This is a genomic window from Butyrivibrio proteoclasticus P6B7 (assembly GCF_000622085.1).
Lineage (GTDB): Bacteria > Bacillota > Clostridia > Lachnospirales > Lachnospiraceae > Butyrivibrio > Butyrivibrio proteoclasticus_A.
In genome coordinates, this window is the sequence record NZ_JHWL01000013.1 from 57,672 (window position 1) to 102,568 (window position 44,897).

Sequence of the window (44,897 nt, forward strand, 5' to 3'; positions counted from 1 at the left end):
CAGCCTCAAGGTCATTGTTACCCTCGAAGGTATCCAGTATTTCTTTTCCTGTGATCTCATCAAGAGGAGTTGTAATGATAGTAGCCTTCTTATTGTGCTCTCTGATAAGGTCTACAGCTGTCTCAATCTTAGCCTGATCTGCCTTATCTGTTCTTGTAAGAATGATGGTACCTGCGTTCTCAATCTGGTTGATGAAGAACTCACCAAAGTTCTTGATGTAAACCTTAGCCTTGGATACGTCAACAACAGTTACAGCACTGTTAAGCTCCATCTCGTCAGAACCCTCTGCGATGTTCTGGATAGCTCTCATAACGTCTGAAAGCTTACCAACACCTGATGGCTCAATAAGGATTCTCTCTGGATGATACTGATCCATAACCTGCTTAAGGGATGTCTCGAAGTCACCAACAAGTGAACAACAGATACATCCTGAATTCATCTCTGTGATCTCGATGCCAGCTTCCTTAAGGAATCCGCCATCAATACCGATCTCACCAAACTCGTTCTCAATAAGAACTACCTTTGTTCCATTTAATGCTTCTTTTAAAAGCTTCTTAATAAGAGTGGTCTTACCAGCTCCAAGGAAGCCTGAAATAATATCAATCTTTGTCATTTCTTACTCCATTCTTCAAGTGCGCAGGCCTTTGCAGGCGCACTGATTTCTGTGCTATTTCTACTACAACAAACATATTCTATAGCAGCAGGAAAATAAAATCAAGAAAGGTGAAAACTATTAAATATGGGTTTCGAAGTGCTGGTTCTATGGTGTTCGTTGCTCGGCTTATGATACTCGTTTGGGATTATTGGTGGAAATTATGTGTTCCAGAAAAATCACCCAAAGTCTTTCGGTGGTTATCAATATTGCATTTGAAAACACCGAGGATTTTCATTGGTGATTCGGTGGTTAGCTTGGTCATACTCAGAAACACCGAGGATTTTCAACAACGCTTCGGTGGTTAGCTTGATAATGCTCAGAAACACCGTGGATTTTCAACAATGCTTCGGTGGTTAGCTTGATAATGCTCAGAAACACCGTGGATTTTCAACAACGCTTCGGTGGTTAGCTTGATAATGCTCAGAAACACCGTGGATTTTCAACAATGCTTCGGTGGTTAGCTTGGTCATGCTAGAAAACACCGTGAATAGCTAAATAATCTTAGGTGGATTCTTTATATATTGTAAAAACCACCGGAAAATTCACCATTCATACTCGGTGAAAAACACCCCAAAACAAATTAGTAATTAGTAATCATAAAAAGAACAAAGAATCGCCAGCGACTCTTTGCGCGCTGGTGCGCGCTTTCGCAAGAATAAAAAAGCAGCAGAAAAAACGCTCAAACAACAAACGTTTTTACCACCGCTCAAAATAGAAATTATTACATGATAATAGTTGTGGAAAATCTATGCCCCGCTCTTTCACACGGTAGATATTCTACCATTTTTCGGGGCTTTTTTAAGGACTTTTAATTATTTATTAAAGGTTCCTCTGGTAACTGTTCTGTTTCATATAGCTTTTTTACCACTGCTTCATTAAAGGACTTGCCATAGTAGTATTTTGCCCAGTCCAGTAATTCCTCAGCTGACTCAAATAAAAATCCCGTCAGAAAGCTTTTGCCACCGTCATTATCTTCTACTTCGTTCTGATACCACTTTCCTGTCTCATTAAGATACCACAGGCAAAAGGTGGTAGTATCATGATCCTTCTCTGAAAGTTCACTGATAAAGGCATCTGGAGCCCCTTCAAACATCCTGTCAAAAAAGCTATCGTCCCACTCATCTGACCCAATCTGGTTCAGCTCATTTTCATGGTCAAAGCCCTTTACTATAACTCCAAAGTCATAAAAACGGACCATGAGCTTATCCCCGGCTCCATTGTCGACTTCATATTCCTCAAAGGCCTCATTCTGGCTGTGATGAACAATTCGCAAATACTCCTCGGCATCTGGCATTACAGCGTGATCCAGCATATATAATACTTTAAGTCTGTGTTTCAAAGTTTCTGCATTCATAAAATCCATTGTTTCTGCTCCTTTGTAATGTTCTAAATGCAATGTAATACTAATATAATGTTTAAATAAGTTCTTTTAAATTAGTAATAGTATAATCCTGTCCATAATCCGCTCCGGTCCCATCTCTGTCAACGAACGCTGTCTTCATGCCAACCGTCTTGGGTCCAATAATATCATCACTCCCTGTATCGCCAACAAACAAGAACTCCTCTGGCTAAAAATCATTATCCTCAATAATCTTCTTATAGAAACGAATATCTGGCTTATAACATCTCTGATTCTCTGAAGTATAGACCTTATCAACTGAAACATGATTCTTCTTCATCACGCTCTCAAGAACATCATCATCTGTATTAGAACCAATGTATACCTTATAGTGTTTTTTATTTCTTCAAGCACACCTGGGGCCTCTGAAAAAGCTAAACGTTTTGACGCTTCAAGCAAAAGTTCATCTGCATCTGCTATAGCATCTCTGTCTACATTGTATCTACTATAAAGCATCTTATTTCTTGCAGAAAAGATCTCCCGTTCAGTCATAAATAGATCATAACCCACAGTATGGCTAATATAAAAAGGCTTCCACTCTTCAATGAATGCCTTTTCATCAACCTCTATTCCAAGATCTGTTATATGTCTCATTATTGTTCTGGCGGAACTTCCTTTTGAAAATTGAAAAAGAGTTCCAAACGCATCAAACACTATAGCTTTTATTGTATCCATTTTTTCTGTTCCTTACATGTTGTTCTTTAAAATCAGGTATTATTTTCTCTTTGCCTTCCCTTGATTTGTATATTGTTTTCATTGTTTTTTATTATTCTATCCGTCCATAAGCTGGTTGATATGTCAGGCCACCTTAATAAGTATAATACAAAAGACGGTGGGGATGGGGGATTTTGAGGGGAGAGGAAAGAAAAAGTGCCAGTCACAAAGTGACTGGCACAAATAACTATATTTTTCCATTGCTCAAGTATTATTTTTTCTTCATCCGTATCAATTAGACATAATATTCCCAAATCATTTAATTCATCCGATACACATGCATCGTAATCTTTTAAATATCAGAATTATGAAATGCATCCTATATAGACATTTTAATCTTCCACACTCATAATCGCTTCAACAATTTTTTCAAGATCTTCAAATCTATCTCCGCACCCACTGTACGGTCCTGCAATATACCATCTTTTTTTATTTCCATATTTTGAAGAATAAAAGCCAGTTGGTCCATACATATAATTCCCATTTTTCTCTGGTTGCCATTTTGAAACTTTGAAATCAGCATATTTCTTTTCTTCTCCCAATCTTGTAAAGCTGTTTAATTTAACCCTTTGTTTATAACCTATCTCCACCATAATTCCAGGTGGTTTATCTATGTTACAATCAATCTTTTCGCGCAAAATAGTATCAATTCCATAATTAACAGCCTCCAATTGCGTTATTATCTGATTCTCCCAATCCCCTATAAAAATCGAGCATAATACGGTAATTATCACTCCTAAACCATATCCAATTGGTGTTCCATGTTTTACTCCATTTAGTAAAAAATCCACCGGAGCAGTTAAAACAAAAGATGCAAGATTGGGTATTGAAAAGCCCTTTTTCACAACACCATCCAAGAAAGAAGATTTATTTCTTAACGCATTTATAATCCCCTGTATCATACGATAAACTCTGTCACAATCGCTCGATTCAATAAACCATCTAGCCAATACAACATCTGTATCATGCATTACTATAGGAGCTCCAAGCATCTTTGTTTCCCACAATGTAGATACTGGGTTAATTCCAGAAAACCAAACACCACCATGTTCACTTTTTTCAAAGTCAACATGTTCAGCCACTCTAAATTTATAATTGGTAGTGTTTCCGCTATTAGTCACCACCGTAGCAACATAGTTATTGAATCCCATACTATACTCCGGATCTCCCAACACTATTTCACTCACATTATTCACGTCAGACGTATATTTTCCTATGTAAGTTCCTTTTTTTCTTCCATTCTCTTCTGTTTCCTTTACGATAATAAACTGAAATGCCTCATCCGCACTAATATGTATATCTAATGCACCATATCCAGAAAATTTAAATCTAGCCAATGGCGCTTCTATATATACTTTTTGTACATCTTGATTCATTTTATTTTCGTCTATAGTAAGCGCAGATAATTCCTTCAATTCACCTGTAGCATTTGGAACAATTGTATGAAACACTTCTCTTTTATCTTCACGTTCAATCATGACATATCCCGCATGCACTAGTAATAATCTATGAGCATCTAGCGCCCCTCTTTTATTAAACATAACTATATTTTTCCACTGCTCAAGTATTATTTTTTTAGTTTCTTCATCCATATCAATTGGGCATAGTATTCCCAAAGAAGCTAACTCTTCAGATGTACATTCACCATAATCCTTTAAAATATCAGGATTAGACCATTCATCAACTTTAGGCATTATTTCTCCTTTCTTGACATCCTATACTGGAAGTCCTAATGCTGATGCTATAAGTGCCAACTGCATCTCCAATTTCTTTTCTTCTAACTTGACTGAATTTGTTTGTATTTGTTCAATCAAATTATAATAACCACCAACCTCCGTTATGTTTAACGGCGCAGGAATTCGGCTTGGTTTCACCTCACTTTCTTCCGCAATACGCTTTAAAATCATATTTTTGTATTCTTGAGCTGTTTCATTTGATTCAGAATTTAACAACTGGGCTATTGCGCTTATCAAAACATCTTGTTTTTCACTCATTATCAGTTCTCCTTTGAATTAATTGCTTTATCTAAAGCAGTTTCTAGTTGTGATCTTTCAATACCAATACACTTACAATAATAGTCAGCTAATAATTCCAATTCTTCTTCGGTAAAGAACACGTCTTCACCTCTATTTTCCTGCAACCACAAATTATAAGCATCTATAAATGACAATCCAGCCTTAGAAACACCATCTAGTATCGAACGTATCGCTCCAAATATAGACCCTTCTCCCTCATTTTCCTCATTATCCACTCCGCCATTTTGTTGACCTGGATTTGTATTATCATCATCGCCTACGCTTGGCGAGGGAGACACCTCATCATCAGAAGGAGGTGTTTCACTATTTCCACCTCCGCCGTTGTTATCGCCGCTTCCGCCTCCGCTTGAACCGTCGCCTTCTTTCTTGACTGATTTGATGATCTGACCAACAAGGTCATTAACATTTATCTTACCTGAGCCTAACTGCTCAACAAGACTTCCTGCAAGATCATCACTTAGACCAGCGGATGAAAGAGCTGACTTAAGCGCTCCAGTATCACCCAATATGCTACTAAGGGCTCCGGATCCGCCTAATGCGCCAAGGGCACCAGATGCTCCGCCAGTAAGCGCAGCACTTGCAGCCTTAGATGCAGCATCAACAGCAGTCTTAACAAGCTCTGTGTTTGCCTTAATGACATTATCTCTACCTGCTGAAGCATTATTATCCGCATTCTTCATAACATCCCTTAAATCAGTATTGCTGAGAACATCTGCAAATGTAGGCTGTGCTCTTGAAGTAAGGGCATTAAGCAGGCCGCTATTATCAATATGTGCAGTAGGGGTCACTCCAACAGTAGGTGCATCAACAAAATCAGCATGTGCATTTGCAAGAAGGCTATTACCATTGAGTGCGCTCTGATCAAGGTCAATATGGTCAATGTCAGAATCTTTCCAATTCCAGAAACGTGTAATATCAACCTTCTCACTAACATTCGTTTCACCAAGCACAGCTTCGCCTATCATTCCATCGGTAGGAATTGAGACTGTGGTTAATGGTACGCGGAAATTACTTGTATGATATCTATATAGCTCATCCTGAATATCAGCTGCAGTCTTACCCAGTACTTCTGCAAGCTCCTTAGGATAAGTAAACGGAAGCATCATACAATTCCCATAAAAGCCAAGAAATTTCTTTGCATTTACACAATTAAGAAGAGGTATATCCTTCAATTTTTCTGAAACATTCTTTTCTTCCGTTATTTTTTCTGGAATATTAAACTCTACAGTATATGGTTCAAGAAGCATTATTCTTTCATTGTCAGTAAGAGATTCCCATACAACCTGTGAATAATGCATAGTATCCGAAGCCACATGATGAAGAGTACTTTCCATTTCCATAACTTCGTTATACCCAAGTACAGGAATATGATCAGACAAATCAATACGAACTGACCCTCTCCCTATCTTATTTGAAGAACATGCCGGTGTCGTAGGTGATCCAGAATGGCCCGGATAATCACATTTTGCTTTAAATGTAATTCCTCCGATTCCATAAAGTTCGCTTGATGTAAAAGAAGCAATTGGATTCCGATAACATTCTGGAAGTGCTAGCTCATAGTGGGCCAACCTTTTAAGGTCTCTACCACTTTTATCATCATCTTTAGCATAATCCCACCATTTTGACTCGTAATTTTCTATAGCTTTTCTCTCAGATTCCTCCATATATTCTGTATCTTGGCTAAGATGATATTCCCAGTTGCTTAAATTGTTGTTCACATAGACATGTGAAACATCATTTACAGATACTGAAGATGGCAAATGGAATGTAAATGTGATTATCTTGTCATCACTGTCATCTGTCTCATCAAAAACATCCTTAGACGAATGATGTTTCCCTTTATCTATTATCTTTACCACATTTTTTCCATCACGGATTTTCTTCATAGCATAAAGAACTTCTTGCCTCTTATTTATGGATGGATCAATGCAATTGTAGCTAAAATCTTCTATTTCACCAGCAATAGAAGACTTTCCATTATTGAAATACAATTGGGCAGATAATTCATCAAACTCCAGAAATGGTCCAGTAAGTGTTATTTTAATTGTATTATCCTTACTACCTGTTTTCTTTTCTGCCTCCCAATCTGGGTATGCCGCAAATCTTCTTATTAATTCCAACCCTCCAGCAAATTTATACGGTAAAGCCTGAGCTAAAATATCTGCATACTCAATAAGCTTTTCATACCTATGATGAAAAGTACTCTTATTGAAATTCTTGATATTTGTAAGTTCCAAATTATAATTTGAAAACTCAGCCTTATTTCCATATCCTGTCTCAGGCATAAAGTCAACAAGCTTCATTGGAACAAATAGTGCAAGTTCCACGCCCTCTATACATGTTTCGAGACAATATCTCCTCATAACCTCCCAATACTGTATTGTCATAACATGCGAATGATTGTGGTTGGCAATTATCTTCGATGAAAGAATTTCCTGTTCATCACTAGATGCTATGCTGATACTTGCCCTTTGCGTATTAGATATCCTTGCTGCTTCTGTCTGAATAATACTCTGAAAGCTTTGAGCAGCATTTGACACTTCATCGTAACTATCACTTTGGTATGCGTTCGATGCGCTACTGCCTTTATTGGTAGATGACGCACTAGAGCTAGCACCTATACCAAAGAACACTCCGATTCCCGAACTTCCACTACTACTAGACGTGGATTTATATTGGCTATCTGTATGTGCCTTGGAAAAACGTTCCACACCATTGCTAAAAGCCGCTGACTCATTATCAAACTGTTTGTTACTATATGTATCTTTTAAATAATCACGTGTAGAAGCTTCGTTATCAACACTATAGGATTCCTTATGCTCACGGATAATAATCCTCTGTTCCTCACCTGGTGCAAGTACAAGAGAATATAATAAATTTCCCAAAGCATATCCATCAGGAACCCACGCCTGATGCATGTTAAGTAAATAGCCAATTCCTAGCGATGTAGCAACAGCAATATCTTCCTGATTCTCATAGAGATTCTTTTTAAATTTCATGACATCTAAAGCTTCTGTCATCTTCTGGCGAGTATAAGTCTGATTATTCCTACTAATTCTAGGTTCTACCAGACGCTGCATCATCGAATAATTAAACATTCTGGCTGGTGCTGTGTCAGTAGGTAGATAAACAGCATTATCATCATTTCCCATAAGCTTTACGCTTGGTAAAGCGCGAGGCTTAAGTTCCTTCTTCTCAAAAGTTTCCTTATGAATAAATAGTTTTCCAAGATCAGCATCAAATCTTCGAGCCAGGAAGTTTAACACTGTACGTTTATAATCATTTGTTGTCTCATCAAGTGCAAAAAGAATTTCTTTAAGACTCTCACATTCACTTTTCTTTGAAGTATATTCCGCAGCCTCTGGATCTCTTTCATTCTCTGGCAATCTTTCTTGTTCTTTGCAATATGATATTATCTCAGTTCCACGATTGAGCGCTTCGATTTTGTTGGCAGCAATTTTAATCTGCCTATCATAATTAAGGCATTTATTCTCTGCCTCCAAATATGCTTCTAATTTTTCCTGAGACAAATGGCAAATATCTCTAATCCTGTCATAATCTGGAATAATATCTTCTATGCTATGTCCAGCTAAATGCTCTTTTTTAAGCAACTGAAAACGCTCTTCTGAAAGACTTATATTAGTTATCAGAAAATCTCGTTCACCTATAAGTTTGGCAATTTCGCTCTCCAGTTCCTGCATTCGCTTGAAGTATTCCAGATAAACCGAAGGAACGCTTATTTCAACAATCCTTCCCTCATACATTTTAACTACTGCCATCATTCCATCAGGATACTGAGAAAGATCGTGCCGTCTTATTTCCTCGTCCAATTTTCTCTCAACTAGACGAAATTCTTCCAGATAATCTTCTAGAGTTTCCTTTTCTCTAGAATCTTCGCCTGAATCAGCTTCATACCACTGTTCTATAAAATCATAGTCTATCGGTTCCTCACCTGATAGTTGGGCTAGCGCATTTGAGTCTCTATAAAAACTTCTTGAAATAATATCTATCATTTTAGCCATTTTTATCTTATCAACGGCTGATATTATTTCCTGTACGTTTGATTGCTCTAGCTGTTCATCAATTTCAAATTGTTGTAAATTCAGAAGATTATTTGAAACAGCATATTCTGCATATTTATAATACATACTCCGAATTGCCCTAATCTCGTTTTCGAGAAGTTCCGGATGCTGTTCATAAATTATCCCACTTAAATCTTTTCTTTTTTCTTTCTTTAAGGCCTCAAGCTGAGCCTTCTTTTCTTCTACTTCCTCATCCTTCAGTCTATAGTGATAGGCAATTTCTTCCTTGATTGCCAGCGCACAATTTTCCTTTTCTTTCTCTGCCGCCTCTTTCTTTCCCTCAAGATCAAGCTTTACCTTCTCTGTGTTCTTGGTCTTTCTTTCATATAATCTTTCTTCTAATACTACTATTTCATCAGTTAAAGCTTGAATGCGATCTATTTTCCTAAGTATTTCAACAGCACTTATCTTATCTATCGATTTATAATCTTCTCCAAAAAGTTCATATAATTTATCCTTAGGAAACTCGACCATCTCTGAAGAAATGATCTCAGAAGCTCTTTTCACAACAGTTGTCTGGTTTGAAGCGGTTGCCCCATCTACATTGGTTCTAAAGGTACCTGTATATGTTTCGTTCTTATTCTCTGCAATAGTGAAGGTTAATGCTTCCTGCATGTTATAGCGTTCAGGCATAACTATCGTAAAATTGCCAAATTCATCTGTAAAACAATAAAGATCATCATCATCTTCAGCTTTATCTTTATCAGGTGTTGCAATTCCTCTGAGGCTTACCTTTAGCCCACTTTTCTCTTTACCCCCATCTTTCCCATCTTTTATCAGAATCTTTCCACTTATAGTAGTAGGAAGAGGAAGTGCTATTTTAATATTTTCCAGAAATTCCAATCCTTCCTGAAGGACCTGCGCATCTGATTTTACAATTCCAATTTCCTCACTAAAAAGAAATGAAGGCTCTGGATCATCCGCACCTACTATATAGTAGTATTGACTATCCTTAGGCTCCATTTTTTTAGCATTGTTGAGTACAATAAGAATTTGATCTTCTGATGGTAAAACCAGTTGTTCCTGAGATGGCAGAATAACACTATTTGAAAGAATCCTAAAAATTGATTTTAGTTGTTCATAATCGACTTGTGACATATCATAAACATTTCTAATGCCTGCAAGTGCAGCTAAATAAGCTATTTCCTTCGTAATTCCAGAAATACTGGAAAGAGCCGCCTGTCTATACCAAACGCCGACGGTATCTATGGTTTCTCCTGTTTTTCGAGATATTTCTTCTCTTTCCTTTTTAGTATCAGCACACTCTAAAACACTTGCCATAGATGTGATACCAAACTCCGCATTTAGAATCTGTCTTGTATTTTCACTTATAAACAAAGGTAAAAGATCCTGTGCCCCACCGGATACAAGATATTTTCCGTTAACAACATGAACTTTAACAGCTGCTTCTCTAAGAGTCTGTCCAGCTTTGCCCGCCCTGATTGTAATTGTAGCTTCTCCCTTTGAAACTCCAGTTACAATACCAGTCTGACTCACAGTAGCATGCCCTGTTTCACTACTTGACCATCTCAAGGAGTCTGCACCTTCGTCCAGCCCTTCTAATAAATCAACCTTTACTGATTCACCTTCAGCCAAAGTTATTGTCGTATAAATTGGCTTTATTGGTTTTTTATTTGTCTGATGATCTAAATCAGTTCTTCTACTAGGCATTTTTACCCCCTATCCAAAACTTTTGTGCTAGTTTATGCTACAATTTTGTACCCCACGTACCATGGTCAGATAATACATAAATTGTCTGACACATAAAATATTAAGTTATAATTATTGCAATAACAATAAGTTTTGATTAATATTGTATTAATATTCGCGTTTTTGTACACAATTAATAAAATTAATATAATAATATTGTTAGATTATCACTATTGCGTTTTTGGGATTTTTATGTCAATTCTGAATACACAAAGAGGCTTAACCAAGCTTTAGCTTGGTTAAGCCTCTAAAAAGTATCATTATCTTATGTATCCTGTTTATGCGCTTTACAGAACTCAGCTCTATCACGCACTGCTTTCACAGTTTCCGGACGAATCGCCTTTTCTATATAAGCAGACAACATGCTTCTATTAACCTTTTCATAAGTATGGTCAATCATATTTCTAAATTGATACAACACTTTTGTGTCTAACGTTTTATCTATCTCATTTTTACTCTCAGTCGTAAGATGTTTAACTTCTTCTGATTCTTCATTATGCTGAGCAGTAGAGCAACATCCCTGCTGTTTGAAGCACTACTCAAACCAAATTACCTCCCTGTTAACTGTTTTGTATACTGAATCCTCATTTATTCCTAAATCAAATTCTTTAGCGATGTTATCAAGCTCCATATCTTCTTTTCGAAGTAGCGGAAGAAATAGTATGTCCACATTTCTTTTAAACAAATCATGAAGATAGTTCTTTATGAAATCAATTGTATCAAGCGAAAACCCATCAGAATCAATAACGAAATCAATATCACTATTCTTTTTCTCTTTTCCAAGAGCAATAGATCCAGCAATACCAAATCTAAGACTGCTAATCGGAATATCATTAACATCATTCCCAGATATCATCTTCTTCATCTCAGGAATTGTACTTAATATCTCATCTCTAAGCATAAAGGACTTCTCCTTTCTAAAGATTTGCTTCAAAGTATATTTCTACATTCCTTCTTACAAGTATTATTAATATTTAGTTGTCTGCAATCAAGCTGTCAGTCGCTCCTGTGGCCTCACATAACTGTCTTCCGCATTCACTTATAACATGTATATTATTTCTTTTTATTCATTTCCCTCATTGCTTCCCGAAGGCGTAGTATCACTGGCATCTGCAGATTCATTAGAATCTCCGCCTTGTGAATTTACATCAGTGCCTGATTCTACATCGGAACCACCTGCTGACTCAGAGCCACTGTTGCCGCCATTCTGTACATCCGCAGTGCTATTCTCATTTACGCCATTTCCAGAATCACTGCTATTTCCTGCATTTGAACCACTTCCGTTAGTTCCATTTCCAGCGTCATCATTTGCACCACTACTAGCACTACCATTTGCACTACCATCAGCACTGCCATTTTTGCCACTACTTTCGTCACTTTCGCCAGCCCCAGCACCTTCTTCCGCACTTGCCCCAGTTCCAGCTTCGTCGTCAGTTCCCACGCCTGTTCCATCTTCATCCTCGGAATATCCAACGCCTCCATTGCCATTAAGAAGCGCCTCAAGGCCTTCATTCATGTTAAAGTTTGAATTCTCCGCAGCATTTGTTGCAATGGCGGAGGTGTTAAGTTCTTCCTCAGTAAGCACTCTTCCGCCTTCCAGGTTACTTGAACTTGTAACCGTAGTCTTTTCGTCAAAAGAAACATGGGCACACAGGATCTGTCCGTGGAGATATCCACATTCTGTGGTGTAGCCATCGATTGTTGCTGCTGTCTTGGTGCATTTAAGAGTCTTAACAGTTACAGCCTTTTCATCACGGCCACCTCTACTTGCAGCCCTTCCTGGATCTGTGGAAGACTCATCATGCCAGGCGTTAGTTCCAACCCAAGAGTATCCGCAGTAACCGCATTTATAATTGAACATATTTTCACCAGTGTAGTAAACGCCTACCTTATTTCCTCTGGCAACGCCCTGGTTAGTTCTATATCTGTACTCAATAGTTGTGGTGTAGCAGGCATCTGTGTGGACATGCTTTACCTCTTTTGTATAACAACCACCCTTTCTGGAAGCATCCACCAATTCCTCATTGCAGACCTCTTTATTTCCATCGATATGATAATGATAGTCGTAAGCAATGTTGTAAGACGGAGTTTTGGAATCCAGAACGAAGGTCTGTGGAATAGAAAGAATCGCATCCCTAATCTGTTCAAATGTGGCATCCTCAGCAACAGTCACATTCTTAGTGAGTAATGCGGATGCCAGCATACGTTTACCATCACTCACATATTGAAAAACCTTATCAAGCTTTCCGTTAATTCCATCCATGCAGTCGCTTAAATACTTGGTGAGGTCGCCAAAGCCGTTATCCACGCCGCTCATAACCTTGTCGATATCAGTCTGGAAAGCCAGGATCAGCTGCTGATTGTAAGTCTCCATGCTGGTGTTAATGTCACCAAGCTTTGTAAGAAGTGTATTGTAATTCTCGGTCATTTCCTGAGAAAGCTGCTGATTGCCATCCTTTAAGTTATTCTGAATCTCCTCCATAAGGCTCTTTGTATCTGCCTGAGCCTTATCGTAGTTGGACTTGATATTATCAAGAGCAGCCTTAACCTCTGAGAAGTCCTTAGTCATCTGCTCTTTTGTTTCCTTACTATCCTTATTGCCGCCCTCCATCAGGGTCTTAAGCTCCTCGATCTTAGTCTCTGTGCCAGAGACTGTCTCGTGGATAGTTCCAAGATTCTTTTCAAGGGTTGTCACCTTCTCTTTTACGCTCTCAGACATCTCCTTGGAGTCCTCATCTGATTCCTGGTAAAAAGAGCTAAGCCCTTCATAGTTACTGGTAATTAATTCATCAAGACTGGTCAAATAATCGTGAATCTCTGCAAGCTTGTCCATAGTGAGCTGATCAGACTCCTCCATGCTCTCGGTGAATTCATCCTTGGCACTTGCCATAGCCACAGGTGTACTGATGTAGATCAGTCCTCCGCACAGTAAAAGAGCTATAACAACAGCAATAGCCACCACAAAAGTATCATGCCTTTTAAGCTTTTTTAAAAGGACTTTCACAGAATTGTTCTGCTTACCAAATTTTTCTCTTATCTTCATAACATCTCCCTTTCTGCTTTGCAAAGGCAATAGCAGACTATAAGAGAAAAATAGACAGCTATTGCCAGTGCAATAATCTATATGTGAATAAAATGGAAAACATCACTAGAAGAAATCCAGTGATATCGGTAAGTAGCCCGAAATTGTCAAATGCAATTTCATATTTACTTACATGTCAGCTGATTGCCGACAAGGATTCATTATACAGAAAGAAATTTAAAAATCAATGGCAAATTTATTTTTCACAGAACATTCACAATTGGCCTATCAAACAAAAGCAAACCAAACACCGTCTATCTCGGAACTCTAACCCTTTGACAGATGAGTCCCCCGATAATACCTATAACAACGCCGCTTACGATTCCAGAAATCCAAAGTACAGGCAGATACCACACAATAGCCCTGGTGTTAAGAAGCACCATTGCCACCAGTATCTGACCAATGTTGTGGGAAATGCCGCCAGCGCAGCTTACTCCCACCTGCCCGAACTTGTTAGTTCTTTTTAAAAGAACCATGACAGTAGTACTAAGCATGCCACCAACCAAAGAAAAAGCAAAGCTCATGGCTGTCCCGAATAACAGCGCCACGATCACAATACGGACAAGGTTGATTGCATAGGCACTCCTATTACCAAACAGGTAAAGAGCCACCAACACCACGATATTGGTAAGTCCCATCTTCATTCCAGGCACAGCAACAAAGGCCGGTATCTGAGCCTCCACGTAGGACAGGATCAGCGCCAGCGCAGTAAGGATTCCGTATGTAGTTATCTTTTTTGTTTTATCCAACGACTGCATCGTAGCCTTCATCCTTCTTATCACCAACTATTGTCACCACCACCTTGTTAGGAAGACAGATGATGGACTGGCCCACCTGGCTTATATGGCCCATGTGGACGCAGAGTTTATCAGGGCAGGTAGCATCTGTAAGGAAAGCCTCTCCATCTTTTATCACAAGATAGTTTTCCCCGCCGCCTACGCCTGTAATGGTATATTCAATATCTTCACTTAAGGGAAATGTAGCTACGATCTGGCCATCCACGCTAACCTCCACCATATCCCCAGAAGATCTGGTGGCAAAAAGAACTAACGTCAAAGCCAAAGTAGCAACCAAGAGCCCCACAACCAAGATTATGTCGTTTTTCTTAAGCAGTCTTTTTTCCATAGATTCATTATAGCCCTAATAAAGAAACCCCGCGACTTAAATCGCGAGGCTTCCCTTTATGAGGTAAAAACATGGTTTTTAAACATTAACAATTGCTTTCTTAGGGCACTTCTCTACGCAGGTTCCGCAGTGTGTACACTTCTCCTGATCGATAGTAGCCACGTTGTTCTCAACTGTAATTGCGCCAGCTGGACAGTTCTTTTCACAGATGTGACAAGCAATACAGCCAACCTTACAGTACTGGTTAACCAGTTTACCCATATCCTGTGACTTGCAGGCAACAGCCTCGCCTGCGTCGTAAGGAATAAGGTCGATAAGGTGATGAGGACAGATCTCGATACACTTACCGCAGGCCTTACACTCTTCCTTATCTACAACTGCAACTCCGTTAACTACGTGAATTGCATCAAACTGACATACCTGTACGCAGCTTCCGCCGCCGAGACAGCCAAATGGGCAGGTCTTAGATCCGCCGCCAGGAGCCTGAGTCTGAAGACGACAATCAGAAACTCCGTTGTATTCGTACTGCTGGGATGCGTTGTCGCAATCGCCATGGCAGTGAACAAATGCCACCATTCTCTTGCTTTCGCCAGCCTCTACACCCATGATTCCGGAAATAGTTGCTGCTACAGCAGGTCCTCCAACAGGACACTGATTAACTGCAGCTTCGCCCTTTGCAATAGCAGCTGCGCAGCCAGAACAACCAGGATAGCCACATCCTCCGCAGTTATTTCCAGGAAGTGCCTCGAGAATAGCTGCTTCTTTTTCATCTACATCCACATGCAACTTCATGTCTGCGATGCCGAGAATTATGCCAATTACTATTCCCACACCAGCGACAACACAGGTTGCAATGATTATTCCACTAATCATTTCTAATCTCCTTTTGTAATAACAGTTAGTATTGATCTACCTATCGCTTATTTAAGTGCTGAGAAACCAGTAAAGGCAATGGCCATAAGTCCTGATGTTAAAAGAACCAGTGGCATTCCTCTAAATGGTGCTGGAATGTCGTTGTACTCCATCTTCTCACGAAGACCAGCCAGAATAACGATGGCGATAGTAAATCCTACTGCTGTAGCAAAGCCGCAGATAACGCTCTGAAGGATTGTGTATCCATCTGTTACGTTATTGAGGGCCACACCGAGAACTGCACAGTTAGTTGTGATAAGAGGAAGGTAAACACCGAGGGCTCTGTAAAGAGATACGATGTACTTCTTAAGGATCATCTCAACGAACTGAACCAGCATAGCGATTACAAGGATAAATACAATAGTCTTAAGATATGAAAGATCCAGTGGATCTAAAATAAACTTGTAGATGATACTACAAACCAGTGATGCCAGTGTGATTACGAAGATACAGGCACCGCCCATTCCAAGAGCTGTGTCAGTTTTCTTGGAAACACCAAGGAAAGGACAAAGGCCAAGGAACTGGCTAAGTACTACGTTATTAACAAGTGAAGCTGAAATCATCAGTCCCACAAGACTAAGTATTGTTGCCATAATTATTCAGCCTCCTTTTCATCTTTTTCCTTATCAGCAATGATCTTGTCTGCTGCCTTCTCCTCTGAAGAACTGCAGCATCCCTCGCCGAACTTGGATGTATCCTTGCCCTTGGCAGCCATGTTAGCCTTAACCTTATTCATGATGGCAATAAGGAATGCCAGAACAAAGAACGCACCAGCCTGCTGAATGAAGATACTGATTGGCTGATATCCTGAGAGGAAGTTACCTACTGCTCCAGGAACCACTGTGCCTTCTCCAAGAATCTGAACATCAAAAGCTGTACCAGCTCCGATGAACTCTCTTATAAGACCGATAACTGTAATAGCGCAGGTAAATCCGATTCCCATACCGATTCCATCAAAGAATGAAGGAACGATACCGTGCTTACTTGCATAAGCCTCGGCTCTACCAAAGATGATGCAGTTAACAACGATAAGAGGAATATAAACACCAAGCGCCTTGTTAAGGGTTGGTACGTAAGCTTTCATAAGAAGCTCAACTAATGTAACGAAGGAAGCGATTACAACAATGAAAGAAGGAATTCTTACTGTTGAAGGAATCGTCTTTCTAAGTGCAGAAATAACTGCGTTACTAAGTGCTAAAACAAATGTAGTGGCAAGTCCCATTCCAAGGCCGTTGATGGCTGAGGAAGTAACCGCAAGGGTTGGGCACATACCGATCATAAGAACTAAGGTAGGGTTCTCAGCAATGAGACCGTTAAAAAATCTTTCAGCCGGTGTATCCTGCCTAAAGCCCAAAGCGCCTTTTTTGAATTCTGAGCTCATCACTGTCCTCCTTTCAAAGCATTAGTAAAATATTCAACTGCTCCGTTAACGCCCTCTGTCACAGCTCTTGAAGTAATAGTAGCACCAGAGATAGCCTCGATCTGGCTGTTAGGATCTGTGAGCTGGCCATTCTTTACAACTGTGAAAAGAGCTTTTGCCTTGTCCACAAACTGAGGAGCAACAACCTTCTCCGCATTCATTCCAAGACCAGGAGTCTCAGCAATTGAGATGATTGAAATACCATTGATGTTGCCATCATTAGTGATTCCCACTGTGTACTGGATGAAATCACCGTAGCCCTTTGACTTAACCTGAATAACATAGCCAGCCACTGCTCCGCTCTCATCCACTGCCTCTTTTACACTCTCAATAGTTACGCCCTGATGGTTAGTAGCAACATCTGCTGCCTTAGCCTCATCAAGAGCCACATCATTGAAAGACTTGGCTGTTGCAAATACCGACTGATTAGCCTTATCCTGAGCAAGCTTATCCTGATAAGCTATAGGATCCTTGGTTACCTGATATACAAGTCCAAGAAGAATACCTGCTATAAGTGTGATTGCAAATAGGATTAAGGCGTTTCTGATCATGCTTTTTGCGTCGTTCATGCTTTCTTCGCCTCCTTCTTTGCATTTCTCTTAATTCCAAAGGCTCTAGGAATTGTGTACTTCTCGATAAGTGGAACGAGAAGGTTGGCAATTACGATTGCAAAGGAAACACCCTCTGCGTTAGCGCCGAATATACGGAATATTCCTGTTAAAAGACCTAAGATAAGTCCGTAAATAAATCGTCCCCTTGGAGTAATTGGGCAGGTCACGTAATCAGTAGCCATGAAGAATGCACCAAGCATAAGTCCGCCACCTGCAAGGTGTGCAGAGATGTATGTCCAGTTAAATCCATGTCCACCAAAAAGACCTACAAAGATAACAAAGCTGATGATGTAGGTAAATGGAATTACATAATCGATGATACCAAGAGCAAACAGGATCATTGCGCCGATAGCGATGCAGATCATTGATGTCTCACCGATTGTACCTGCTGTTCTACCAATAAGCATATCCATTACGTTGACCTCAACGCCGTTCTTAAGGTTGGCAAGAGGTGTAGCTCCTGTATATGCATCAGTAATGAAGTTGGTCATGATAGCTGGGAAAGAGATTACAAGGAAGCATCTGCCGCCAAGTGCAGGGTTCATGAAGTTCTGTCCCAGTCCGCCAAAGAGCTGCTTAACCATGATTATCGCAAAGATACCACCAAGGATTGGAATCCAGAATGGTACTGTTGATGGCAGGTTAAGGCCCAGCAAAAGACCTGTAACTACAGCGGAGAAATCTCCAACTGTTATTGGCTTGTGCATTGCCTTCTCATAGATAAACTCAGAAAGCACGCAGGAAGCCACTGAAAGCAAAAGAATAATTAGTGCATCCACTCCAAAATTGTAGATACCAAAGCCAGCTGTAGGAAGCAGGGCGATAACTACCCACATCATGATATTAGATGTGGTCTCTTTGGCTCTTACGTGAGGATTGGATGATACTCGTCTCATATCACTCATTTCATATCCCCCTTACTTTTTCCTTTTCCCAAGTTGAATCTTACGCATACCTTTGATCAGCTGAGTAAGCTGACGTCTGGCTGGGCAGATATAACTACAGCATCCACACTCGCAGCACTCCATTCCATACATGTCAAGGAATGCCTTCTCGTTGTTATGTTCTACGGCATCTGCCAGATTCTTAGGAATAAGTCTCTCTGGACATACCTCTACGCAGCGTGCACAGTTGATACATGCTGTTGGCTCCATTTCAGAAACCGCATCCTTGGTAAGGCATGTAAGAGCAGAAGCTGTCTTGGTTGTAGGAACGTCGAGATCAAACAGGGCAAATCCCATCATAGGACCACCTGAAATGATCTTAGCTGGCTCTTTTACAAAGCCGCCGGCGTCATCAAGAAGCTCCCTGTAGTTAGTTCCGATTCTGACTTTATAGTTACGAGGATCAACAACAGCGTCACCTGTGATGGTTACGATTCTCTCCATCAGAGGTCTTCCCTCTTTGACTGCTCTGCAGACAGCACAAAGAGTATCAACGTTGTCCACAATACATCCCGCATCAGCTGGGAGCATTGAAGAGTTGATCTCACGTCCTGTACAAGCGTAAATAAGCATACGCTCAGCACCCTCAGGGTACTTGGTCTTAACCACCTTTACGCTGATCTTATCTTCGTTTTTGGTAAGTTCTTTGAATTTAGCGATTGCATCAGGCTTGTTATCCTCAATTGCAAGAATACCTCTCGCATTAGGGAAAATACTTACTGCAATCTTAAGACCTTCCAGAAGAAGCTCTGGTTCTTCGATCATTCTTCTGTAGTCTGATGTGAGATAAGGCTCACACTCTGAACAGTTGGCGATGACATAGTCAATCTTATCTGGCTCCTTAGGTGCGAACTTAACTGCCGTTGGAAAGCCTGCACCTCCCATACCAACTACGCCTGCTTCACGGACAGCTGCGATCTTGTCCTCCGCAGTCATCTCGTCATAAGGCTTAAGTGGTTTAAACTCCACTTCCTCATAAAGTCCATCGTTCTCCACGATGATACTCTCGCACATAGCTCCTGTTGCAAGTCTGCGCTTCTCAATAGCCTTAACAGTACCAGATACAGTCGCATAAATAGGCGCAGAAACAAATCCGCCAGCCTCAGCGATCTTCTGACCTGTAAGAACCTTGTCGCCTACTGCCACAATTGCCTTTGCAGGCGCACCGATGTGCTGGGACAAAGGATAAACCAAATCCCCTTTTGGTAGCACTGATTTAATGGGCTTGTCCTTAGAAAGCTCTTTGCCTTCGTATGGGTGGATTCCGCCCTCAAAAGTACCTCTTGCCATTTCCTACCCTTCCTTCGATTTTTTTTAGAAAACTGTCCCTGGATGAACATCCGGGAAGACAACCCAACATAATAAGTATACTCATATTTTCACAAAATTACCATATTTTGTCGGACAATTTAGCCCTATTTTGTGACAATATTTTAGCGTTAAAAGAACTATGAAAAATAGCAAATGTGATTTTTAAAACTTCACCAAAAAAGACAAATAAAAGTCGCCTTATTTTGAACATATATGTTAGAATTAAGAACGTAGGTGATTTCAGAAAGTGAGTGCATAACATGATTAGGACAAACGAAGAATTTAAGCTTTCAGATACGCATATTACCACCCTTCTCACCAAGGCACTTGGTGTCAATCTCAATGAAATTCTCTTTTTCGATATTGAGACAACGGGACTATCTCCCAAGAATTCAGACTTATACCTGATAGGTGTTTCCTATATCGATGGCGACGTAGCAAGACTGGGTCAGTTCTTTGCAGAATCTGCCGATGATGAAGAAGTGCTCCTTAGGGCCTTTAGTGGTCTTTGCGAGAACTTCAAGGCCATCGTTCACTTTAACGGAAACAGATTTGATATTCCCTTTGTTCAGAATAAGCTTAATAAATACGGTCTTGAGGATGTTTTTGAAAACCTTAAGAGCCTTGATATCTACAGACTTATCAAGCCCTATAAGGATCAGCTTGGTCTTGTAGATTGCAAACAAAAGACAATTGAATTATATCTTGGCATCAATCGTGAAGATAAGTACGATGGTGGCAAGCTCATTCCTGTGTACGAGAAATACAAAGAGACTCAGGATAAAGAGCTGTTGTCTCTGCTTCTTCTCCACAACGCAGAGGACGTTAAGGGTATGTACCACCTGCTTCCAATGTTTTTATACAACTATTTCTTTTCCATGTTCAAGAACATGCCAAAGGTTTCAATACGCACAGATGAAGAGCTGGATGAAGCCTCCTTCTCAGAGTATGAGCTTCCTCTAAAGGCTGTTAAAGTCCAGGCTAATTACTACAATGACTACAATGGCAAGCCCAGGAAGGAAGTATACTTTAAACTCCTTATGCCTTTTGCTCTTCCTAGCTCATTATCCGGCAACATGGAATGCTGCTTCTTTAAGACCCAGGGCAACGAAGTAACTCTCCGTGTTCCTCTCTATGAAACAGAGCTTAAGTACTTCTACGCCAGCTACAAAGACTATTATTATCTGCCAAAAGAGGATATGGCTATCCATAAATCTTTGGCAACCTTTGTTGATAAAAATTATCGTCAGAAGGCCACACCAGAAAACTGCTACACAAAGAAAGAAGGCCAGTACCTTCTTGAGTGGGATCTGGTCTTCTCTCCATTCTTTAAAGAATCTTATGATGACAAGCGCTTCTTCTTTGATCTTAACGAGAACATGAAGAAGTCACGCTTTGCCATGAGTCTCTATGCCTGCCACGTCATTGCTCATATTCTTGAGCTATGAACTGTGGCCGCGCAAGCTCAGCGGCTATACCTGTCGTAGGTAGCTATGTTCTCTCTTATAGCTGGTACATAAACACCGCCAAAACTTGATTTTACCCAAGGCTCGCTGTCGTCACTTCCGTAGTAGTCAGCATCTAAGAACCTTTGTTGTTTCTGGTCATAGGAGACATTTTCGTAGGTCGCCATCACTACCCCATCTGCATCAGGTCCCTCAAGAATAGAGTAGTTAACGTTGACGATGCCATTACCTCTTTCGTAGATTGCATCTAATGTGTAGCCTTTAGCCCTGATCTCGCCAGCAAGATCAAAACCAACTATCTGATTTAATTCTTCCTCAGAAATCTCATAGCCGCCGTATTCCCTGAAATCATCCAAGTTCTCATCATAGTAGAAATAATAGTTCTTCCATGTATGCCCCAGCCACAAGGCTTCCTCTTCTTTACCTGGCTCGTAATCTTCCTCATGATCATACATTCCAACTGAAATACAGATATCATCTGAGCCTTCTCTCTGGAAGATATATCCAATCTTTGAAACAGAAGCTTCAACTGAGCTTGAATCCTTGACGATATACGCATGGGTCATAGTTTCTGTTGTGTAAGACTCGTTAAAGGTAAAAAGAGTTCTTTTACCAAGATCTAACTGACCAAATACTTTACTATCCTCGCTTACTCGAAAAATATGATCATCACAGATCATTTCACACTTCTTGTCGCTGACAAAATAAATGCATCCAAAGCATTCATTATACTCGTCAAACTCATCTCCAACGTATACAAAGCCTTCTACAGTGCCATCTCCATCCAGGTCCCCAACAATGTACTCTCTTACATCCTCTGGATCAGCATCCTCTTCCTCAACAAGCTTAGTCAGCAGCCTCTCTTCGTCGGCATTATTTCCAAGCTTTACAGGTTCTTTTTCAGTGGAAGCACTGCTAGCTGCATCGGATTCGTTATCCTTATCCTTCTTGGAATCCTCTTCGCTTTTCTTGTCTTCCTCTTCACTTACATCCTGAGATGCCTCATCAGAAGCTTCTTCTTCGCTTTCAATGATGTCTTCATCGGAAACGCTCCAGCTGATCCCACAGCCAGTTACACATAATGCAGCCGCAGCTGTCACAGCTATAGCCCTTGTAAATACCCTATTTTTCATACCTTACCCCCGTTTTGGATCACTCCTCAGCGACCCTGATATTTCTTATCTCCATTCCATCCTGAGCGAAGTACAGCTTAATAAAGAAGTTGATAAATGGCACAGGGATATCAACTTCCACAGTCTGCCACTGTGTGTCATCACCAGTAAGTGTCAGCATCTTGGAAAGCTTGTTATCTACAAAGATGCTAAGAGGAATCTGTGCAAGAGAACTCTTTGCGTTAGCTCTTACCTCCATGGTGAATTTGTGGTTAACACGCTCACGGATCTCAACAAAGATCATGTTTGTGGCATTTCTCTTAGTATCGATAACAGCAGGATCTACAGAGCCAGCGCCGTCATCACCGATAGGGCAGCTAATGATCTTGTCATAAGCAAGCTCCTCTTCATCAGCCTCTCCAGAAAGCTCGATATCAAGCTCATTACCTCTTTCGATGTATCTGTTAAATACAGGCTTCTCCATAACAAACTTACAGATATTGGCAGCGCACTTCATAAGCTCGCCCCTTGTAAGGGTGCCATCTGCAAGAGCAGCCATGGTATTGTCATTATTAGAATTCTCTAAAGCGTTGAAAGCAACCATGTAAAGGTCATTCTGGGCACGGACAATTGCTGCCATGTTAGAAATCTCGCCCTGACCTGTGTAGCCTCCCTTAGCCCACCAGTCAGTCATGATAACGCCTTCAAATCCCCACTCATCTCTAAGAACAGTGGTAACAAGATCGTAGTTAGATGATGTGTAATATCCGTTAAAAGAGCCATATGTAGTCATTACAGCATGGGCACCGCCCTCTTTAACTGCAATCTCAAAGCCCTTAAGATAAATCTCTCTGATAGCACGCTCAGAAGCCACATGCTCTACAGTATGTCTTCCTGTCTCCTGGGTATTAAGTGCAAAGTGCTTGATTGTACCAGTAACATTGTACTTGTGCATTCCGCGAAGCTGAGCCGCAGCATTCATACCTGTTACATAAGGATCCTCACTGAAGTACTCGAAGTTACGTCCATTGAGAGGATGTCTGTGAAGATTCATTCCAGGTCCAAGAAGCACATCGATCTTGTTCTTACGAAGCTCAAGACCCTCCCAGTTGTAAAGCTCCTCTGTAAGCTCCATGTTAAATGCACAGGCAAGGCATGTTCCGTTAGGCATAGCAAAGGCCTTCTTGCCTGAGTCCATACGAATTCCGGATGGTCCATCTGAGCAGCATCCAACAGGAATTCCCTTTGCTAAAAGAGAATCTGTCACGCCGCCAAAGGCTCCGCCACAGCCAGGTGTAACCTTAGGTGAACTCATACCCTCGCCTCTTACGATGCAGGCAAGATCCTCATCAGAAAGCTGTGCTACGAACTCCTCCATAGTGCACTTATTATCATAAACATCAACAAGCTTAAGTCCCTTGTCCTCTCCATTAGGGCGCTCTGCAGGAAGGTTAGCTGCTCTTCTCTCATCTGGAGTAATAGTAGCTGTAGGCACCTTCTCGTAAGATACCTCAAACTCCCCATTAGAAAGAGCTACTGGCTTCATCCTATCAAAGCTCTCTACAGGAGCAAGAGCCTCAGAAAGCTGCTCCACAACCACAAGCTCTTCATTAGCATAAGAGCCTGCTCTTACAGCGCTTCTGACATCGCCGCCCACATAGAAGACATACTCGCCCTCTTCCATGACATAAGCGCTCTTATGGCCTGTAACGCCGCTATCATCATAGCTACTCATCTGATAGCTACTAACTTCCATAGTAAGATCCTGGGACTCTCCTGGCATAAGCTCCTTGGTCTTAGCAAAGGCAACAAGCTCCCTTGCAGGATTTCCAAGGCGTCCCTGTGGCTTTGATACATACAAAAGAACTGAATTCTGACCCTTGAAGCTTCCTGTATTAGTAATAGTTACGGTGACAACAATGCTGTTTTCCTCAAAATCTGCAGCTCTTTTGCCATCAGTATCCACTTCTGCTACGCTCTCAGCCCCGAAGTCCTTAACAGCAACATCGAACTCACTATATGTAAGACCAAATCCGAAAGGATAAAGAACCTTATCCTTGGCAAAAGTCTCGAAATATCTGTATCCAACATAGATATCCTCCTGCTGGACATTAACCTTATCGCCGCCAAAGTTAGCATCTGATGGGTAATCCTCTACGCTGCAGGCGATAGTATCAGTAAGTCTTCCGGATGGAGCCACATCTCCTGACAACACATCAAGAGCTCCAAGGCCGCCTTCCTGACCGCCCTGCCAGATGTAAGCCACTGCCTCTGGGTTATACTTTGAAACCCAGCTCATATCCATGATGTTACCTGTGTTTAAAAGAACTACAGTCTTATCAAAGGCCTTAGTTACATTGGCAATCATCTCTTCTTCCTGATCAGTAAGAAGGTAGCTTCCCTTGGTATTACTGTTATCCTGGTCCTCACCGGCAGTTCTTCCAATAAGAATCACGGCAATATCTGCACTCTTAGAAACTTCAGCTGCAAATTCAGCTGAAATCTCCATCTCTTCCTGGAACCATGGCTCTGAAGCCCAGCCAGAACCTGTATTAAATGGATGATCCTTGATCCACTCATCATAAGTAGCCTTCAAAGTCTCATTAAGTGTAAAGCGCTTATCCTCTAAAAGAGCCTCTCTAACACCCATGACATAAGAAGTATTCACCATTCCTCCTGAACCAGTTCCGCTCTTATAGTAGTTAAACTGGCTTCTTCCAAAGAGCGCAATATTAGCGCCAGCCTGAATTGGAAGGGCATTCTTGTCATTTTTTAAAAGAACTGTACCCTCAGCCACAGCTCTTCTTGCCACTCTGGCAAATTCCTTAACATCAAAGATCTTTTTTTCCATAATTTTTCCCCTTTTTAAAAGCATCTATATTAGTTTAGATGACAATGAAAATAAGCGCAATATCTTTTATTTCGCATATTTTCATCTGATGGAAACACCACTTTTTCACTATCAGTTCCATAATCGAGTAGGCTGATTCCTACTCGATTCTGCACACAGACATTCCGCACTTTGTGCTCCATGTCCTTACGACCGGCAAATGAATTTGTATGCAAGCATCCATCCGCTTGCCGGTCTTGTGCAACAAAAAACGCACCCAGAAGCTCTATGTCTTCTGGATGCGCATGATTTGCATCTGTTAAAAAAAGCTATCTCTTATGCCCTTGGTTTCTCATAGTAGAAGGAATTCTTTCTTACAAAGCCGATATCCTTGTAGTTAACGATCTGCTCTGTACTTCCGATAAAGAGAATTCCACCAGGAGCCAGGTTAGCATAATACTTTCTAAAAATATCGTCCTTAGCTTCCTCTGTAAAGTAGATAAGAACGTTTCTGCAGACGATAAGGTGGCAATCCTTTGGATAAGGATCACGGAGAAGATCTGCCTGCTTGAAAGTAACACGGGATGTGATCTCGCTGTTAACCTTCATTCTGCCATCAGCTGTCTCTGTGAAGAATTTCTTTTTAAATTCCTCAGGAGTATTCTGAACTTCCTTCTTATCGTAGATAGCAGCCTTAGCCTTTGCAAGAACAACGGCATCAAGGTCTGTAGCATAAACGCTTATTTGATTAAGAGGCATATGCTTAGAAAGCATCATAACGATAGTGTAAGGCTCATCACCTGTTGAGCAGGCTGCACTCCAGATCTTAAGGTTCTTACCGAACTTATTCATAAGCTCAGGAACCATCTCTTTATCCATCAGATTCCACTGATCCATATTTCTAAAGAACTCAGAAACGTTGATGGTAAGGTATGTTACAAAGGAATCAAGAGCTTCTCTGTCCTTCTTAATAAGGTCCAGGAACCCGTCATATCCCTTAACTTCATACTTGCCGATAAGAGTATCAATTCTTCTCTTCATCTGCTTTTCTTTGTAGGCATTAAGGTCAATCTTGGTCAGGTCATATACGCCCTTTTTAAACCACTCATAATCATATTCCATGAATGCAATTCCCTCCTGACTTAGTCATTACTACTACGCCACATATTAATTTTATATTAGAGGAAATTGTATGTAAAATTAAATAATTATAAATAAAATTCCGTTAATTGTTCATACTTTTATAATACATATAACCGAATTATTCCCATGCAGAACAAAGAGTCGCTCGCGACTCTTTGCGCGCTGGTGCGCGCAAGCTTTAGCTTGCCGGTCTTGTGCAACAAAAAAGCGGTGGTCTTGCGACCACCGCCTTGATAATCCTTAAATTAGTTCTCTTCGTTCTGCTCTGCAATAACTTTGTCGATATCAACTGATACAACATCGCCTTCCTCTGCAGGAGCTTCCTCTTCCTTCTCAGGAGCGAACATAGCCTTGATTGAAAGAGAAATCTTCTTCTCATCCTCGTTGAAATCAACGATCTTAGCTTCTACTTCCTGACCAACCTTAAGTACATCAGCTGGCTTCTCAACATGCTCCTTAGCGATCTGAGAAACATGAAGAAGAGCGTCGATACCAGGCTCAAGCTCTACGAATGCACCGAAGTCTGTCATTCTGGCAACCTTACCCTTAACAACGTTGCCTACAGCATACTTCTCTGTAGCACCCTTCCAAGGGTTCTCATCATCAAACTTTCTTGAAAGAGCAATCTTGCTTCCGTCGATAGACTTAACAAGGACCTTAACTGTATCGCCAACCTTGAAGACCTTCTTAGGGCTCTCTACACGACCCCAGCTCATCTCTGAGATATGAAGGAGTCCGTCTGCACCGCCGAGATCAATGAATGCACCAAAGTCTGTTACATTCTTAACTGTTCCCTCTACGATGTCACCAGCCTGAATTGTATCGAATAACTTCTTAGCCTGCTCAGCCTTCTCAGCTGTTACAAGCATTCTTCTGTTACCAATGTATCTTCTTCTCTTAGGATTGTACTCAGTAACTACGAACTGAATCTCCTGATCCTGATACTTGCTAAGATCCTTCTCATAGCTATCAGAAACAAGGCTAGCTGGGATGAAGATTCTAACTTCATCAACTACTACTGTAAGACCACCCTCAAGTACCTGAACAACCTTAGCTGTAAGTACCTCTTTGTTGTTGAAGGCTTCTTCGATTCTCTTGTTGCCTCTGTCGATGGCAAGTCTCTTGTATGAAAGAATAACCTGTCCGTCTGCATCGTTGGTCTTAAGGACCTTAACGTCCATTGTGTCACCAACTTTAACGGCGGTTGTAAGGTCAATACTGTTGTCGTTGCTGTATTCGTTCTTAGTAAGAACACCATCGGACTTGTATCCGATGTTGAGGATTATCTCGTCAGGCTTAACGTCAATAACAGTTCCCTCAACAACCTCCCCTGTGTGAATTGTTTTGAACGATTCGTTAAGCATCTGTTCAAAAGTTTGTTCTGACATAATTCTGAACCTCCTCGATAATGTTCCTTGGGGTCGATGCCCCGGCAGTAATACCCACTAGCTTAACCTCTCCGGATATGTCCAGATGCAGGTCATCCAGTGTCTGAATAAAATATGTATTCTCACATTCCTTGCTGCATATCTCATACAGTTTCCTTGAATTAGAACTGTGAGCGCCTCCGATTACGATCATGACGTCAGCCTTCTTTGCAATTTGTTCAGCTTCTGTCTGCCTTTCGTCAGTGGCATTGCATATAGTATTCACAATATTAATATTGTAACCTCTATTTTCTAAGATTTCAACGGTTTCTTGAAATTTCTTCTTGTTAAATGTAGTCTGGGACACAACTGTGTACTCTTCATCCACATTTTCACTGAATTCTTGGGCCCTTTGAGGGGAATCAATTACGTAAACCTTTCCCGTTGCATAGCTTACAATTCCTTCCACCTCTGGATGATTGGCACTGCCTACAACTATAATACTCTTGCCCTTATTACTCTCCTCATCCACTATCTTGTGAATTCTTTTTACAAAAGGACAAGTGGCATCGATAATATCAAGACCGGATTCTTCAAGTTTTTTATGAACTTCTTTTGTAACGCCGTGGGACCTAATGATAATGGTGCCATTCTGGGAAGCGTCCAACTCATCAGGATCCTCTATAACCTTAACGCCCCTCTTCTCAAGATCTCCAACTACTGTTTCATTGTGGATTATAGGTCCGTAGGTATATATTTTTTTACCTTCACCGCTCTCAAGCTGGTCATATACTGTTTCCACCGCTTTAGTAACACCAAAGCAAAATCCTGCGTGCTCTGCTACAACTACTTCCATTCCAATCTCCTATTATTCGATCTTTTCTTTATAAATAGAAATGATTGTATTAGCTACTTCTTCAATAGTCATGTCTGAAGAGTCCACAAGGACTGCGTCCTCAGCCTGCTTAAGAGGTGAGATCTCTCTGTGCATGTCTCTGTAGTCTCTGTCGATGATGTCCTTTTCAATTACGTCAATGTCGCACTCTACGCCTTTGGCTGTAAGCTCGTCGAAACGTCTCTTGGCTCTGACCTGTGAGCTGGCTGTGAGATAGATCTTGGCATCTGCATTTGGAAGTACTACAGTTCCGATGTCTCTACCGTCCATAACTACGTCGGTTGTCTGGGCAAGCTTCTGCTGAAGCTCCACAAGCTTAGCTCTTACATCGCCATTTACGCTGCTGGCAGATGCCATGTTTCCAACTTCCTCTGTTCTGATGAGGCCGTTGACATTCTCGCCGTTAAGATAAACCACCTGCTGGCCATCCTCGTGCTTGATTGTGATGTCAGCACTCTTACAGGTTGCACTGATCTTGTCGCTTTCCTCAGGCTTGATGTCATTCTTAAGCATGTAAAGGGCCATAGCTCTGTACATAGCTCCTGTATCTACATATATAAAACCAAGTTCCTTGGCTACCATCTTAGCGATAGTGCTCTTTCCTGCTCCTGCAGGTCCGTCAATTGCAATTGCTTTACTCATTTTTCAAAATTACTCCTCATTTGATATAGTACTCTGCACACCGGCCAGATGTCCTGTACTCCAGGCCACCTGAAGGTTGAATCCTCCGGTCTCTGTATCCACATCGATGACCTCACCAGCAAAGAACACACCCTTTACCAGCTTGGATTCCATAGTGGATGGATTGATCTCTTTTACGCTGACACCGCCCCTTGTGATAATGGCCTCATTAAAGCCTCTTGTGCCAGTAATTGTCATAGGCACAGCCTTGATCAGATTCACAAAGGCAAGTCTCTCTTCCTTGGTGATGGCGTTGACCTGAATCTCCGGATCAATTCCAGAAAGCTTAACCATCACAGGAATCATCTTAGATGGGAAAAGAGCTCCCAAGCTATTCTTAAACTGTTTATTGAGGTTCTCTTCAAAGTCCCTAAGAACCCTTTTATCCAGCTGCTCCACAGAAAGGGCCGGCTTAAGATCCAGTAAAAGTCTTGAAGCCTTGTCTTTATCATAGTAACTGCTGGCTGTAAGCACCAATGGTCCGCTTATGCCAAAGTGGGTAAAGAGCATCTCTCCAAAGCCGTCATAAACAGGCTTCTTGCTGTTCTTGCCACCCTCTGCAAACATCTTAAGTCCAACATTCTTAAGGGACAGCCCCTGAAGATCCTTGCACCAGCTCTCCTTTATTTCAAAGGGAACCAGTGATGGCAAAGGCTCTTTGATGGTATGTCCAAGGCTCTTTGCAAACTCATAGCCATCACCTGTAGATCCGGTAGATGGATAGGAAAGGCCGCCAGTACAGATGATGCAGGCATCAAACTCTTCTCTGGTCACTGGGTCATCGCCACTAGCATAGGTAATAGCGCTGAACTCTCCGCCTGAAGCCTCCACAGACATTACTGTGGTGTTAAACTCCACCTTTACTCCAGCTCTTTTTACAGCATCATACAAAGTCCTGATAATATCGGATGAGTGGTCAGATACAGGGAATACCCTGTCGCCTCTTTCCACCTTAAGATGACAGTTGTTACTCTCAAAGAAGTCCATGACAGCACTGTTATCATAGGAATAGATCGCGCTGTACAAAAACTTTGGATTCCTTCTGACGTAGGAAAAATACTCCTCCACATCACAGGCATTAGTTACGTTACATCTGCCCTTTCCGGTGATGTAGATCTTTTTCCCGGGTTTTTCATTCTTTTCAAAAATTGTGACGCCCGCGCCGCTCTCCGCAGCAGTAAGCGCCGCCATCATTCCGGCTGCGCCGCAGCCGATAACTGCTATTTTCTTCATTCTAAATCTTTCTTTTCTTCTTTCCTAAGAGGATATTGTAGCATAGGTCCGTCCGCTGCAAAATCTATCTCATCATTAAGATATACCTGGTAGTTGTTCCAGGTCTCTTCCAGCATCTTAAGATCTGCCTGAACCTCGTTAGGTCTTTTTAAACAAAGGGCAACCACCAGGGCATTGATAACGCTAAGGGGCGCCACAAGTGAATCTACGATGGATGCCATCTCGCTCTTGGCAAGGAGATTGCAGGAAGAATACAGATTCATTGGTGAATGCACCGAATCCGTAATGGTAATAACCTTGGCATTCCTGTCGTTGGCAAATTCCATACATTTAAGGGTTCTCATGGAATACCTTGGAAAGCTGATTCCAATAATGGCATCCCTGTCCCCAATTCTTATCATCTGTTCAAAGAGCTCACTTACACTGGTGGTGCGGATGAGCACGTTGTTGGGACGAATGATATTAAGATAGAAGTGCAAAAAGTCAGCCAGTGGCTCGCAGCTGCGAAGCCCCACAATATACACTGTTCTCGCCTTCAGGATAATATCAACAGCAGTCTTAAAGGCCGCCACGTCTATATTCGAAATGGTATGCTGAATATTGGCTATGTCTGAATTGAGGATGGAAGAAAGGATCTCTCCTTCACTGCTCTTTCCAAACTTTCGTCCCACCTTCTCCACGGAACCGAATTTATCGCTTACCCACAGAGACAAAGACTTCTGAAACTCCGGATAACCCTCGTATCCAAGGCTCATAGCAAATCTTACAACTGTGGATTCACTTATGCCCACGATCTTACCAAGCTCGGCAGCAGTCATGAAAACTGCCTGCTCGTAGTGATCGCAGATATACTGGGCAATCGCCTTTTTACCTTTACTCATCCTGGAATAACATTCGTTTATCCTGGTGATGACATCAACATCCTTCTCGAACTTCATGCTTCCCCCATAAGCTCAGATAATCAAATACAAAAAGCCTTATACGCAGACTCAAGCATGCCAACTGAAGCCTGTTCATCAAGATCGAAATCTCCTGTAACAGCCATGCATCCAGCGCCGTGAATAAAGATCCACATCTGCATAAAGAGCTGCTGAGCATCAGCAACACCCTTGGCTACAGCCTTGTTGATCTCTTTTACCACGTTCTCGTCCTTGCCGTTTACAAGGTCGTACATGCTCTTGGAATCATTTCCCTGTTCTGAAACAAAAAGAAGTCTGAAAAGATGTGGATATTTCTGGGCAAATCCAATGTAAGCAAGACCCAGATCCACAAATGGACAGTCGTGTGACTTGTTGAACTCGTTGTAATACTCCTCGTAATACTCTGCCGCCTTGGCATAAACGTCCTTCTTGAGCTCGTCCATGTTCTCATATATTCTAAAGATTGGCTGGGTAGAGCACCCAGCTGCTGCAGCCAGTTTCCTTGAAGTGATCTGCTCGAAGCCTTCCTTTCTGGTGATCTTAAATGCAGCGTTAACAATCTCTTTCTGCGTAATAGTAGCTTTTCTCGACATATTATGTCCCTCCCAACAAGTAATATTGCCTTCATACCCCTCTAAAATATAAAAGCACGCGTTATTATTTTATAAAAATCAAAGAACACTGTCAATAAATCGTTTCCTATTATTCCATGATTTAGCCTAGGATTTTAAGCAGTTCCTCCCTGGAAAGATCAGGACTACTAAGGGCTGAAGAATCAAGGAGTTTGGAAGATAGCTCTTTTTTCCTGTTCTGGAGCTGAATTATCCTCTCTTCAATGGTGTCCTTCATGATGATCTTATAAACAGTGACAACGTTCTTCTGGCCAATTCTGTGGGCTCTGTCGGTGGCCTGATTCTGAACAGCCACATTCCACCAGTGATCGTAGTGGATAACAATGTCTGCTGCCGTCAGATTAAGTCCCGTTCCCCCAGCCTTTAGCGAAATACAGAACACTTTGGTGTCATCCTCCTTAAAGGCCTCCACCATGCTGATCCTGTCTTCCTTCTTGGTCTGGCCTGTCAGCAGGTAAAAAGAGATATTCTCCTGTTCAAGGCGCTTTGTGATCCTATCCAGCATGGACGTGAACTGGGAAAAGAGAAGAACCTTGTGTCCACTCTCTGTGGCACTTTTAAGCATTTCCACAGTCACCTCAAGCTTGGCGCTGTCTCCGACATAGTTGTCATACACAAGCCCTGGATCACAGCAGATTTGACGAAGCCTTGTTATCTCTGAAAGAATGGCGATCCTGTCCTTTTTGACCTCATCGTCACTCTTAAGGCTCACCATCATCTTAACATTCTGAAGATAAGCCTTGTAAAGAGCCTCCTGCTCCTTGGTCATCTGGGCGTAGATGTCCTCCTCGATCTTGTCAGGAAGATCCTTAAGTACATCCTTTTTAAGACGCCTTAAGACAAAGGGAGCCACCATGCGCTTTAGATGCTCCATCTCCTCTTCATCCCCGTCAGACACCACAGGAACCTCGATCCGCTCCTTAAAGGTCTTATAGTTAAAAAGATATCCCGGCATACAGTAGTCAAAGATACTCCACAGCTCGCTAAGTCTGTTCTCAATCGGCGTTCCCGTAAGAGCCACCTTAAAGCCAGCCTTAATGGACTTAACTGACTTAGCCACCAGTGTAGATGAATTCTTGATAAACTGGGCCTCATCAATAACCATGCATTCGAAGTTCAGGTACTTATATAGCTCAATATCCCTTCTAAGAAGGTCATAGGAAGTGATGATAACATCTGTCTCTTCCTCCTCAATCTCCGAGGTAACCCTCACCCTGTCTGGCTTTAAGCCAACTGCCAGCTCGCAGCTTAACTCTTTTGTAAATCTCATTATCTCGTGCTGCCAGTTATACACAAGGGACGCAGGGCACACGATCAGGCTGCAGCGGGGCTTTTCACCCTTTGCCTCCCGCTCCTTCTTAAGGGCTAAAAGAAATGCCAAAACCTGCAGAGTCTTACCAAGGCCCATATCATCGGCCAGGATTCCGCCAAAACCGTTCTTCTTAAGGGCAAGAAGCCAGTAAAAGCCCTTCTTCTGATAGTCCCTTAGAACATCCTTAAGGCTCTCCGGAACTTCATACTCCGACTTAAAGTCGTAGGAAAAGCTCTCTATAAGGGCCTTGAAATCCTTACTCCTGTCAAAGGTTATGCCCTCAAATTCTCTGGACTTTTCCCAAATATCCTCAAGGAAAAGAGCTCTATAACCAGGCACAGAGACATGTCCCTCGTAAATCTCATCCTTGGTCAGCATCAGACCGTCCCGAAGAGAGAACAAAAGATCCATCTCCTTACTGGAAAGATCCAGAATTTCTCCGCTCTTTAGCCTAAAGTACTTCTTTCGCCTGTTGTATTTATTAAGGATCTCATCCAGCTCTTTTTTATCCAGGTCCTCCGGAACAATGGATAGCTGCAGAAGGTCCGCCACCACTGACACTCCAAAGCTTATTCGCGGCGTCCTTGTGATCTTTATCTCCTTTATGGATTCAGATAAAAAGATATCTCCCAACCCGGAAAGAACAGGAATATCGTTGGTTATGAAGTTGTAGATCTTGTCCTCATCACCCTCCGTGGCCTTTATAAGAAGAAGGCCCTTTGCAGAATCAAGGCTTTCAAAGTAGGGGCTTACCTGCTTGGCAAGTCTGTTCTCCTTAAAGATATCTCTTTTTACATTGGATTCCTTATCTGCCGTATCTGCAGCAAAGTCCCTGGTGTAAAAGACATTAAACTCCTCTGCCGCGCCTCTCTTAGGCTTATAGATAGCCTTGACCATACAGCTGATGGTAAGGGAATCCGGCATATCGATGTAAATATCAAACTTAGGAACATCTGGCGAATATCTGGACGGATCAAAGCCCTCCAGATTCACGTTTAGATACTCATTAAGAACCGGCAAAAGGCCTGTAGTAAAGGATACCAGGTCCTTCTCTGCAACAAACAGCTCATTCTCCGTTCTTCTAGCCTTTATAAAGGACAGAAATGGCATGATAGGCGCGATGTCGCTTCTATTTAGCATGTGGAGCTTTCTGCGTCTTTCAAAGTAAACGTAAGAATGGCCCTCAAACATAGTAAAGGCGCTATTTTCAAAAGAAATGCCATTGGCAATCTTCTCAATTCTAAGATCGATAGGTGGGAAAAGAAGATCCTTTTCCAGAAGCCTTTCCTCTGAATATCTGGCTCTGTAATCGCCGTTTAAAAAATATATCTCTTTTACCGAAAGGAAGAAGTCGTCAATCTCAAAGCCTGAAAGTTCCAGCTGCTTGGCGTGACCCTTACTGTAGGTGTAGGTGCCAGCCTTCTTCTCACGGAAATAGTCCTGTAAAAAAGCTATGATCTTCTGGCTGTCCGATGAAAAGGCCTCCAGATCATGGGTGAAGGTCAGGTGCTTGCCGTAGCTGATGGTTTCCTGGTTATCCAGTGCCTCCATAAATGCCGCAATATCCTTAAGGACATAGGTTGCATCGTTACCCATGTTCCTGATGACGAAGCTTACGATCATCCTGTCTCTGTTGTAGAGAACATGGGGGATCAGCTCAACTAATGAAGTTTTCTTGTAGATGTCGGGGGATGGAGCTTCCTTGGAATAGGTCCTAAGAAGCTTTTTGGTTTCAAAGGAAGTGTAGTGAAACTCCTTGGGAGCATCAGAAACAAACCGCCTTCCTGAGGCGGAGATGAAACCTTCGTTGGATCCGTCTGTCTGTTTAAACATAGTTTCCTTTCCCTAAAGAAATAGTTACGAAATTACCTTCTCCATGCAAACCTTCATTGGCGCCAGCCCCATGGTCTCATAGAACTTCATGGCGCCTGGGTTACAGTTCCAGACATTAAGTGTGATGTTGTAGTACTTCTCATTCTTGGCAAAATCAAGGATGTGCTCATAGAGAGCTTTGCCAACGCCCTTTCCTCTTGCATTCTCATCAACGCAGATGTCGTCGATGTAGAGAGTCTTTATGTCTGTAAGGACATTGTCTCCCACCTTCTGCTGATGAATGCAAAAGCCGTGGCCAAGAACCTTGCCATCTTCGTCCTCATACACAAAGACAGGGGTCTTGTCATCCTGAAGTATTGTCTCAAGCTCCTTGGCATTGTACTTGGTGGCTGGGCCCTTGAAAATATCAGGGCGACCGTTGTGGTGCACCATGTCCACCTGTACAAGAAGCTGTAAAATCTCTGGTATATCCTTAAGTTCTGCTCTTCTAACCTGTTTCATACCTGTATTCTCCCGATTAGTGTTTTGTTGTCAGCATATCGTAGGTAACCCCGTACTTCTCCGCGATATCGCTGGCATAGGACTTGCCCTGTGGTGGAGCAACTCTTACTTCGTAGGACCTTTCACTTCCCTTGTTGACCACAATAAGGGATGATGCCCTATACTGTCCGGCATCTTCGTTGATCTCCGGCACATCCACTGCAAGTTTGTGCATATGAGTATTATATATCGTTCTAACGCCCTTACTCAAAATAGCCTTGATACAGTCCTTAGCTATGTAGTAGCCCTCCTCAAAGGATGTGGTTGAAAAGGTCTCATTTAAAAGCAATAGGCTGTCACTGGTGGCGCTTTCAAACAGCTCTTTAAACCTCTTACACTCTTCTCCCAGTCTTCCAAGGTCCAAAGTCTTGTCCTCATCCGCAGGGAAATGCGTATAAATGCCATCCACAGGCTTATACAAAAAAGCTGTTCCCGGAGCATAGATTCCTCCCTGAGAAAGGAAGTACATCTGTCCTATGGCCTGGGTGATCATGGTCTTACCGCCTCTGTTGGCACCTGTAAGGATATAGAGCCAGTTCTTTTTGTCAAAAGAAAGATTGTTGGGCACGATGGATGAAGGATTTGTATTGTCATCCTCGATAAGTCTGATGTTATAAACACCCCTTGCATCCATAACCTGGCCAACGCTTGCATCGCCATACTCTTCAGGCTCGTTATTATCATTAAGGCCTATAACTTTAGGCTTACAGAACTTAAAGCCTCTGGCCCTTAATTTCTCTATATATTCAGCCCATCTTACATAGTAGATGAATTCCGGCATGATGTCTGTAATGTCAGTTATGGTGAGCATTACGTATCTTCCAAGAATCTCCCTTAGGTGCCTTGCAGTCTTACTTAGCATCCTGCTGGCGATCTCATCCATGTAATTGGTTATGTTCTTTTCATCCTTCTCAGAATCCGCTATGGCCTTGAGGCTCATAAGGGCCATAGGGCTAAGGGCCGGTACCACAAAAGGTGTATCGTCGGAGATAGCTCTTTTTACATTGATCTCATCGTACTTGTAGTCGCCATTCCACTCAGTTCCTTCATGGATGGAGTCTGCGCCTGTGACCTTGTCCACGAAGTGGCTGACTATGCCTGACTTGGTGAAGGGCTTACTGTTAACTGAGATAAGGCCTACGCCGGAGGCTTCGAAGCGCTCGTTTAAGTTAATACCTACGGTCACACTCTTAAGGCTTCTGGTATCTGCCTTCAGAGCCTTGATATCTTTTTTGAGAGCATCAAAAGAATTATCGGTGTACAGGGCCTTAACGTGGTCCCGAAGCCTTATAAGTCCCTCTGACTTAAGTTCTGTATCCGAAAGGCATTTGTGAATAGCCTCAATGCACTCAATATAGCTGTTAAGCTCATCCAATCTGTGGAGAAGGTCCCAAACGCCCTGCTGAGCGTCGTGATCTCTTTTAAAAGATCCAAATTCTCTGAGGAAATTGATGCGATCCATGAGCTTCATCAGATCCTCACGCATGCTCTTATTGTTGTATATATCGTCAAAGACCTCCGCTCTATACCTGGCGGTATAAAGGTCACTTGTCATCATCCTCATGACATTTGTAATATAGGTCTGCTCGTTCTCATAGACAGAGAGCTTCTTGACCACGCCGTCCATGCCTATATCGTGAAAAGCCACATCGCTTAATGTATTAAAATGGAGATCTGGGTTTGGAAAAAGGAGACTAAGTTTTTGACTCATAAGTAAGTACCCCGCTAGTAAGAATAAAAATGTTAGTCTTTAGTTATTATAAATCCTTAGGAGCTTACGAACCATCTATTTTTTTGTAAAAACCTCCCATTCCACGAAGCTAAAGATTTGATATATAATTAGAGACATGGAAATGGTTAAAAGAATTTGCTCAATAGCTAAAGATTTTGCACTTAAGATGCAAAAAAAGAATATCGATACCTGCGCTGGTAGCACCAGCTTCTTTATCATGCTCTCAATTATTCCGCTGCTGATCCTGCTTACCAGCTGTCTGCCCTACACCGCAGCCACTGAGGGGGATCTGGTGCACGCCATTAACGATATCACTCCGCCCTTTGCCCAGGGAATCATGGTGCGCCTTGTGACTGAGGCCTATTCCAAGTCTGGATCCATCATGCCTATAACCATTTTGTTTTCCCTGTGGTCAGGAGCTGTGGGCATGCTGTCCATTATTCGCGGTCTTAACAGTATTTACGAGGTGGATGAGAAAAGACCTGTCATGTTCCTTAGGGTTATCGCAGTTCTCTACACACTGGCTATGATTGCCATAGTTCTTTTGATGCTGCTGATGATGGTATTCGGAAATGTCATTAACAGCTTCCTTTCAAGAACCTGGCCTTCCCTTTCCCAGGGCCTTGAGCACATGGCGGACTTTAAGTTCATAATCATCATTGGCGGTGCCACCATATTGTTCGCGGTGATCTACACCTACATTCCAAGTATTAAGCTCTCTTACTTTAAGCAGCTTCCGGGAGCCCTGTTCTCTGCGGTTGTGTGGTATATCTTTTCCATGATCTTCGCTATTCACGTTAACCGCACCACCAGATACAGCTCTTTATACGGAAATCTTGCCACACCTATCGTCATGATGCTGTGGGTGTATTTCTGTATCTACATATTCTTTATCGGGGCACATATTAACCATTATCTGCTGCTGAAAAGCGAGGATGAGGAAGAAAGCCAATAATCGATAGAAATTCAGCAAGTTTTAGGTATTTTATTTCAAGTCGTTTTTAGTAAGATTAATTCTATAAAAATGACTTGAATTTTTTTATGGAGGAGCCATGAACCTTAAACTTGCATTTGAACCCTACTTTAAAATTGGCGCTGCGATTTCACGAGTAAATCTGCACACACCTGCCCACACCAAGCTCTTGACGGAGCAGTTCAACAGCTTTACCTGCGAGAATGACATGAAGCCCATGTACTATCTGGACAAAGCTGCTAACAAGGCGGATCCTGAGAAATATAATCTCTGTCCTGCCCTTACCTTTGAAAACGCGATTCCCTACCTTGAATTTGCCAAGGAAAACGGCATCGCCATGAGAGGACACACCCTTGTTTGGCACAACCAGACCCCAAAGTGGTTCTTCTGTGAGCGCTACAATGAGAACTTCCCTCTTGCAGACAGAGAGACTCTCCTTGCCCGCCTTGAAAGCTATATTCACGGCGTTCTTGATTTTGTACAGACTAACTACCCAGGAATAATCTACGCTTGGGACGTTGTAAATGAAATCGTGGATGAGGGCAACTTTAGAAAGTCCATCTGGTACAAGACTGTTGGTGAGGATTTCTTTATTAAGGCCTTTGAGTTTGCCAGAAAATATGCGGCTCCGGGAGTAGATCTTTTTTACAACGACTATGAATCTGCTGAGCCATGGAAAAGAGATTTCATTATCGAGAAGGTCCTTAAACCTCTCATGGATAAAGGAATCGTAGATGGAATGGGCATGCAGTCCCACCTTCTTATGGATCATCCTGACTTTGGAGACCTTAAAACCGCCGTTTATAAGTACGGCGAGCTTGGGCTTAAGATACATGTAACTGAGCTTGATATGCACAACGCTGATCCTTCAGAAAGCTCAATGGATGCCCTTGCAGCCAGGTACAAAGAACTATTCGAGATTTATATCGAGGCAAAGAAGAGCGGAAAGGCCAACATTACCAGCGTTACCTTCTGGAACCTCAGAGATGAAGATAGCTGGCTTACAGGCTTTAGAAGAGAGACCAGTTATCCACTGCTGTTTAGTGGCAAGTGTGAAGCTAAGAAGGCTTACTACGAGGTGCTTAAGACTGTTGTAAGCAAGGACCAAATTGATAAGTGGGCGCCAACATATTCAGACGAGGATTTCAAGTTAACAGGTCTTGAGCTTCCTTCAATTAGACGCTTTAGAGAAAATATCTGGGAAGAGGGCGAGTACAACTACGCTGCTGCCTATGGTTTTACCCCAAATATCTTTGCTTACCTTCACGAAGGCGACGAGAAGCGTGACTGCATGCTGGTTGCACCAGGCGGTGGCTATTGCATGTGCGTTCCTCACGAGGGCGAGATGGTTGCTGATGAATTCTATAACCGCGGCATGAACGTGTTCGTACTTAGCTATACAACAGATATCACCATGTCTGTACCGCTTAAAAGACAGCCTCTTGAGGATATTTCAAGAGCAGTCAGATACATCAGAAAGAACGCTGACAGATTTGGCATCAGCTTTGATAAGCTCATCATTACCGGTTTCTCAGCTGGAGCCCACCTTTGCGGAAGTCTTGCTGTGCACTTTGATGATGTTGAGGATTCAAACCCAGAATACAACAGCGTTTCCAACAGACCAGATGGCGTAATCCTCTCTTATCCTGTTATAACTTCCGGTGAGTCAGCCCATGGTGGCTCCTTTGAGACTCTTCTGGGAAAAGAGCCTACAGCTGAAGAACTTGATTACTTCTCACTGGAAAAGCACGTTAAGGACAACACTCCACCATGCTTTATCTGGCAGACAGAGGAGGATGACCTGGTTCCTGTAGAGAACAGCTACCTTTTCGCCACTGCTCTTAGAAAAAAGAAAATACCATTTGCCCACTACGTATTCCCTCGTGGATTCCACGGTTTATCTGTAGCCAATGAAGCCTACTTCCAGGGCTGGTCTGGCGGCGATTATACCATGGAACAGACCATGCGCGCAGCCTTTGCAGTTAAGGAAGGAAAGGGCGTAAACGTCTCTGAGCAGAGAAGGCAAGAGCTTATAGAACAGTTCTTTGGCGGCAATGAGCAGCAGGGAAATGGCATTGATCTGACACTTAAAGAAGATGTGGGACTTTGGCCAGAACTGGCAACAGCCTGGATGAAGAATATGTGATAAGAATAAACTCCTGATATTAGGTGGCTTCACCCGATATCAGGAGGTTTGATTTTAATTGATATATACGCTTAAGTTTCTACTAGCTTTTTACTGTTTGAATATTCATCATATATTTTTTCAGCATCATAAACAGGAGCATACTTACCCAAATTCAAATTTTACAATTCACTAATAGTTCTATAAACAGCTTTCCCATTTTCATCAAGTTCAACTTCTTCAACACTTCCAGCTTCAGAACGTTTCACATTTTCTCCATCCTTTAGATATCTACGAATCAGCCTAACTCCGCCATGTTCAAAATTGCCTTGAATAATATCTAATTAAGGATCTAATAATCGATTTCGTTCATCTTCTTCGTCTTTCTTTATTTGCGCAGCAATTTTATCAAGATGTGTTTTTTCACGAAATTCCCATTGCTTATCTCGATTTTCTTTTTTCTTATATTCTAGAATATTTTGGTAAAGAGTTATCCTCGTAACATCATTATCTAAAATAACATTCTCATAACAAGGAAATTCCCTAAGCACATCTTTATCAAATAATTTATAAGCATCTTTGCCAAACCACATCCGATAAAAAGCAGCAAAATCCATGCCTCTAGCCACCACCCAATAGCCAGGATTTTTTGATATATCTATTTCATATTCCTCAGTATTCCCCTTACATTTAGGATAATCATCAGGTTTTTCTCCCAACCATTCCAGCATATGAATATATCTTTGATTCTGAATTGCCATATCATGCACATCTGCTTCGCCAGCCATTATTGCATTTTTGATAATAAAATTCTCTAGTTCTTGTTGTATCCTTACATCTGCACTTTCATCAATGGAAACTCGGATTCTATAAGCCACATCGACTTTATAGCAAATAATAGATGCTTTTCCATTAGGCCATTCCAAAGTAAATCTAATATCATCATCTGTTACACTCATCTCTTCATAAAAAGCTTTAGAAAATTTGTTTTCATTGTATTTGTGGCACCTACCATTTGCAAAATGTTTAGCTTTAAATTTGGGTGAATCAACAAATGAAAGAATCTTCTTAAAAAGATGGTATATCTCTTGCTTATCAATATGTTTACTGCATGATATATTTATTGTTTTTTCAGTTTGCATCAAAACATGTTTCCTCTAGTCAAAAAACTATCGTTTATCTTTGATTTGTCTTCTGTCACCAAAGCATTGGTCTTTGAATTATGAATAAAATAGTATTCATTATCAGAATAACTGGCAATCAACATAATTAGGTCTCATAGTCCTTATAAAACAATGTAATAATTTAAATAATATTATTTACATCCTGTCTTTTATTAGCTGCTTTATGAAAAGAAAAACCATTCCCTTCTTTTTTCACTTCATACCAGCCTGCTTCAAGATTCATCTCTCCACTCTTCTCCATCTTCAACTCTGGATAAAGCACTACTTGAATCAGTTCACTGGCACTAACTATGATTACTTCTCCACTTTTAACTTCCAGGCAACTACAAGCATCAATCTCTTCTTCAACCACATTAAAAGAATAAAGCCCATCTGTCTCATCCAGACAATTGACAATCATAGCTCCAGAATTAATGAAGTTTCTTAAATCACGAGTTTCTCTTTCCCATACGATATTCCAATCTTCTCCAGGAAAATCAAACACAAGCTCAGATTCGCCTTTTTTGTCTAAAAGAATATCTAACGAATATGCCTGCTCGTCTGTAAGGTTCTCGACAATGCTCTTATCGACTATTACCATGGCATCACGTTTATCGCAATTAAATACAATGTTCATAATACATTTCACCAGTGTATTGCTTAGTTAGCGTAAATCCCACTTCATTCTCCAATAGACTATTTTTCATTCTTTAAGCGTTTTTTTCATTTATTAGATGATTCCCAACTCTTTAAAAGCTTTTAAACAAAGTACATGCTTTTCTCCAAACCAATTTGAAAGTTTTTCTTTTACGTCCATATCCAGACTAAATGATTCGTTTTCTAACCTTCTTTCAAAAAGTTTGTCAATTAACTCACGCTGATCTCCGTTTAATTCATAATAGTCACTCCAGTATCTTTTCAAATCATCAAATTCATAAAGATATGGAAGTAAGACATTGTCACTTTTTTCCATAAACTCCGCTTCTTCACAGCATGAGTATATTCTATTTTCGTCTCCCCAAAAAAGAGCTGATATAGCAGCCTGTTTTTTATTACCTTCCTCCAACAAAAGATACGGATTAATCTCATTCTCAAATAATAGTTTTATACTATCATCACACTCATCGACACTTTTCTCTAATGTCAAATAATTCGAATGAAGATTCTGTATCCCACAAGCAAAAATGCCATCATTAAATGAAATAACACCTCTGACGCCGGACATATTTTGGAAAAGATAATTCTCACCATCCCATGATATTTCTTCGGAAAGCAAGTCATATTTGCCAACCATAACCGCATGTGCTATCGCAGCATAAATACATTTCTTATAAATTTCATTTTTATTGGTAAACGAAAAAATCTGCTTCATACGTTAAATCAAAAAAGATATGGCACCCCTGTCCACTTCAATTCAGGCATTTCATCTATAGAGTTAAAAAACATATATATTTCCTGATTATCTCCCCATATCCCTGAATCTGGTTTCCTTGTCATCACAGTTACATGATATATTCCATCAGCAATATCTATTAATTGCTCTTCTGGAACTTCATCACTCCATTCCGTTAGCCAAAGGAGATCTATAATTGCAACTTTCCCACCTTTGACAACCAAAGCAAGTCTTATAGCCACCGGATACTGTTCCAGTATTTCTGCCGAAGGGTAACCAGATTTCACGGCAATATTGTACTCCCCCGCGCTTCCAGTATTAATCCCGACAATATCGCCCTTTCTGATATGTTCCGCTACCTTCTGTGGAGTATCAAATTCTTGAGAAAAGAAATCTGCCCCTTCAGGAAACACTATGGACTCAGGCGAATAAATAACGAATCCGGCTCCATCAGTAGATAATGAAATTTGCTTTAAATAATCATGTTCCATCATAGGTTTTCTTTACTATATTTGTCCCTAAGCTTAAGCATTTCATCAACTGTCATTACGGTAGAAATAATCTTCGGCGTATCGAACAACAACACCGTTTTCTTTGTATACTATTTTTTCCACCCTAGCTGATGTAACATCCTTAATGTCCACATATTTTTGCATGTGCTCTTGTCAATCGCTGACCATCCCGAAAGAATTCCGTTAGGGAAACAGATTCTGACTCTATCTTCTACAACTCCATTTTTATCATCAGTTAGTCCCCATTTCCTGGCATATACTTTGCGAGTACACCAAGCATATCATCCACAGATATTACATCACTTTCTTCCACAACATCTACAACTTTGCCATCTTTTTTCTTATAAACATAAGAGACTTTGCAATGTTCAATATCTGTTAACTTTACATGTTTTCGGCATACACCTTTATCATACGCCTCCCAGTCAGGAAGACATCCCTCTGCAAATACTAGATAAATGCCATCATCTACATAATCTGCAGGGAAAATTTCCCACCACAATGGTGTATGATCCAACTTAGCATCATATTCAACATAATAGTGCACATCAAATATATCGCTTAACTCTTCTTTAGTAACATTTTTATAGAAAAGACCATCCTCTTCACTAAACTTGGAGTCAGTTTGGATCTATATTAAAAAAGTGGACACGATAAGTAACTCATTATTACAATTAATTAGACACAAAAGGAGGTATCTAATTATGTCCACAGGCAACCGTTCCGTGAGGTATGACGAAGAGTTCAAACGTACTCTTGTTAACCTCTATCAAAATGGTGGAAAGACTCAAGCTGCTCTCTGTAAGGAATACGGAGTCTCTCCTACCAGCCTTACCCGCTGGATTAAGCAATACTCTACCGTTGAAACTGACGATGGCGAAATTCTTACTGCCAAGCAGGTCAAAGACCTGCAAAAACGCAATGCTCAGCTTGAGGAGGAACTCCTCATACTAAAAAAAGCGATTGCCATATTCACGCCACACTCAAACAACGACTAGAGGTAGTTCATAAACTAAGATTTCAGCATGACATCA

Annotated in this window: 37 protein-coding genes and 1 pseudogene (1 of these 38 only partly in view); 4 read left to right on the forward strand and 34 right to left on the reverse strand. The window is 41.4% G+C overall.

The features are described 5' to 3' along the window. The 17 genes from T541_RS0110640 to rsxC form a co-directional block, all read right to left on the reverse strand. On the reverse strand, positions 1-613 hold the 5' portion of the coding sequence (locus T541_RS0110640; RefSeq protein ID WP_026652725.1) for a CobW family GTP-binding protein. The gene continues 716 nt to the left of window position 1, outside the view; 613 of the gene's 1,329 nt are visible here — the first part of the coding sequence; the start codon lies at positions 611-613; the stop codon falls past the left edge of the window. 850 nt (positions 614-1,463) lie between these two features. Beyond that, positions 1,464-2,018 (reverse strand): hypothetical protein, encoded by a 555-nt coding sequence (locus T541_RS0110645; RefSeq protein WP_051538199.1) that lies wholly within the window; start codon positions 2,016-2,018, stop codon positions 1,464-1,466. A gap of 52 nt (positions 2,019-2,070) precedes the next feature. After that, positions 2,071-2,211, reverse strand: coding sequence for a hypothetical protein (locus T541_RS22200; RefSeq protein WP_420314806.1), 141 nt, complete (start codon positions 2,209-2,211; stop codon positions 2,071-2,073). A gap of 122 nt (positions 2,212-2,333) precedes the next feature. Further along, the gene (locus tag T541_RS0110660; RefSeq protein ID WP_026652727.1) at positions 2,334-2,729 is read right to left on the reverse strand and encodes a hypothetical protein; all 396 of its coding nucleotides are present in this window, start codon (positions 2,727-2,729) and stop codon (positions 2,334-2,336) included. A 371-nt stretch (positions 2,730-3,100) separates the two neighbouring features. After that, on the reverse strand, positions 3,101-4,462 hold the full coding sequence (locus T541_RS0110665) for a hypothetical protein (RefSeq protein ID WP_026652728.1): 1,362 nt from the start codon (positions 4,460-4,462) through the stop codon (positions 3,101-3,103). Between the two features lie 21 nt (positions 4,463-4,483). Further along, positions 4,484-4,762, reverse strand: a complete 279-nt coding sequence (locus T541_RS0110670; RefSeq protein ID WP_026652729.1) for a hypothetical protein — start codon at positions 4,760-4,762, stop codon at positions 4,484-4,486. Positions 4,763-4,764: 2 nt separating this feature from the next. Continuing rightward, complete coding sequence (locus tag T541_RS20725) at positions 4,765-10,557, reverse strand: Ig-like domain-containing protein (RefSeq protein ID WP_051538200.1); 5,793 nt, start codon at positions 10,555-10,557, stop codon at positions 4,765-4,767. Between the two features lie 574 nt (positions 10,558-11,131). Continuing rightward, positions 11,132-11,497 carry a nucleotidyltransferase domain-containing protein gene (locus tag T541_RS0110685; RefSeq protein WP_026652730.1) on the reverse strand — a complete coding sequence of 122 codons (366 nt, stop codon included), beginning with the start codon at positions 11,495-11,497 and terminating at the stop codon, positions 11,132-11,134. A 162-nt stretch (positions 11,498-11,659) separates the two neighbouring features. Next, positions 11,660-13,639: a hypothetical protein gene (locus T541_RS0110690; protein WP_026652731.1), complete on the reverse strand. Its 1,980-nt coding sequence runs from the start codon at positions 13,637-13,639 to the stop codon at positions 11,660-11,662. Positions 13,640-13,932: 293 nt separating this feature from the next. Beyond that, complete coding sequence (locus T541_RS0110695; RefSeq protein WP_242840773.1) at positions 13,933-14,427, reverse strand: Gx transporter family protein; 495 nt, start codon at positions 14,425-14,427, stop codon at positions 13,933-13,935. Next, a complete protein-coding gene (locus T541_RS0110700) occupies positions 14,420-14,803 on the reverse strand; it encodes a NusG domain II-containing protein (protein WP_026652733.1) in 384 nt (127 codons plus the stop codon). The genes T541_RS0110695 and T541_RS0110700 overlap by 8 nt, the downstream gene beginning before the upstream one ends. A 78-nt stretch (positions 14,804-14,881) precedes the next feature. Continuing rightward, a complete protein-coding gene (locus T541_RS0110705) occupies positions 14,882-15,676 on the reverse strand; it encodes an RnfABCDGE type electron transport complex subunit B (RefSeq protein ID WP_026652734.1) in 795 nt (264 codons plus the stop codon). Positions 15,677-15,723: 47 nt separating this feature from the next. After that, positions 15,724-16,308: an electron transport complex subunit RsxA gene (rsxA, locus tag T541_RS0110710; protein WP_026652735.1), complete on the reverse strand. Its 585-nt coding sequence runs from the start codon at positions 16,306-16,308 to the stop codon at positions 15,724-15,726. Positions 16,309-16,310: 2 nt separating this feature from the next. Next, on the reverse strand, positions 16,311-17,096 hold the full coding sequence (gene rsxE, locus T541_RS0110715; RefSeq protein ID WP_051538202.1) for an electron transport complex subunit RsxE: 786 nt from the start codon (positions 17,094-17,096) through the stop codon (positions 16,311-16,313). Then, complete coding sequence (locus tag T541_RS0110720; protein ID WP_026652737.1) at positions 17,096-17,704, reverse strand: RnfABCDGE type electron transport complex subunit G; 609 nt, start codon at positions 17,702-17,704, stop codon at positions 17,096-17,098. The genes rsxE and T541_RS0110720 overlap by 1 nt, the downstream gene beginning before the upstream one ends. Then, positions 17,701-18,651, reverse strand: coding sequence for an RnfABCDGE type electron transport complex subunit D (locus T541_RS0110725; protein WP_026652738.1), 951 nt, complete (start codon positions 18,649-18,651; stop codon positions 17,701-17,703). Before T541_RS0110725 ends, T541_RS0110720 begins: the two co-directional genes overlap by 4 nt. Positions 18,652-18,663: 12 nt before the next feature. Next, a complete protein-coding gene (gene rsxC, locus T541_RS0110730; RefSeq protein WP_026652739.1) occupies positions 18,664-19,980 on the reverse strand; it encodes an electron transport complex subunit RsxC in 1,317 nt (438 codons plus the stop codon). A 281-nt stretch (positions 19,981-20,261) separates the two neighbouring features. On the opposite strand from rsxC, the gene T541_RS0110735 reads away from it, so the two are divergent. Then, positions 20,262-21,449: a ribonuclease H-like domain-containing protein gene (locus tag T541_RS0110735; RefSeq protein ID WP_026652740.1), complete on the forward strand. Its 1,188-nt coding sequence runs from the start codon at positions 20,262-20,264 to the stop codon at positions 21,447-21,449. Between the two features lie 17 nt (positions 21,450-21,466). Here T541_RS0110735 and T541_RS0110740 read toward each other — a convergent pair whose 3' ends face one another. The 12 genes from T541_RS0110740 to T541_RS0110795 all read right to left on the reverse strand — a co-directional run bounded on the left by T541_RS0110740 (position 21,467) and on the right by T541_RS0110795 (position 37,676). Further along, complete coding sequence (locus T541_RS0110740; RefSeq protein WP_026652741.1) at positions 21,467-22,600, reverse strand: hypothetical protein; 1,134 nt, start codon at positions 22,598-22,600, stop codon at positions 21,467-21,469. A gap of 19 nt (positions 22,601-22,619) precedes the next feature. Continuing rightward, on the reverse strand, positions 22,620-25,430 hold the full coding sequence (locus T541_RS0110745; protein WP_026652742.1) for a glycoside hydrolase family 3 protein: 2,811 nt from the start codon (positions 25,428-25,430) through the stop codon (positions 22,620-22,622). 315 nt (positions 25,431-25,745) lie between these two features. Then, positions 25,746-26,531 (reverse strand): CheR family methyltransferase, encoded by a 786-nt coding sequence (locus T541_RS0110750; protein ID WP_026652743.1) that lies wholly within the window; start codon positions 26,529-26,531, stop codon positions 25,746-25,748. A gap of 266 nt (positions 26,532-26,797) precedes the next feature. Then, on the reverse strand, positions 26,798-27,940 hold the full coding sequence (gene rpsA / locus T541_RS0110755; protein ID WP_026652744.1) for a 30S ribosomal protein S1: 1,143 nt from the start codon (positions 27,938-27,940) through the stop codon (positions 26,798-26,800). Then, a complete protein-coding gene (ispH, locus tag T541_RS0110760) occupies positions 27,921-28,775 on the reverse strand; it encodes a 4-hydroxy-3-methylbut-2-enyl diphosphate reductase (RefSeq protein WP_026652745.1) in 855 nt (284 codons plus the stop codon). Before ispH ends, rpsA begins: the two co-directional genes overlap by 20 nt. A 12-nt stretch (positions 28,776-28,787) precedes the next feature. Beyond that, positions 28,788-29,456, reverse strand: a complete 669-nt coding sequence (gene cmk, locus T541_RS0110765; protein WP_026652746.1) for a (d)CMP kinase — start codon at positions 29,454-29,456, stop codon at positions 28,788-28,790. A 9-nt stretch (positions 29,457-29,465) separates the two neighbouring features. Continuing rightward, positions 29,466-30,728: an NAD(P)/FAD-dependent oxidoreductase gene (locus T541_RS0110770; RefSeq protein ID WP_026652747.1), complete on the reverse strand. Its 1,263-nt coding sequence runs from the start codon at positions 30,726-30,728 to the stop codon at positions 29,466-29,468. Further along, positions 30,725-31,666 (reverse strand): MurR/RpiR family transcriptional regulator, encoded by a 942-nt coding sequence (locus T541_RS0110775; RefSeq protein ID WP_026652748.1) that lies wholly within the window; start codon positions 31,664-31,666, stop codon positions 30,725-30,727. The genes T541_RS0110770 and T541_RS0110775 overlap by 4 nt, the downstream gene beginning before the upstream one ends. Positions 31,667-31,689: 23 nt before the next feature. Further along, the gene (locus tag T541_RS0110780) at positions 31,690-32,241 is read right to left on the reverse strand and encodes a TetR/AcrR family transcriptional regulator (protein ID WP_026652749.1); all 552 of its coding nucleotides are present in this window, start codon (positions 32,239-32,241) and stop codon (positions 31,690-31,692) included. A gap of 121 nt (positions 32,242-32,362) precedes the next feature. Then, positions 32,363-35,425: a DEAD/DEAH box helicase gene (locus T541_RS19390; protein ID WP_051538203.1), complete on the reverse strand. Its 3,063-nt coding sequence runs from the start codon at positions 35,423-35,425 to the stop codon at positions 32,363-32,365. A 24-nt stretch (positions 35,426-35,449) separates the two neighbouring features. After that, positions 35,450-35,926 carry a GNAT family N-acetyltransferase gene (locus tag T541_RS0110790; RefSeq protein WP_026652750.1) on the reverse strand — a complete coding sequence of 159 codons (477 nt, stop codon included), beginning with the start codon at positions 35,924-35,926 and terminating at the stop codon, positions 35,450-35,452. Positions 35,927-35,942: 16 nt separating this feature from the next. Then, positions 35,943-37,676, reverse strand: coding sequence for a MutS-related protein (locus T541_RS0110795; protein ID WP_026652751.1), 1,734 nt, complete (start codon positions 37,674-37,676; stop codon positions 35,943-35,945). A 142-nt stretch (positions 37,677-37,818) separates the two neighbouring features. On the opposite strand from T541_RS0110795, the gene T541_RS19395 reads away from it, so the two are divergent. After that, positions 37,819-38,652, forward strand: a complete 834-nt coding sequence (locus tag T541_RS19395; RefSeq protein WP_051538204.1) for a YihY/virulence factor BrkB family protein — start codon at positions 37,819-37,821, stop codon at positions 38,650-38,652. Positions 38,653-38,749: 97 nt separating this feature from the next. Further along, positions 38,750-40,816, forward strand: a complete 2,067-nt coding sequence (locus T541_RS21130) for an endo-1,4-beta-xylanase (protein WP_081779938.1) — start codon at positions 38,750-38,752, stop codon at positions 40,814-40,816. Positions 40,817-41,139: 323 nt separating this feature from the next. Here T541_RS21130 and T541_RS0110810 read toward each other — a convergent pair whose 3' ends face one another. From T541_RS0110810 to T541_RS0110835, 5 genes are all read right to left on the reverse strand, one after another. Next, positions 41,140-41,937 (reverse strand): hypothetical protein, encoded by a 798-nt coding sequence (locus T541_RS0110810; protein WP_026652753.1) that lies wholly within the window; start codon positions 41,935-41,937, stop codon positions 41,140-41,142. A 163-nt stretch (positions 41,938-42,100) separates the two neighbouring features. Further along, a complete protein-coding gene (locus T541_RS0110820) occupies positions 42,101-42,595 on the reverse strand; it encodes a hypothetical protein (protein WP_026652754.1) in 495 nt (164 codons plus the stop codon). A gap of 93 nt (positions 42,596-42,688) precedes the next feature. Continuing rightward, positions 42,689-43,330 carry a hypothetical protein gene (locus T541_RS0110825; protein WP_026652755.1) on the reverse strand — a complete coding sequence of 214 codons (642 nt, stop codon included), beginning with the start codon at positions 43,328-43,330 and terminating at the stop codon, positions 42,689-42,691. A gap of 8 nt (positions 43,331-43,338) precedes the next feature. Beyond that, complete coding sequence (locus tag T541_RS0110830) at positions 43,339-43,845, reverse strand: hypothetical protein (RefSeq protein ID WP_026652756.1); 507 nt, start codon at positions 43,843-43,845, stop codon at positions 43,339-43,341. A 253-nt stretch (positions 43,846-44,098) separates the two neighbouring features. Further along, positions 44,099-44,410 (reverse strand): hypothetical protein, encoded by a 312-nt coding sequence (locus T541_RS0110835; protein WP_026652757.1) that lies wholly within the window; start codon positions 44,408-44,410, stop codon positions 44,099-44,101. A gap of 157 nt (positions 44,411-44,567) precedes the next feature. Between T541_RS0110835 and T541_RS0110840 the strand changes: the two are divergent. Next, positions 44,568-44,897 (forward strand): annotated as a pseudogene (locus T541_RS0110840) (transposase); the annotation flags it as partial.

What these genes read in the sequence shown, in the direction of transcription:
- T541_RS0110750 (WP_026652743.1), bottom strand. Translation starts at nt 26,531, where the DNA reads ATGGAATATGATTATGAGTGGTTTAAAAAGGGCGTATATGACCTGACC.
- T541_RS0110745 (WP_026652742.1), bottom strand. Translation starts at nt 25,430, where the DNA reads ATGGAAAAAAAGATCTTTGATGTTAAGGAATTTGCCAGAGTGGCAAGA.
- T541_RS0110665 (WP_026652728.1), bottom strand. Translation starts at nt 4,462, where the DNA reads ATGCCTAAAGTTGATGAATGGTCTAATCCTGATATTTTAAAGGATTAT.
- rsxA (WP_026652735.1), bottom strand. Translation starts at nt 16,308, where the DNA reads ATGGCAACAATACTTAGTCTTGTGGGACTGATGATTTCAGCTTCACTT.
- T541_RS0110700 (WP_026652733.1), bottom strand. Translation starts at nt 14,803, where the DNA reads ATGGAAAAAAGACTGCTTAAGAAAAACGACATAATCTTGGTTGTGGGG.
- T541_RS0110705 (WP_026652734.1), bottom strand. Translation starts at nt 15,676, where the DNA reads ATGATTAGTGGAATAATCATTGCAACCTGTGTTGTCGCTGGTGTGGGA.
- rpsA (WP_026652744.1), bottom strand. Translation starts at nt 27,940, where the DNA reads ATGTCAGAACAAACTTTTGAACAGATGCTTAACGAATCGTTCAAAACA.
- T541_RS0110795 (WP_026652751.1), bottom strand. Translation starts at nt 37,676, where the DNA reads ATGAGTCAAAAACTTAGTCTCCTTTTTCCAAACCCAGATCTCCATTTT.
- T541_RS0110740 (WP_026652741.1), bottom strand. Translation starts at nt 22,600, where the DNA reads ATGAAAAATAGGGTATTTACAAGGGCTATAGCTGTGACAGCTGCGGCT.
- T541_RS20725 (WP_051538200.1), bottom strand. Translation starts at nt 10,557, where the DNA reads ATGCCTAGTAGAAGAACTGATTTAGATCATCAGACAAATAAAAAACCA.
- T541_RS0110820 (WP_026652754.1), bottom strand. Translation starts at nt 42,595, where the DNA reads ATGAACATTGTATTTAATTGCGATAAACGTGATGCCATGGTAATAGTC.
- T541_RS0110685 (WP_026652730.1), bottom strand. Translation starts at nt 11,497, where the DNA reads ATGCTTAGAGATGAGATATTAAGTACAATTCCTGAGATGAAGAAGATG.
- T541_RS0110720 (WP_026652737.1), bottom strand. Translation starts at nt 17,704, where the DNA reads ATGAACGACGCAAAAAGCATGATCAGAAACGCCTTAATCCTATTTGCA.
- T541_RS19395 (WP_051538204.1), top strand. Translation starts at nt 37,819, where the DNA reads ATGGTTAAAAGAATTTGCTCAATAGCTAAAGATTTTGCACTTAAGATG.
- T541_RS21130 (WP_081779938.1), top strand. Translation starts at nt 38,750, where the DNA reads ATGAACCTTAAACTTGCATTTGAACCCTACTTTAAAATTGGCGCTGCG.
- T541_RS0110790 (WP_026652750.1), bottom strand. Translation starts at nt 35,926, where the DNA reads ATGAAACAGGTTAGAAGAGCAGAACTTAAGGATATACCAGAGATTTTA.
- rsxC (WP_026652739.1), bottom strand. Translation starts at nt 19,980, where the DNA reads ATGGCAAGAGGTACTTTTGAGGGCGGAATCCACCCATACGAAGGCAAA.
- cmk (WP_026652746.1), bottom strand. Translation starts at nt 29,456, where the DNA reads ATGAGTAAAGCAATTGCAATTGACGGACCTGCAGGAGCAGGAAAGAGC.
- T541_RS0110810 (WP_026652753.1), bottom strand. Translation starts at nt 41,937, where the DNA reads ATGCAAACTGAAAAAACAATAAATATATCATGCAGTAAACATATTGAT.
- T541_RS0110670 (WP_026652729.1), bottom strand. Translation starts at nt 4,762, where the DNA reads ATGAGTGAAAAACAAGATGTTTTGATAAGCGCAATAGCCCAGTTGTTA.
- T541_RS0110645 (WP_051538199.1), bottom strand. Translation starts at nt 2,018, where the DNA reads ATGGATTTTATGAATGCAGAAACTTTGAAACACAGACTTAAAGTATTA.
- T541_RS0110830 (WP_026652756.1), bottom strand. Translation starts at nt 43,845, where the DNA reads ATGATGGAACATGATTATTTAAAGCAAATTTCATTATCTACTGATGGA.
- T541_RS0110780 (WP_026652749.1), bottom strand. Translation starts at nt 32,241, where the DNA reads ATGTCGAGAAAAGCTACTATTACGCAGAAAGAGATTGTTAACGCTGCA.
- T541_RS19390 (WP_051538203.1), bottom strand. Translation starts at nt 35,425, where the DNA reads ATGTTTAAACAGACAGACGGATCCAACGAAGGTTTCATCTCCGCCTCA.
- T541_RS0110735 (WP_026652740.1), top strand. Translation starts at nt 20,262, where the DNA reads ATGATTAGGACAAACGAAGAATTTAAGCTTTCAGATACGCATATTACC.
- ispH (WP_026652745.1), bottom strand. Translation starts at nt 28,775, where the DNA reads ATGGAAGTAGTTGTAGCAGAGCACGCAGGATTTTGCTTTGGTGTTACT.
- T541_RS0110770 (WP_026652747.1), bottom strand. Translation starts at nt 30,728, where the DNA reads ATGAAGAAAATAGCAGTTATCGGCTGCGGCGCAGCCGGAATGATGGCG.
- T541_RS0110725 (WP_026652738.1), bottom strand. Translation starts at nt 18,651, where the DNA reads ATGAGTGATATGAGACGAGTATCATCCAATCCTCACGTAAGAGCCAAA.
- rsxE (WP_051538202.1), bottom strand. Translation starts at nt 17,096, where the DNA reads ATGAGCTCAGAATTCAAAAAAGGCGCTTTGGGCTTTAGGCAGGATACA.
- T541_RS0110690 (WP_026652731.1), bottom strand. Translation starts at nt 13,639, where the DNA reads ATGAAGATAAGAGAAAAATTTGGTAAGCAGAACAATTCTGTGAAAGTC.
- T541_RS0110660 (WP_026652727.1), bottom strand. Translation starts at nt 2,729, where the DNA reads ATGGATACAATAAAAGCTATAGTGTTTGATGCGTTTGGAACTCTTTTT.
- T541_RS0110825 (WP_026652755.1), bottom strand. Translation starts at nt 43,330, where the DNA reads ATGAAGCAGATTTTTTCGTTTACCAATAAAAATGAAATTTATAAGAAA.
- T541_RS0110775 (WP_026652748.1), bottom strand. Translation starts at nt 31,666, where the DNA reads ATGAAGTTCGAGAAGGATGTTGATGTCATCACCAGGATAAACGAATGT.